Raw genomic sequence first — 56,948 nt, forward strand, 5'->3', positions numbered from 1 at the left:
TCAAACGTCGCCGTTCTCCTGGTCGAGGACCAGGTGCTGATCGCCATGGATGCCGAGATGATGCTGGGCGATGCCGGCCTGTCGAACATTGTCACCGCCAGCTCTAGCACCGACGCCCTCAACCGGCTAAAAACCTTCACGCCCGATGTCGCGATCCTCGATATCAATCTCGGCCAGCATACCTCTGTTCCCGTCGCCGAGGAGCTGAGCCGCCGCAACATCCCCTTCGTCTTCGCGACAGGCTATGATGATCGTCTGGCCGTTCCCGAAGGCTTTGCGAGTGTGCCGGTGGTGCGCAAACCCTATGACAGCGCAGCCCTGGTCAAGGCCCTGTCCGACCGGCTCGGGTAATCGCGCGCGGCCGCCTGACGGACAGCATCACAAACAAAATCGCCGCGTTCGGAAGAACGCGGCGATTTTGTTTGCAGATAGATCTTCCTGCCCGGATCAGGCCAGCCAGCCCTGGACATAGGGCCATACTTCCAGCGCACCATGATAGATCATCGTGACGGTGACATAGACGATAACGCCAAGGCCGACATAAGCGATCCAGCGATGCTTGTGCAGCAGCCGTGCGACGAGATTGGCGGCCAGACCCATTAGCGCGATGGACAGAACCAGACCGATGATCAGGATCGACGTGTGTTCCTTTGCAGCGCCGGCCACAGCCAGAACGTTGTCGAGCGACATGGAAACATCGGCGATGACGATCTGCGTCGCCGCCTGCATGAAAGTCTTCTGCTTGACGTTGAATTCGACGTCATCCGTCTCGCCGGCCCCATGCGGCTCATGCGCGGCCGCGCGCAACTCGCTCCACATCTTCCAGCACACCCATGCCAGCAGGAGGCCGCCCAGCAATTGCAAGCCAACCAGACCGAGCAGATAGGCCGTGATCGTGGCGAAGCCGATACGCAGCACGGTCGCCGCGGCGATGCCGACCAGGATGGCCTTGTTGCGCTGATGCTCCGGCAAGCCGGCCGCGGCCAGACCGATGACGATCGCGTTGTCGCCTGCCAGGACCAGGTCGATCATGATAACCTGCAGGAGCGCAGCAAGGCCGGCGGCCGTAAAAACTTCCATCATGTTTTGGAATCCAATGCATGCGTGAGGCGACGAAGCTATCAACCGCTATAAAAGATAACGCGGCCATGACAAGCCTCCCATTCCCCCGGCTTAACAGTTTTTCGATATCTGCATGCAAACACGCAAGGCGACGTTTTGTTTCCGCGCATTCTCCGGTCGTGGCAGCAGCCATCGATCCACCCTTGCAAATCCCGCCATTCCCGTGAAAATGCCTATTCTGCAATCTCTCCGAAAAAGGCGCTAGAAAATAGGCATGGCAGCCCGCCAACGTATCATTCCGGTCAGGCGCGAATATAACCGCTGGGTGGCCAACCAGACGCTGGAAGACTATGCGCTGCGTTTCACCGCAAAGAGCGCGCGCAAGTTTTCGTCCAGCCGCATTTCCCAGACTGCGATCGGCGCGATCTCCTTCCTGGCGCTGGAGGCGATCGGCGGCACGATCACGCTGTCCTATGGCACGACAAATGCCTTCTTCGCCATCATTGCCGCCTCGATCCTGATGCTGGCGGTCGGCATTCCGATCAGCCGCTATGCCATTCGCCACGGGGTGGATATCGATCTCCTGACCCGCGGCGCCGGCTTCGGCTATATCGGCTCCACGGTGACATCGCTGATCTATGCTAGCTTCACCTTCATGCTGTTTGCCATCGAGGCATCGATCATGACGGGCGCGCTTGAACTGGCCTTCGGCATACCCCTGTGGATCGGCTACATCATCTCCGCCATCGTCGTGGTGCCGCTCGTCACCTATGGCGTGCAGATGATCTCCAAGTTCCAGTTGCTGACGCAGCCCTTCTGGATCGTTCTGAACATCCTGCCCTTTATCTTCATCGCCTATGCCGACTGGGAGAAGTTCGACCTGTGGCGCGCCTTTGCCGGGATCGGCCATTCCAATACCGGCCACGGCACCGCACCCTTCGATCTGCTGGAATTCGGCGCCGCCTCCGCGGTCATCCTGGCCCTGATGCCGCAGATCGGCGAACAGGTGGACTTCTTGCGCTTCCTGCCGCCCGAGGGTGGCAGCCGGCTACGCCATCGCATCGCCGTGTTCCTGGCCGGCGCCGGCTGGGTGGTCGTCGGCGTGCCGAAGCTGCTCGCCGGGTCCTTCCTAGCGGTTTTGGCGCTTTCGTCCGGCATGCCGGCCGGCGACGCGGCCGATCCGGCGCATATGTATCTCACCGCATTCGGCTACATGATCCCCAACGAAATGGCCGCCACCCTGCTGATGGTGGCCTTCGTCGTGGTCTCCCAGCTGAAGATCAACGTCATGAATGCCTATGCCGGGTCGCTGGCCTGGTCGAATTTCTTTTCCCGACTGACCCACAGCCATCCCGGCCGCGTCGTGTGGCTGATCTTCAACGTGGCGATTGCGCTTTTGTTGATGGAACTCGGAATCTACCGGCTGCTGGAAGAGACGCTGGGCATCTTCTCGATCATTGCCATGGCCTGGCTCTGCGCAATCTCCGCCGACCTCTTCATCAACAAGCCGCTGGGCCTGGCCCCGCCCGGCATCGAATTCAAGCGCGCCCATCTCTATGACATCAATCCCGTCGGCTGCGGCACTATGCTGCTCTCGGCCGGCATTGCGCTTGCGGCGCATTTTGGCCTGTTCGGCGCCCTGCTGGCATCGCTGTCGACCTATCTGACCCTGATTGCCTTGCTGATCTCGCCGCTGATCGCCTGGGCCACCAAGGGCAAATATTATCTGGCCCGCAAGCCGCGCGAGGGCTGGAAAAACCAGCTGGGCATCACCTGCTCGATCTGCGAGCATCCGTTCGAGCCCGAGGACATGGCCTGGTGCCCTGCCTATGCCGCGCCGATCTGCTCGCTCTGCTGCTCGCTCGACAGCCGCTGTCACGACATGTGCAAGCCGCACGCCAAGCTCAATGCCCAGGTGGCAAGCGTCGCCCGCAGCCTGCTTCCGACCCCGGTGATCGAGCGCCTATCCACCCGTCTCGGCCGCTACACCGTGACGACGCTGGTCGCCCTTTCCATTATCGGCGCGATCCTCGCCCTGATCGCCCATCAGGTGGGCCGCGCAGCCCCCGATACATCTGAGGTGGTCGATCGCACCGTATTGATCGTCTTCTTCGTGTTTGCCGTCATGGCCGGTGTCGCGAGCTGGTTTTATGTGCTGGCACATGACAGCCGCGTGGTCGCCGAGGAGGAATCCTCACGCCAGAACACCCTGCTTCTCAAGGAAATTGCCGCCCACAAGAAAACCGACGCCGCCCTGCAGACCGCCAAGGAAACGGCGGAGGCCGCCAACCGCGCCAAGAGCCGTTACGTGGTCGGCCTCTCCCATGAATTGCGCACGCCTCTGAACGCCGTGCTGGGCTACGCGCAATTGCTGGAACGGGACGAGACGATCCCGCAGCCGCGCCAATCCGCCATCCGCGTCATCAGGCGCTCGGCCGATCATCTCTCCGGCCTGATCGACGGGTTGCTCGATATATCCAAGATCGAGGCGGGTAAGCTGCAGGTCTATTCCAACGAGTTGCACCTGCCGGACTTTCTCGACCAGATCATCGATATGTTCGCGCCGCAGGCCGAAGCCAAGGGCCTGTCCTTCGTGCATGAGCGACCGCCTGCCCTCCCGCAATATGTCAAGGCGGATGAGAAAAGAGTGAGGCAGATCCTGGTCAACCTCCTGTCCAACGCCATCAAGTTCACCGACCAGGGGCTGGTCCGCTTCACCGTGACCTATCGCAGCCAGGTTGCCACCTTCACGGTGTCGGACACGGGGCGCGGCATTTCGGAGCGGGACCTCAAGCGCATCTACGAACCTTTCCAGCGCGGCGAAGCCGACAATGTGAGGCCCATGCCGGGGCTGGGCTTGGGTCTGACGATCACCCAGCTCCTGACCAATACGCTGGGCGGCGAAATCTCGGTCAGCAGCGAAAAGGACAAGGGCTCGACCTTCCGCGTGCGGTTGATGCTATCGACCGTCGACCGGCCGAACACCGCTCCCGCCGCCGAGCGACGCATCGTCTCCTATACCGGTCCGCGCCGCACCATCGTGGTCGTCGACGACAACGAGGATCATCGCGAACTGATGCGCGAAGTGCTCTCGCCACTGGACTTCGTGGTACTGACGGCCAATTCCGGGCCGGATTGCCTGACCCTGATCGAAGGGGTTCGCGCCGATCTCTTCCTCGTCGACATCTCCATGCCCGGTATGAACGGCTGGCAGCTTGCGGAAAAGTTGCGCGAGGCTGGGCAGGCAGCACCCATCCTGATGCTGTCGGCCAATATCGGCGACGGATCGGTCTCGTCCGGCAGCGACGCCCACAACGACGCCATCCCGAAGCCGGTGGATGTCAAACGGCTACGCGACAAACTGGCCATGCATCTGGGGCTCGACTGGGTCTATGCCGACGATGCAACGCCGGTGAAACCCAAGCTTCCACCCAGGATCGAAAGCCCAGGCCCAGACCATATCGAGGACCTGATCCGCCTGGGGGAAATCGGCTATATCAGGGGAATCGAATCCAAACTGGCGGATCTGGCCAAGCAGGAGTCCAACTTGCCCTTCACCGATGCGCTGCGGCAGCACGTGCAAGCGTTCGACATGGCCGGCTACATGAAGTTCCTCGCCAATTTCGCAACCGAGGAGGTCGACAGCCGTGGCTGAACCGCTGAGACCGCGTGATATCGTGCTCTTGGTCGATGACAGTCCGGAAGCCCTGGGCTTCCTGACGGATGCGCTCGAACAATCGGGATTCTCGGTGCTGATTGCGACCTCAGGCCAGGCAGCACTCGCCATCGTCGAGCGCATCAGCCCCGACCTCATCCTGCTGGATGCCGTCATGCCCGGCATGGACGGTTTCGAGACCTGCATGAAGCTGAAGGCGAGCCCATCGGTCGCCCAGGTTCCTGTGATCTTCATGACCGGCCTCACCGAAACCGAGCATGTCGTGCATGCGCTCGATTCCGGCGGCGTGGACTATCTGACCAAGCCGATCAACATCGATGAACTCCGGGCCCGCATCCGCGTGCATCTGTCGAATGCGCGATCCGCGCAGAGCGCGCGCGTGGCGCTCGATGCCGCCGGCCGGCACTTGCTGGCCGTCAAGGGCAGCGGCGCGGTTCACTGGTCCACGCCCCAGGCGACCCGCCTCGTCAATGCCGCCACCGGGCGCGACGACGGACTGGACATCGTCGCCGCCTCCATCGCCGAATGGATGGCCAACCGGGACAAGCCAGGCTTTGCCCGCGACACATCCTTCTCCTTCGCCCATGACGGAGAAGCCGCCCTGCATCTGGCCTTTCTCGGCGCCATCGGCGCCGACGAATACCTGTTTCGCCTGACGGCGGTGGGCCACAAGGCCGATGACGAGACCCTGCGCCAGGCCTTCGGGCTGACAACGCGCGAATCGGAAGTGCTCTTGTGGATCGCCAAGGGCAAGTCCAACCGCGATATCGGCGATATCCTGGGGCTGTCGGCGCGCACGGTGAACAAGCACCTGGAGCAGATCTACGTGAAGCTCGGCGTCGAAAACCGCGCCTCGGCAGCCGTCATGGCGGCGAATGCGCTGCGGGAGACGTGAACTTTCAATCCTATGGAAGAAGCTTGATCTCCAGGCGACTGCCAGTCGCTTCCGCGTAACGCTGCAACGTCGCCACCGACGGCGAAACGCCGCCGGCTTCCAGACGCGCAATGGCGGACTGCGTGGTGCCTATGCGGCGCGCCAATTCAGCTTGCGATAGCTTCGCCCTGGTACGCGCGAGCACAAGGGCTTCCAGAAGTTGGAACTCGATGTCAGCCTTCGCATATTCCTCACGGAATTCCGGATGCTCAATCAACCTCTGCTTCAGATCGGCAAGCTTGGTCATATCTCGATGTCCTTCATCCGTTTATGCGCGATTTCGAGCGCCATTCTCGGTGTTTTCTGGCTCTTCTTCACAAAAACATGAAGAATAACAATTCTCCGTCCCGTGACGGTAACATAAATGCCGCGAGCGATGCCTTCGCTTGACTTCGCTCTGAGCTCCCACAGTTTTCCTTCGAGATGCTTGACGTGAGGCTCCCTGAATTGCTCGAGCCCCACATTCTCAATGGCCTCCAATAGACGGATCAATCTTGCCTGCAACCCGGGTGGTAACCCCAGGATTTCAGCATCGACCACCGCGCCAAAGGTCTCAACGCTCCATGTCATTGGAGAAATATAGCGAATAAGAGATAATTTTGCAACCGCCTAACCCAATGCCCTCGCCCGCTCCCTAAGTACATATTTCTGGATCTTGCCCGTCGATGTCTTAGGCAACGGTCCGAAGACTACCGTCTTTGGCGCCTTGAAATGCGCCATATTGGCCCGGCAGAAGTCGATCAGTTCCCGCTCCGTCACCTCGGCGCCGGGCTTGAGGCCGATGAAGGCGCAGGGTGTTTCGCCCCATTTCTCATCGGGTCGCGCGACGATCGCCGCTTCCATGACGGCGGGGTGGCGATAGAGCACGCTTTCCACCTCGATGGACGAGATGTTCTCCCCGCCTGAGATGATGATGTCCTTGGAACGATCCTTGATCTCGATATAACCGTCGGGATGGCAAACCGCGAGGTCGCCGGAATGAAACCAGCCGCCGGAAAACGCCTTGGCCGTCGATGGCGGATTCTTCAGATAGCCGCGCATGACATTATTGCCGCGGAAGAAGATCTCGCCCATGGTCTCGCCATCCGCCGGCACCGGCTCCAGCGTCTCGGGGTCGGCGACCATCAAGCCGTCAAGCACGGAGTAGCGGACGCCTTGGCGGGCTTTCAGCCGGGATTTCTCGGTGATCTCCAACTCGTCCCATTCGCCATGCCAGGCGCAGACCACCGCCGGTCCATAGGTCTCGGTCAGGCCGTAGGTATGGGTGATGTCGAAGCCCAGCGCCTCCATGGCTTCGATGACGGCAGCCGGCGGCGCGGCACCGGCGGTCATCACACGCACCTTGTGATCGATGCCGGATTTCAGTTCGTTCGGCGCATGCGCCAGCATGTTGAGCACGATCGGCGCGCCGCAGAAATGGGTGACGCGCTCGCTGCGGATCAGGTCATAGACCGGCTCGACGCGGACAGCCCGCAGGCAGACATTGGTGCCAGCCGCCGCCGCGATGGTCCAGGGAAAGCACCAGCCATTGCAATGAAACATCGGCAGGGTCCAGAGATAGACCGGATGGTGGTTCATGCCCCAGGTCAGTATGTTGCCGATGGCATTCAGATAGGCACCCCTGTGGTGATAGACGACGCCCTTGGGATCGCCCGTCGTGCCTGAGGTATAGTTGAGGCTGATCGCATCCCATTCGTCCGCAGGACGCTCCCACCGGAAATCGGCATAGCCCTCTTGAAGCAAGCCGTCATAGGTCAGTTTTCCGATGCGCTTGCCGCCATGATAGCTGGGATCGAGGATATCGACCACCTCGATGCTGCGCCCAGTGCGCGCCAAGGCCTTTTCCACCACCCCGGAAAACTCGGGATCGACGATCACCATCCGCGCTTCGGCATGGTTGAGAATGAAGGCAATGGCCTCGGCATCCAGCCGCGTGTTGATGGTGTTGAGCACGGCGCCCACCATCGGCACGGCAAAATGCGCCTCAAACATCTCGGGTATATTGGCGGCGACGATGGAGACCGTATCGCCCTTGCCGATACCACGCGCCGCAAGCGCGCTGGCCAGCCGGCGCACCCGGTCATAGGTTTGTGCCCAATTGCGCCTGACGTTCCCGTAGATCACCGCCGGATGGGCAGGATAGACTGAAGCCGTGCGCTCCAGGAAGCTGAGCGGCGTCATCTGTGAAAAATTTGCCTGGCTCTTGTCGAGATCGCGTTCGTAGATGCCACCGGCCACGGCAAGAGGCTCGCCCTGCATCATAATTCCTCCCCTGAAATTCTCCTCGGACGCAGTATTGCGCAATCCGTGGCTTGGGCAACTGCAAAAGAGGTGAGATCGGGAAGAATGGCGTGAATAAGCAGGATGCCGATGCGAAGGCTCGAAACGCAAAGAGCCCGGCGCGATGGCCGGGCTCTCCGTTGTAACTTTGGCGAAAAGGATCAGCCCTGCGGGAAGTAGGAATACTTGCCGTCCGGACCCTTCTTCCATTCGTACATGATGTAGCCGGGGATCTTCGGGTCGCCCTTCGCGTCGAAGGACATCTCGCCGAGAACGGTCGGGAAGGAGCCCTTCTTCATGGCTTCTGCAACGGCTTCCGGCTCGTTCGAACCGGCGGCCTTGGCAGCTGCTGCGATCGTCTGCAGAGCAGCGTAGGAGTAGAGCGTGTAGGCTTCCGGGTTGAAGCCGGCTGCCTTGAACTTCTCGACGAGTTCCTTGTTGGCCGGGTTCAGCGTCGGGTCGGGGCCGAAGGTGTTCAGCGTACCGGCAACGGCGTCGCCAGCGATCGAGGCCAGTTCGTTCGAAACAATACCGTCACCGGAAACGAGCGTTGCCTTCAGGCCCTGGTCGGCAGCCTGGCGGATGATCAGACCGGCTTCGGTGTGAAGACCGCCCCAGTAGATGATCGAGACGCCGGCTTCCTTCATCTTGGCGATAAGCGCCGAGAAGTCCTTGTCGCCGGTGTTGACGCCTTCATACATGACCTCGGTCACGCCGGCTGCGTTCATCGCCTTCTTGGTTTCGTCGGCAAGGCCCTGGCCATAAGGGGTCTTGTCGTGAACGACGGCAATCTTGCCATCCTTGAACTTTTCAGCCAGGTACTTGCCGGCAACGCCACCCTGCTGGTCGTCACGACCGCAGGTGCGGAAGGTGTTCCACAGGCCGCGTTCCGTGAAGGTCGGGTTGGTTGCAGCCGGTGTGATCTGTAGGATGCCGTTTTCGGCATAGACTTCCGAGGCCGGGATGGAAACGCCGGAGTTGAAGTGGCCAACCACGAACTTGACGCCATCAGCAACGAACTTGTTCGCAACCGAGATGCCCTGCTTGGGGTCGGAGACGTCGTCGCCCAGAACGATCTTGATCTGTTCGCCGTTGATGCCACCGGCCGCATTGATGTCGGCTGCAGCCTGCTCAGCACCCTTCTGAAGCTGTGCGCCGAACGCGGCGTTCGGGCCGGTCAGCGGGCCGCCGACGCCGACAAGGATGTCAGCCCAGGCATTGCCGCTGAAGGCAACCATGGCGCTCAGCGCCACGGCTGAAAGAAGCGTCTTCTTCATCTTGATACTCCCAATTTTTGGGCGGGTCTATTGCATGAACCTGCATGATACCCACCATCATCATGCAGGAAAACTGTTCCACTCTGACGGTATTCCAGACGAGAAAAACCCGCCTGTCAATCTCTCTTCTTCCACGAGAAGGCTGAGGTTTTCTCGTATAGCCAATAGTATTTTTCGGTCATCTGCCCCGTGCGATGCATGCGGAACCCGATCGTTGCAAAGACCAGAAGCAGTACCACGTCGATGGCGTAGTAGAACGGGCTGATGAACGGTCCCGCAAACAGCGAGAAGTGCAGGAACCGCATGACGAAGCCCAGAAGCAGCGAATAGATCACCACGACAGGATATTCCTGCCAACTATCCGCCACCGCCTTGCCGGATCGCCAAGCGGTCCAGAAGCCGATGATAAGAACCAGGACGCGCAGCACATACCGCACGCCGCTATCTGTTTCGAAAAAAAGTCCCTGCATTTCAATAGCTCCCGAGGCGGCGCATCAGTGGCGCCCGCCTTCCAGATAGGCTGCGCGCACCTGCGGATCGGCCAGCAGTTCCTTGCCGGAACCGCTCATGGTCACCTTGCCGTTGACCATGACATAGGCCCTGTCGGAGAGCTTCAGCGCTGCGAACGCATTCTGTTCCACGAGGAAGACGGTTAGTCCCTCTTCCTGGTTCAACTTCTTGATCGCCTCGAAGATGCCCTTGACGATCAGTGGTGCGAGGCCGAGCGACGGCTCGTCCAGGAGAAGCAGCTTGGGACGCGCCATCAGCGCACGCCCGATCGACAGCATCTGCTGTTCACCGCCCGAAAGCGTGCCGCCGCGCTGGCTCTGCCGCTCCTTCAGGCGCGGGAACAGCGTGAAGATCTTCTCGACGTCCTCGTTGAAGTATTTGAGGTTGTCGAGCCCGGCCCCCATCTGCAGGTTTTCATAAACCGTCATGCGCGGGAAAATGCGCCGCCCCTCGGGCGACTGGGCGATACGGCGGCGGGCAATAAGATGCGTCGGCTGGCGGGTGATGTCCTCGCCATCGAAGATCACCTTGCCGTTGCGCGCCTGCGGGCTTCCGCAGATCGTCATCATCAGCGTTGACTTGCCGGCGCCGTTGGCCCCGATCAGGCTGACGATCTCACCCCTGTTGACCTCGACATCCACCCCGCCAAGGGCGCGGATATTGCCGTAATAGGTCTCAACGCCCTGGACTTGCAGCAATGCAGTGCCGGTCATCACTTGTCTCCTCCGGCAATCGCTTCCACGTCCGAAATCGCCTCTTCCAGTTCCTCGTCCTCGACACCCAGATAGGCTGCAATCACCTTCGGATCGTTCTTCACATGATCCGGCGTGCCATCCGAGATCTTCTGGCCGTACTCCAGCACCACCACGTGGTCCGAAATCTCCATGACGACGGACATGTCGTGCTCGATCAGCAGGATGGAGGTGCCGGTATCGGAGCGGATGCTCCGCAAGAGCGTATTGAGGGCGGCCGATTCCCGCGGGTTGAGACCGGCGGCCGGTTCATCAAGGCACAGAAGCTCGGGACCCGTGCACATCGCGCGGGCGATTTCCAGTCGCCGCTGGGCACCATAGGGCAGATCACCCGCCGGATCGTCAGCACGGTCGGTGAGGTCGGCCTTGTCGAGCCAATAGGCGGCCAGGTCGATGGAGGCCTTCTCCGCCCGCTTGTAGGCTGGCAGTCCGAGCAGGCCGAGAACGGTGTAGCCCGATGCCAGCATCAGCGCATTGTGCTGCGCCACCAGCAGATTTTCGAGCACCGTCAGGCCGGAAAACAGCCTGATATTCTGGAACGTACGGGCCACCTTGGCCTTCTTGGTAACCTCGAAGTCCTCAAGGCGCTCCAGAAGGAAGCTGTCGCCGCCTTTCTGGTTCAGCGTGATCATACCCATCGTCGGCTTGTAGAAGCCGGTGATGCAGTTGAACACGGTGGTCTTGCCGGCGCCGTTGGGACCGATCAGGGCCGTGATATCGCCACGCTTTGCCTCGAAGGAGAAGTCGTTGATGGCCATAAGGCCGCCGAACCTCATCGAGAGATGTTCGACCTTGAGAATTGTATCCGTCATCACAGTGTTTCCGGAGGTCATCAACCGTGACCCTCCTTGGTGAAGCTACCCGAGACAGCCTTGCGCTCCTTGAGGAAGGCCGTCGGCTCTCTGCTGCCAACAAAACCGCGCGGCTTGAACAGCATCACGATGATCATGGCGAGCCCGAACAGCAGCATTCGGTAGAGCTCGGGGGTAAAGTCCTCGCCAAACACATGCTTGAGGAATTCCATCTCGCGCAGCAGTTCGGTTCCGCCGACCATGACGATGGCTGCAACCGCGATGCCGGTGAGCGAGCCCATGCCGCCGAGAACGACAATGGCGAGAATGACAGCCGATTCGAGGAAGACGAAGCTTTCCGGCGAGACGAAGCCCTGGCGGGCGGCAAAGAACGACCCGGCGAAACCGCCGAACATCGCGCCGATGGCAAAGGCCGTAAGCTTGGTGGTGACCGTGTTGATCCCGAGCGAGCGGCAGGCGATCTCGTCTTCGCGAAGAGCCTCCCAGGCCCGGCCGATCGGCATGCCCCTAAGCTTGATCGTGACATAAGCCGTCAGCATGCAAAGTGCCAGGATCACATAGAACAGGAAGATCTTGTACCAGGCGGACGAGGTTGCAAGGCCCAAAGCCTTGGGAAAATACGTCGGCGACCCGACGTCGAAGCTCCAGATGCCGAACACAGAGGCCTTGGCGATGCCCGAAATGCCGAAGGTACCCTTCGTTACGTCAGTCCAGTTGATCAGCACCAGGCGGATGATCTCACCGAAAGCCAATGTGACAATGGCGAGATAGTCGCCGCGAAGGCGAAGGACCGGGAAACCAAGGATGATACCCCAGAAGGCGGCAAGAATGCCGGCCATCGGCAGCAGCAGCCAGAAGGACAGGCCTAGATAGCTGGAGAGCAAAGCATAGGAATATGCGCCGACAGCATAGAAAGCGACATAGCCGAGGTCGAGCAGGCCCGCGAGCCCGACGACAATATTCAGGCCCCAGGCCAGCATCACATAGATCAGGATCTGGATGCCGAAGTTGTCGACATATTTCAGCGATCCCTGCGGTCCGAACAGCATGACGGATACCGGCGGATAGAGCAGCAGCGCAACCAGGGCAATCTTCAGGAAGTGCTCGCGAAAGAAGCCCTTCTCCGCGGAAACGTCCGGGATGCCGCTCTTGGCCTTGGCCAGCCTGCGCCGGTCAAGATGCGGCCGAACCAGCGCCACCACCAAGAAGCGGCCGACGGCGGCAACGGCGACGAATACCGCCAGAAGACCCCAGCGTGTCCGCCACACCAGCGCGTTGTTGATATCCTGGTAGGTCTCGATACCGACGAACAGGATGAACATACCGAACGCAATCACGCCGGCAAACAAACCTTCCCTCAGGCCCCTGGCGATCGCGTTGGACGATCCGTTGCCCGCTTCATTTACGACTGTAGCCATGGGATCAAACCTTCTCGACTTCGGGGCGTCCGAGGATGCCGGTCGGCTTGAAGATCAGCACGAAGGCAAGCAGGCCGAAAGTGGCGACGTCTTTGTATGCGATCGAGAAGTAGGCCGACCACAAGGACTCGATGAGGCCGATCAGCAACCCGCCCAGCACAGCCCCCGGCAGGGAGCCGATGCCGCCGAGAACGGCTGCCGTGAATGCCTTGACACCCGGAATGAAGCCGTCATTGAACGAGGCCACCCCGTAATACATCAGATACATCGTGCCGGCGACGGCTGCGAGTGCCGCACCCATGATGAAGGTGATGGAAATCGTGCGGTCAACATCAACGCCCAGAAGCGCTGCCATCTTGCGGTCCTGCTCGGTGGCGCGCTGTGCGCGACCAAGCGGCGTCTTGTTGACGATATACCAGAAGATGGTGAGCAGCACGGCCGTGACTGCCACGATCACAAGCTGCTTCAGCGAGATCGTGATTGCACCGAAATGATAGACATCCGTGACCAGCGGCGGGATCGGCTTGTTGCGCGGACCCTGCGTGACCTGGATGAAGTTGGACAGCACGATCGACATGCCGATCGCGGTGATCAGCGGCGCCAGGCGGAACGAACCGCGCAGCGGACGATAGGCGACCCGCTCGATTGTCCAGTTCCAGAGACCGGTCAGCAACATGCCGACCAGCAGCATCACCAACAGCAATATTGCCACCGGGATACCCGCGAAGAAGGATGTCAGGATGAGGAAAACGATAAGGGCAGCGAAGCCGCCAAGCATGAAGATATCGCCATGGGCGAAATTGATCATGCCGATGATGCCGTAGACCATGGTGTAGCCGATTGCGACCAAGCCATAGATGGATCCAAGAGTCAGCCCGTTGATGAGCTGCTGGATGAAATACTCCATGTACTATCCCCTGGACGCGAACTTCGAGGCCGCGTCTCTTGTATGTTTACCCCCGAAGGGCGCCATAAACGCGATTCCATAGCGCTTTCAGTCAAAATGTGAAGCGCAAAAGGCAAGCACAGCGTAATTTTTTACCACTTGATAACAATTTGACGCGAAAGCGGCCTTCATCCCTAAATTTACGGCAGTTTATGCCTATTATTTAGGCAATTAGTACCGTTTCGGCGTGAAGTGTCCACCGCCTGTGTCATTTCAGGCGGTGGATATCACACGCGTCAGGAGCGCATTCGGGAGCCGTTTGCGTCAAACAGGGGTTGTGGTTGCAGGCGGGCGGGCAGCATCTCGCCCAGGAGTTCGATCTGCCAGCCATCGATCACGTCGGCGACCTCCTTGGGGACATAACCGATGGCGACGGACACGCCTGCCGCATGGGCAAAGCCGCCTGACGTCACCCAGCCCTTCACTTCGCCATTGAGGAAGATCGGCTCATCGCCGATAACATCGGCATCGCGCGCCTCCACCACGAATGTCTTCAGCCGCAGGGCCCCGCCGCTGGTCCGTTCGTCGCGCGCTGCCTGCTTGCCGATAAAATCGGCCGGTTTGTCGAGCGACACAAAACGGGAAAGACCGGCTTCGAGCGGTCCATAAAGCGGCCGATACTCGCGCGACCAGCTGCCGAAGCTCTTTTCCAGGCGCAGCGCATTCAGCGCCCTCAGCCCGAACAGCGATATGCCATATTCGGCGCCGGCTTCCATCAGCGCCTCGAACAGATACCGCTGATATTCCGGCCGCACCCAGATTTCATATCCGAGATCGCCGGTATAGCTGGCCCGCCCGACGATGGCGGGCGCCATGTCCAGATCCATCTCGCGGATGTCCATGAAGCGGAAGGCGGCATCCGAGATATCAAGATGCGTAAGCTTGGCGAGAACGTCGCGCGACCGGGGACCGGCGATGGCGAGACCGACCAGCCCGAGATTGAGCGCGTTGACGCTGACCGACCCGTCTTCGGGCAAATGGCTTTCGAACCACCGCATATGGTAGTCCTCGGCGATGCCGGAGCCGATGACCAGAAATTCCTCGTCATCGATATTGGCAACCGTGAAGTCGCCGATGAGCTTGCCGGCCTCGTTCAGCATTGGCGCCAGCACCATGCGGCCGGCGGGCGGAATGCGCGCCGCTAGCATCAGGTCCAGCCAATCCCGTGCGCCCTCCCCGGACACGGAATATTTGGCGAAGCCGGAGGTTTCCATCAGGCCGACGCTTTCGCGCACCGCCTTGGCTTCGCAACCGACAGCCTCGAAATCGGTCGAGCGGCGCCAGGAGAACTTGTCCTCGACACCGGCGGGCGCGAACCACAATGGCGTCTCCAGGCCGTAGGATGCGCCGAACACGGCGCCGGCGGCCTTGAGCTTGTCATAGATCGGCGTGGTGAGCAGAGGACGCGCCGCCGGCAGTTCCTCATTCGGATAGCGGATCGAGAAGCGGCGGGAATAGTTCTCGCGCACCTTGGCATTCGTATAAGCAAGCGTCGCATAGTCGCCATAGCGGCAGACATCCATGGCGAACACATCGAAGCCGGGATCGCCCTCGATGATCCACTGCGCCAGCGCCAGGCCAACGCCGCCGCCTTGGGAGAAGCCGGCCATGACCGCGCAAGCCGACCAGAAATTGGTCATGCCGCGCACCGGCCCGACCAGCGGATTGCCATCGGGCGAGAAGGTGAAGGGGCCGTTGATGATCTTGCGGATACCGGCATTGTTGAAGGCCGGGAAGTGCCGGAAGCCGACTTCCAGCTCCGAGGTGATGCGTTCCAGGTCTTCCGCCAGCAATTCGTGGCCGAAGGTCCAGGGCGTCTCGATCGGCGACCAGGGGCGGCAATCCTTTTCATAGGTGCCCATCAGCATGCCGTTGCGTTCCTGGCGGATATAGATCTCGCCATCGAAGTCGACGCAATGCATCAGCTCCTTGCCCGTGGTCTTGTTGAACTCGATGACCTCGGGCATGTCCTCGGTGATGAGATACATATGCTCCATGGCAAGCACGGGCAATTCCAACCCGACCATGCGGCCGACCTCGCGCGCCCAGAGACCGGCAGCATTGACGACGTGTTCCGCCTTGATCTCCCCCTTGTCGGTGATCACGCGCCAGGTGCCGTCCTCAAGCTGCACGAGGTCCTCGACCTTGGTGTGCAGATAGATTTCCGCCCCGTTCTTCTTGGCCGACTTCGCATACGCATGTGTCGTGCCATAGGGGTCGAGATGGCCTTCATGCGGATCGAAGACCGCACCGACGAACTGCTTGGGATCGAGCAGCGGCATCATCTCATAGGCTTCCCGCGCGGCGATCAGCGTCGCCTCGCCATTGGCATATTTGCCCTTGGCCAGCAGCGACTTCATCCAGTCGAAACGCTCAGGCGTTGCGGCCAGCATCAGGCCAGAGGTCATGTGCAGGCCGATATCCTGGCCAGAATACTCCTCGATCTCCTTGTAGAGTTCGACGGTGTATTTCTGCAGCTTGGCGACATTGGGATCGCCATTGATGGTGTGCATGCCACCGGCGGCATGCCAGGTGGAGCCCGAGGTCAGTTCCGACCGTTCGACCAGCACCACATCGGTCCAGCCGAACTTGGTGAGATGGTACAGCACCGAACACCCGACGACACCGCCGCCGATGACGACGACCCGCGCATGACTTTTCATGAAAACATTCCCCTTGGTGCTAGCGATAGTATTCCGAAGCTAGAGGGGCGCAGGAAAAACGAGAAGCCCATGGCTGCGACGAAGCATGTCGCGAAGGGACAAACAATTGTCCCCCATGCGGCGCAACGCCATGGATATGGGGAGAACTAGCTGAGCACCTTGAGCGCCTGGGCGAGATGCGACGCTTCGAAAGGCTTCTGGACGATCGGCGCGTCGCGGTAAGCGTCGATGAGACCGGCCGCGCCATATCCGCTGGCAAACATGAAGGGTATGCCCTTTGCCTTCAGCCGGTCCGCCACCGGAAACGACTGCTTGCCCGCGAGGTTGATGTCGAGGATCGCAAAATCTACGGACTGGCTATCCACGATATCAAGCGCCGCCTCCAATCGCATAGCAGGCCCCACGACCTGATGACCCAGATCGAGGATAAGATCCTCGATCAGCATGGCGACCAGCATTTCATCTTCAACGATCAGTATCCTGGCCATCTATGCTCCGCCCGCGATGGGCTTGTCGCTGATCGCCTCGACAGTCGTCTGAAGCGCGAAAACCACGCCGGATTGCGCGTAGGAGATATCGGCCACGCCCTTGAGTTCAAGCGGCAGAACCTGAAGGATTAGGCGCGAGCCGAAGCCTCTGCGTTCGGATGGCGCCACGGGAGGTCCATCCTGTTCCACCCACCGGAACGAGAACGAGCCATCAGCTCCGGTCGCCCAACTGACGTCGACCGTGCCGGCAGTATTGGACAAAGCGCCGTATTTGGTGGCGTTGGTGGCGAGTTCATGGATTGCCAAGGCCAGGGACATCGCCGCATGCGGCCCGACGCGCAACTGCGGCCCGCTGATCCGGATCGCTTCGCGGCCTGGGATGTAGAAGGCGTCGAGAGCACTCTCCACCATGCTGCGCAGGTCAGCCCCGTCCCAGTTTTCGCTTGTGAGAACGTTGTGCGCGCGGGAGAGAGCCATGATCCGCGAGGATATAGCCTTTGACGCCTCTTCCTTGGTCTGCGTGCCGCGCAGGGTCAGCGATACGATCGACTGGATCGAGGCCAGCGTGTTCTTGACCCGGTGATTGAGCTCGTTGATCAAAAGCCGCTGGTGGTTTTCCGCCCTCACCCGCTCGGTCACGTCAGAACCCTGGACGAAAATCTGCGTCACGGTGCCACGCTCGTCGCGGATTGGCTGGTAGACGAAATCAAGAAAGCGCTCTTCGAGGGGCGCACCTTCCGTCCGCATCAGCAACACGCGTTCCGATGTCCGCTTCACCGCTTCCCCGCAGCGCAAGACCTGATCCAGGAGTTCAATGAATCCCTGCTCGGCGATTTCCGGCAAGGCTTGTGCAACTGGCAGACCAACGACCTCCCGATTCCCGATCAGCTTGCGATATTCCGGATTAATGAGCTCAAAGCGATGATCCGCACCGCTCGTCATTGCCATGAAGGTCGGCGCCTGGGAAAACAGGTTCTGCAGTCGCTGGAACTCCTCGCGGTTGCGCCGCTCGGCCAGGACCCTTTCGGTCGTCTCCACAACGATCGCAATAACGCCTGCTGGCTTTCCGTTCTCGTCCAGGACCGGTGAGTAGTCCAGGTCCATCCAGACCTGCTCGGGATAGCCCTTGCGATGCAGCGTCAGTTCCTGGTCGCGATAGGCAAGCGTCCTTCCGGCAAGCCCCGTCCGCATGACATTATCGTTGAAATCGGCAACTTCGGCCCAGCCCTCGCGGACATTGGACCCCAATAGGGCAGGATGCCTATGGCCGGCAAACACCGAATAGGCGTCATTATAGATCATCACGCCATCTTCCCCCCACAGCATGACGATGGGGACAGGAGATTGCAGGATAAGGGATGTGGCGGTCCTCAGGCAACCAGACCATTGCTCCACCGGTCCAAGCGGCGTTGTCGACCAGTCGAATGACCGAATCAGTTGCGCGGCTTGCCCGCCATTGCCGAGAAAGCGGAACGGATCTTCGTCTTCAATATCAGTTCTCACCATGGAAATAAGACACGCCCCTAAACGCCCGCCGCACCAAGCCGAAATAGCCCGCTTGGGCAACGCTGCAACGATAGGTTTGTTCCAGACAAATCGCCGCCGAGCAACGAAATAATCCGCCGGCTAGGCTCTCGTCACGCAAAACCTGCCGTAAGGGCGTATTCGCGGCCCATTTCCATCACCTCATCGAACACAAAACCGGCATAGGACCGCATCACGATGATCTCGAAGCGATCATGATCGACACGGGACAGATTGACGGGCACGTGGCAAAACAAGGTGTTGGTGGATGAACCCAAGGCAAAGACATCCGGATGGACATCGACCGCCGTGCATTTTGCAAGGATAGCCCTGACTTTGGGACCGGACAGGCTCATCACGACCCGACCATTGCTCTGCTCGAGGAACGAGGCTCGCCCAGCACCAATCGCGGCGAGATCGCGAACCAGGCTCTCGGGCGCGATGGCCTCGGAGACGAGGAGCCATTCCGCCGGGCCGCACCGGCGAACGGAAACCTCTTCCATCTCGGCCAAAGCGCCCGCGACATGGCTTTCATGGCCGGCATGAGCAAGCACGGAGAAGATGACCGGACGGCGCAGCACGGACAGATGATGCGGATTGGCCGCAACGCCGAAGCCGGCGATATGATCTTCCAGCACATGACGACGGGTGAATGACGTGATCATCGGCCGTTCCTCACAGATACAGACGCTTGTTTTCAGGATCGAGGAAAACCGGGCTCACCACCTCGGCCATGACTTCGGATCCCCGCAAGCCATCCCAGACGACGACATGCTCTCCCATGCGCTCCCGGCCCGATTTCAGGAAGGCGAGCGCGATGGAATGGCCCAGCACAGGCGAATAGCAGGCTGACGATACCCAGCCCTGGTCATTGGCCATCGAGGGTTTGGCACCCTCCTTCAACAGATGAGCGCCCGCCTTGATCTCCTTGTCCTTCTCGATTGGCCGCAACCCGACCAGTTGTGGCCGGTCGGCGGCGGTCAGCCCGAACCGGCTGGACAGATGCTTGCCAATAAAATCGGGCTTCTGGCTGGAGAACATCTTGCCGAGCCCGAGATCGTCAGGCGTCGTGCGGCCGTCGATCTCGTTATGGGTGATGAAGCCCTTCTCGATGCGCAGCACGTTCAGCGCCTCGACACCATAGGCGCAAATGCCATGCGGCCGCCCGGCCTCCATCAGCGCGTCCGCCACCGCCTCGCCGTAACCTGCGGGAACCGCCAGTTCGAACGCCAGTTCGCCGGAGAAGGAGATGCGGAACACACGCGCCTTCAATCCGCCCTTCAACGTGACCTCGGCCACGCCGAGATAGGGAAGCGCGGCATCGGACAGGTCATCTTCAACGAGTTCCTGCAGAATCAGGCGGGCTTTCGGCCCGGCCAGCGACATCTGCGCCCACTCGTCGGACGAGGAGACGAACCGCACGTCGAGATTGGGCCACAGGGCCTGGGATGCGAATTCCAGATGCGTCATCACCTCGGCGGCGTAGGCCGTCGTTGTCGTGACGAAGAAATGGTTATCGGAGAGCCGGCTGGTGGTGCCGTCGTCATAGACGATGCCATCCTCGCGCAGCATCAGGCCATAGCGAGCCTTGCCGACCGGCAGCTTCAGGAAACCATTGGAATAGATGCGGTTGAGGAACTCCGCCGCATCAGGCCCGAACACCTCGATCTTGCCGAGGGTGGAGACATCGCAGAGGCCGGCATTTTCCCTGATGTTCAAGACCTCCCGGTCAACGCTGTCGCGCCAGGACTTCTCACCCTCGCGCGGGAACCAAGAGGAGCGATACCACAGGCCTGATTCGACGAAGACGGCACCGTTCCTCTTGGCCCAGCCATGAAGCGGCGATTGGCGAACAGGCCGCGAATGCTCGGCCCGGCTTGTGCCGGCCATGGCTCCGAAGGAGACAGGCGTATAGAAAGGCCGGAAGGTTGTGGTGCCGACCTCTGCGGGCGACACGCCGCGCATGCCGGCGATGATGCCGGCCATGTTGACATTGCCGAGCTTGCCCTGGTCGGTCGCCATGCCGCCGGTGGTATAGCGCTTGGCATGCTCGATGAAGCCGAAACCTTCCCGTTGCGCGAGCCCCAGATCCTTTACATGCACGTCGTTCTGGAAATCGACGAAGGCCTTGTCCTTGGCGCCTGCCACATACCAGAGCGGCGTAAAATCGGCGGCATAATCCCCCTCGACCTCAGGCAGGTCCATGTCTCCGACGAGCCGGCCCAGGCGATCGATGGCCGCATGGGCTTTCGCCGCACCGTCCCGCAGGCAATCCGCCAGGCTGGAAACACCCGCGGCGGAACCCGCCATTGCCAGACCCGGTCCGACATCCGGCGCCAGGAAGGCCTGCTTCTCATCGGACCATACAGGTTTGCCACCACGCTGGCAGGCGAGATGGATGACCGGGCTGAACCCGCCCGACATCACCAGGGCGTCGCAATCAAGCACCTCTTCATATCCGGAGCGCTCGACGATCAGACCGCTGATCCGCTGGCGCCCCCTGGTCTTCGTCACCGCGCCACCGCGGATCATGCGCACGCCGGAGGGTCCGACGTCTGTAGCACTCGCCCTGGTATCGATGACGGCGGCGATCTCCACGCCCGATGCGGCCAGATCCTGCGCCGTGCGATAGCCCGACCCGCCATTGGTAAAGACCGCCACCTTTTCGCCGACCGCCACGCCGTAGCGGTTGAGGTAGCTGCGCGCCGCCCCCGCCATCATGACGCCCGGCTTGTCATTGCCGCCGAAGACCAGCGGCCGCTCTTCCGAGCCGGTTGCCAAAATCGCCTGGCGGGCGACGATGCGCCAAAGCCGCTCGACCGGCAGGTCGCCGGAGGGCTGCGCCACATGCTTCTGCACCTTCTCGACAGCGCCGAAGACATTGTCGTCATACCAGCCGAACACAGTTGTGCGCGGCATGAGCGTGACATTATCGAAGCTCTTCAGCTCCTCGACAACAGACTGCGCAAACTCCGCCGCCGGCACGCCGCCAACGACAGTGCTTTCCGACAGCAAGGATCCGCCCAGGCGGAAACCCTCATCGGCGAGGATGACGCGCAATCCGGCCCGCGCGCCTGCCCTGGCGGCCATCAGCCCCGACGGTCCCGCACCGACAACCAGCAGGTCGCAATGCGCCCAGGCCTTCTCATAGCGATCCGGATCAGCCTCCATCACGGCACGGCCGAGGCCCGCCGCCTTGCGGATAAATGGCTCGTAAAGCTTCTCCCAGAACAGCGCCGGCCACATGAAGGTCTTGTAGTAGAAGCCCGCACCCAGGAAGGGCGACAGCAGGCTGTTGATCGACCCGATATCGAAGCTAAGCGAAGGCCAGCGATTTTGGCTGACGGCGGAAAGGCCGTTATACAGTTCAGCGACGGTCGCCCGCGTGTTCGGCTCGGTGCGTCCGCCCGTGCCGATCGTCACCAGGGCATTGGGCTCCGAGGCCCCTGCCGTCACGATGCCGCGCGGTCGGTGATACTTGAAGCTGCGACCGACCAGCATCCGGTCATTGGCCAGCAGCGCCGAGGCAAGGGTATCCCCTTCGAAGCCCTTGAAGTCCTGACCATCGAAGGTGAAATTCAGCGGACGGCCGCGATTAACGAGCCCGCCTTTGGCAAGACGAGACGCGGTCATGGGGCAACCTCCCGCGCATGGTCGGCTGCATCCACCACCCGGTAGACCTCATGGCTCGCGGCATTGTCGCGCTCCACGACAAGCCACCGCCGGCAGCCGGCGGAATGGTGCCAGTGTTCGATGACACGTCCCCTGGGATTGTCGCGCACATAGACATAATTGTACCAGGCATCGTCTCCCGCCGATGGCGCGGGTCGGATCGGGCTGGCATCACCGCGGATGGAGAATTCTTCCTTGGGACGGACCCCGCAATGGGGGCATGGGATGAGGCTGGCCATGGTCTGCTCTCAATGCAAATTCGGTTGCGGGCCCTTGCCGCCTTCGTCGATGGCAAAGCCACGGCGGAAGCGATCGAGCCTCAGGAAGCGTGCGACGTGATGCGGCTCGTTCTTGGCAATCAGATGGGCGAAACAGAAGCCGGAGGCCGGCGTCGCCTTGAAGCCGCCGTAACACCATCCGCAATTCAGGTAGAGATTGTCGATCGGCGTTCGGTCGATGATCGGCGATCCGTCCATCGACATGTCCATCACCCCGCCCCAGCTGCGCAATACGCGGACTCGAGACAGGCCGGGGATGAGCGACACCCCCTCCTCGATCGTATGCTCGACGGTCGCCAGATTGCCGCGCTGGGCATAGGAGGAATAATAGTCGATATCCGCGCCGAACACCAAGCCGCCCTTGTCGGACTGGGATATATAGAAGTGTCCGGCACCATAGGTGATAACATTGTCGATCACCGGCTTCAGCCCTTCGGAAACAAAGGCCTGCAACACATGGGTCTCGATCGGCAGTTCGAGGCCCGCCATCCGGCCGACCGTCGTGGTATTGCCGGCGGCCGCTAGCGCCAGCTTGTTGCAGCCGATGAACCCCCTCGTCGTCTCCACGCCGGTCACGCGGCCGCCTTCCTGGCGAATGCCGATCACCTCGCAATGCTGGATAAGGTCAACCCCACGGCTATCCGCCGCCCGGCCATAGCCCCAGGCAACCGCATCATGGCGCGCCGTTCCCGCCCGCTTCTGGTACAAGCCACCCATGATCGGAAAGCGGGCGTGATCGAAGTTGAGATACGGCATCATGCGCCGAACCTGCTCGCGGTCGAGCAATTGCGCATCGACACCATGCATCTTCATGGCATTGCCGCGACGCGCATAGGCATCGCGCTGGCCATCCGAATGGAATAGGTTGACGATGCCGCGCTGGCTGACCATGGCGTTGTAGTTCAGGTCCTTTTCCAGCCCTTCCCACAATTGCATGGACAGTTCATAGAACGGCTCATTGCCTTCCAGCAGATAATTGGAGCGGATGATCGTGGTGTTGCGCCCGACATTTCCGGAGCCGAGATAGCCTTTTTCCAGCACCGCGACATTGGTGATGCCGTGCTCCTTGGCCAGGTAATGGGCCGTGGCCAGGCCATGCCCGCCGCCGCCAACGATGATCACGTCATAATGTGGCTTCGGCTGCGGCTCCCGCCAAGCCGGCTTCCAGTTCCGGTTGCCGGCAAGTGCTTCCCTGAAAATCGAAAAAGCGGAATAGCGCATCGGGTCTTCCTGTTCGTGAAGAGGTCGCACATTCGCACATGCGGGATAAAGAGCAACTGCGAAAGAGACAAAAAATGAAACGTTGAAGACAACAATTTGCAGGCCAATTAGCATCAGTCGCGTGGCGAATCTGCCTCAGTTTCGCTGAGAATCCGGAGCAGAGTATGACGGCTCGCCCGCGGCTCTTTACATCAGGGATCAGAAAGGCGAGAGCAGAAAACGGTCGGCACCGGACGCCGAGATGCACATGGCACAGATGGAACAGATTCTCGCAATCTTCGAGGCCGCCGCATTGCAGGCAGGCAAGGCAATCATGGAGGTGCTGGCCGCCGGCGCCCATGTGCAGGAAAAACCTGATCTATCCCCCGTCACCGAGGCGGATACGCGGGCGGAACGCATCATTCTGGACAAGTTCGCCGCATCGCTGCCCGGCATTCCCGTCATAGCAGAGGAATCGGTGGCCGCCGGCCGGGTTCCCGATATTGCCGCAGGCACCTTCATTCTGGTCGATCCCCTTGATGGCACCCGCGAATTCGTGAGCGGCAACAGCGACTTCACCGTGAACATCGCACTGATCGAACAGGGAAGGCCCGTTGCCGGCGTGGTCTACGCACCGGCGCTCGGCATTGCCTATCTCGGCGCCTCCGGAAAGGCGGAAAAGCTGACTGTTGACCCCGATTTCACCGTGATCCATCGCCAGCCGATCACCACCCGCCTCTGTCCGATCAATCCCGTCGCGGTATCGAGCCGTTCGCACGGAACGCCGGAGACCAGCGCCTTTCTGGCCCAGCACGGCCTAGCGGATTGCGCCAGCGTCGGTTCGTCCCTGAAATTCGGATTGGTGGCCGAAGGCCGAGCCGATATCTACCCGCGCATGGGGCGCACCATGCAATGGGATACGGCTGCGGGTGATGCGGTGCTGCGCGCCGCGGGCGGCATGACCTTTGGGCCCGACGGGGAGCCACTGGTTTATGGCTTCAACGCCACTTTCAAGCACGACCCCTTCGCCAATCCGAACTTCATCGCCTGCGGCCGGCCCGATGAACACGAGGCCGCGCGAAGCTGTGCCAGTTTCCGGCGCTGAAGCCTGAGCGGGGAAGCGTAGCGGTAAACCTTAAGAGAAAACAAGTGGCGGCATCGCTCGCGATCCACGGCGACGCGATGTCACGGAAAATATCGGCGAGAAGAACGTGCTGCCCCGGCGCGTTCGCAGCAGGAGTTCCGCCGACATGTCCGACCTCACACCCAACCTTGCCCTGCCCTTCTTGCTTCCCGCCCAGGCACAAAAGCATGTGACCCATAACGAAGCCCTGCTCGGGCTCGATGCCGTCGTGCAACTGGTTCTGGCTGGCCAGGCATCCGCACCCCCAGCCGCCCCGCAGGAAGGTGATCGTTATTTTATTCTTGCGGGCGCATCCGGCGCATGGACGGGGAAGTCCGGAAAGATCGCCGCATGGTATTACGGCGCGTGGCAGTTCGTGACACCGCAAGCCGGCTGGCAGGCATTTGACCGCTCCAATTCATGCCTCAGCGTTTTCGATGGCACCGCCTGGATCCCGCACTGGCTGCCGCTGGACGGCGGACCGGCGTCGCTAGGGATCAACACCACATCCGACACCATCAACCGGCTGGCTGTCGCGGCACCTGCCACGCTGCTGACCCACGAAGGCCAGGGGCATCAACTCAAGATCAACAAGGCCAATGCTTTGGAGACAGCATCCCTGATGTTCCAGACCAACTGGCAGGGGCGCGCAGAAATGGGGCTCGCGGGTTCGGACGATTTCGCCATCAAGGTCAGCAGTGACGGCGATACCTGGACAACGGCTCTCTCGATCGGACCAGACGGGATCGCCCGCATGGAAAACCGGCCGGCGGTACGCGCTGCCCGCGCGACCGTCGATCATGCGCCGGCTTCCGGCACCTTGACCGGCTTCGACAGCCTCTTTGACATCAGGGGCGGCTTTGTGCTCGGAACCGCCCTTTCCTCGGGCCTTGGCCATCGGCTCGTCATTCCCGCGGATGGCACCTATCTCCTGTCCCTCAACCTCTGCGTCCTCACGTCGACGGGGCACACCGCGCGGCTGATCAGGAATGGTACGACGACGCTCGCGGCGATCGAGGGAATAGCAGGCTCGGGCCCGCTGACACAGCACGTCATGACGTCAGCCACACTGTCCGCCGGTGACTGGCTCGCCATAGGTCACGAGGGTACGGCCACTTTGCGCTTCGGACCTTTATGCACGGAGATTGTCGCGGCCATGATTTGACCCAGAAATGGTTTATAGATCGCCGCTGACATTGAATTCGGCAATTGTTAACTATGGATAGACACTCAGACTCATCGATGATCTATGCATCCACCGCAATGCAGCATCCCGCAACGCACATACCGCAGCGCAACTAAGCAATTTATTCATTGTTTCTTTGCATATCGGTGCTTTGATGGGTTAACCAAACGTTAAAAAGATTAATGACTTTCGGTGAGTCTTGTTCTAACTGTTAGCGAACAGAGTGAAGCAACAACTAACACATTCGAATGGATTGATATTTTGAGTATCCCCCAGATCCAAAATGATGCTGCTTCAGGCCCGTTCGAGTTGCGGCGGAAGCCGTCTTTTATTGATAGTTACGGCGCTGACAACGCAGTTACGACTGACAATCGCAGCCGGCGCGCCCATCTGGCCGCCAAGCGCGCGCTCGACATTATCGGCGCCGGTACCGCCTTGCTGGTGCTTCTGCCTCTTTTCTTGGCAGTCGCGCTGCTGATCCGGCTCGATAGCCCAGGTCCCATTCTGTTCACGCAGGTTCGTTGGGGCAAGGACTGCAAGAAGATCAAGGTGTTCAAGTTTCGCTCGATGCGTGCCGATCTCTGCGACGTGACGGGCGTGAAGCAGACGGTGAAGGGCGATCCGCGCATCACGCGGGTTGGCGCCGTATTGCGCCGCACCAATATCGACGAACTGCCGCAGTTGCTCAATGTACTGTTCGGCGACATGTCGCTGGTTGGTCCGCGTTGCCACGCTGTAGGCATGCAGGCGGCAGGCATGCTCTATGAAGATCTGGTGCCTGAATATCACCGCCGCCATCAGATGCGGCCTGGCATGACCGGCCTCGCTCAGGTGCGCGGCCTGCGTGGCCCGACGGATCGTCCGGGCAAGTCCCGGGCCCGCATTGCCTGCGATCTGCACTATGTCGAGAACTTCTCGTTCTGGCTGGATCTGCGGATCATCTTCGGCACCATCATCACCGAGCTGCGCAGCGGCAAGGGCTTCTGATAAAGTACGCTCGCGGGACGAACGGCGACAGCCTACGTACCGCATATTGCCTTACCGGCAAGCGTGGATTGCCTAGAGGCGTCCGATGGTCGGCAATTGCCTAGATCACAGCAGCCGGAAGCGACAGGCCCGTGCGATAGCCTGCATTCGATTGACGGAATCGAGCTTCCGCATCGCACTTTTCAAATAACTCACGACCGTATGGCTTGAGATGCTGAGGATGATCGCGATCTCCTCGCTGCTCTTGCCCGCAGCCGTCCAGCGCAGGCATTCCAGCTCGCGTGCCGACAGCCGTTCTTTCGGCCCCGCATGGTGACGCGTGCGGCGCGACTGAATATCCAGAAGCTCCAGGCTTCCCAGATACATCGACGCGATGCTTTCCCGCGACAGACCTTCGGCCTGTCCGGAGAAAACCACGACATATTGCCGGTGGTCGGCGTCATGCAGCGAAAATGCCAGATGGGAGAACAGACCGTAGCGATTGAAAGCCAAGGCCTGTTCGCGCTCATCGCGTCCGCCGCTCTCGCTCAGAAAGATCGGCGCGGCGGAAAAAGTGGGAACGATGCTTTCCTTGAGCCTTGAGATCAGCTTGCTGAACCCATAGGAATCGCTGGCAGAATAGATCGCCTGCAGGTCTGCGGGCCAATTGCCCATCACATAGTTTGCGGCAAATTCCGGCTGGTCGCCATGGGGAAAGCGCGTCAGCACGAAATGGCTCATGCCATTCTGCTCCGCCAGCGTCACGAACTGCCTTCCCAGCGCATTCAAGCCCTCGGATCGCGCGTCCGCGGAAGCAAAACGTCCGCTGTCTTCAGCCGCCCTCAGGCTCGCTGATCCACTGCTCCTGTACATCTGCATTCCTTTGTTCACGACACGATGGCGGCGTAATAGCCGATTGCGTTCTATCTTAAATGCAACAATAGCTGCATTCCGGGGAGCCGGCTTTGATCTTCGTCAAATTCTGGATGGATCGGCCTGTGCAATGAAATGCACAAGATCTCGCTATATGCTGCCGCGCAGTTACAGGAAAATTTAAACTAAAAATATGTCAGATTTTACATAACACCCATGCGCTGGGCGCAATCTATGCGGCAGTGGCCCGACGGCTGGCGTCAACCGGTGGCAAGCCGCTCAAATGATTAGAAAATTGTTACAACGCGCTTAGGCAAATCTTAAAGGTGGCCCGCTAGGATGCCTGCCTGTGGTCTTGAGTTTGTATAGAGAGTCCAATGACCGAACTGATACGTCCCCGAGTGAAATATGTCATCGGCCCCGATGGCAGCCCGCTGACGATTGCCGACCTGCCGCCTGCCAATACCCGTCGCTGGGTGATCAGAAGAAAGGCCGAAGTCGTTGCAGCGGTGCGTGGCGGGCTCTTGAGCCTGGAAGAGGCCTGCGAGCGCTACACGCTCACCGTCGAGGAGTTCCTGTCCTGGCAGGCCTCAATCAACGACCATGGCCTGCCCGGACTTCGCACGACGCGAATCCAGCAATACCGACATTAAGACATTAATTTTTTCTTATTTGAGCCACAGGCGATGTGCCGCACCGGGACAAGCTCCCCGTGCGGCATTCGTCGTTATGACCGCCTGGACTTCAGTGCGAGTATCGTTTCGTGGCAAGGCCGTGCAATACGCCTGCAATGACGGATGAAGCGGCGTAAAACCATAGACCGGGCTGCGTGAAGGCGGCTGCCAATCCGCTTGTCTTGGCCGCGAAGATCACCACCGCAACCAGCAGCACGTCCATCATCGACCAGCGCGAGAGATGTGGCAGCAACCGGCGTAGCAGTCCCTCCCCTTCCCCCCGGCGGCATCATCATCTCCGCCGCAATCCCGACGAGCTTGAAGATCGGAAAGACGATCGACAGCGAGGCGACAAGCACCGACAAAAGCGCGTTTCCACCCTGCCAGAGCGACAGGACGATATCGGTCAGCGCCGGCGTTTCACTGAAGAAATACAGTTTTTCGAACCGTACCAGCGGCATGGTGAGCCCCAGGGCGAGGAAGAACGGCGCCAGCATAAGCAGGCAGGCATGAAACCAGATCACTCTAAACTCCGGATTGTCGAACGGACCGTATACGCAAGGATGCTTGCTCCCCGCGGTCAGCACGCTACATCTGAACCAGGCAAATGAAATCAGAAAATTGACTGGAGGCATCCATGACCATCAAGCTCGAAGAAGGTGCATCGGGTGGACGTTACGTTCTTTCCGAAAACGGTGCGGAGGCGGTGATGACCTATTCCCGCGCCTCGGCCCAACTGATCATCGTGGATCACACTGAGGTGCCGGATGCGATGCGCGGAACCGGTGCCGGTTCGCGGCTGGCGGCGCATGCCATCAACGAAGCCCGCAATGGCGGCTGGAAGATCATACCGCTTTGCCCCTTCATGAAAAGCCAGGTCGACCGCCATCCGGAATGGCGCGACGTGGTGAAGTAGTCCACGTCAAGCAACGAAAAGACCGCGCTCCCTTGGGGAGCACGGTCTGGACTTGATATAACGCAGATTGGCCATCGCCCCTTGGGGTGACAGCGCATGACCAGTGGCAATCGCCAAAGCCTGGTTAACGGCAGCGATCAGGTTGGCACAGTTTAAGCGCCGTCTGGTTCAGGCTCTTGCCCGGACCTGGCCGTCACGCTCCTCCAAGGCTGCCGCCTTGGCGAACTCCGCCTCCACTTCCTCGAGCGACAACTCGGCCGCCTCCTGCTGAACCCTCAGTTCCCGAATGGAGACCTGGAGGTTGTCGGCACGCTGGCGCGCAGCCTTGGCGAAAGTCGGATAGGCAAAGTGGCTGGGGTCGGAGATACCGGACTTCTTCTCCTCGATGGCGATCTGGTTTTCGAGTTCCTTCGCCATCCTTTCGAATTCTGACATCATCAGTTGCAGCTGCTGCAACTGCCGACGCTTTTCAGTGACCTGAAACTCTTTCAGGCGCACTAGGCTCTCACGCGACTTCATACGCAATACTCCCGTGATGCGAGACAACCCGCCCATTCACATTTTCGGCTGCCCGCACGGCCGAAAAACGATTCGGCACGAAAAAAATCCGTCGGTGTTAACAAAAAGCTACACTTGGTAACCTTTCATTTACGGGCATCGTTAATGATAAGGACGATCGTTTAAGGGTCAGTAAATGCCATGACCGATTTGTCGGTCCGCCAAAATGAATGAGTCATATGAATCGCTTAGGGGTCTTTGTTGCCACTTTGATTCAGCTTTGGCGAATGCTGATAAAGATGAAAATTCAGGGGACTGGTGCCTTTGTTTAATAAATTCGATACACCTTGCCAGGGGCGATTAGAATTTGTTAACCATTTGGTGGCAGCCTTCAAATCAGGCAACGACTGGATCCGTATCGCGTAGGGGACCATCTCGACCTTTTGGCGGCGGTAAAGGGGAAAATTAATGCGGGTTCTACTCATCGAAGACGACAGCGCGACAGCGCAGAGCATTGAATTGATGCTCAAGTCCGAAAGTTTCAATGTATACACAACCGACCTGGGCGAAGAGGGCGTCGACCTGGGCAAGTTGTATGACTACGACATCATCCTTCTCGACTTGAACCTGCCGGACATGTCCGGTTACGAAGTGCTGCGCACCCTGCGCCTCTCCAAGGTCAAGACTCCGATCCTCATTCTCTCGGGCATGGCTGGCATCGAAGACAAGGTACGCGGCCTTGGTTTCGGCGCCGACGACTACATGACCAAGCCGTTCCACAAGGACGAACTGGTTGCCCGCATCCATGCCATCGTGCGTCGTTCGAAGGGCCATGCCCAGTCGATCATCGTCACGGGCGAACTGGTCGTGAACCTCGATGCCAAGACTGTCGAAGTCGGCGGCCAGCGCGTTCACCTGACCGGCAAGGAATACCAGATGCTCGAGCTTCTGTCGCTCCGCAAGGGCACGACGCTCACCAAGGAAATGTTCCTGAACCACCTCTATGGCGGCATGGACGAACCTGAACTGAAGATTATCGACGTCTTCATCTGCAAGCTGCGCAAGAAGCTCGCAAATGCCGCCGGCGGTGCGAACTATATCGAAACCGTGTGGGGCCGCGGCTATGTTCTTCGCGAGCCAGACGGCAGCGAGATGATGGAAACCGCCTGACACCAAGGCGTTTTACGTTCTATTTCCCCGATGCCACGCTTCGAGGCCTGCCCTACCAAGGGCAGGCTTTTTTGTTGTCCAGACCACCTGGACCAGCGCATGCAACCCTGTCGGTACGAACGGAAAGGCCGGCATCGTTTTCACGCGGCCGGCCGTGCAAGCAAAGAAGTGGTAGGGTTATCCGCCCTCAGGCGGCAATGGCCTTGTCGGCAAAGATCGTCGTCAGGATCTTGCGATCGAAGGGCTTCAGCAGAAAGTCGTTGGCACCGGCCCGCTTGCCGAGCATCATCACCTTGAGATCCGCCTCGATGACGCAGTAATAGATGCGCACGCTCTTGCCTTCTGGCAGAGCCCGGACATTGGCAATCAGGTCGAGCGCGCCATCCAGGCCCGCATCGACGATCATGATGTTCGGGAGTTCGTTCTGGCAGCGCTGCAGCGCCTCACGCGCCGTGCCTGCCTCCAGCACGAGAAAGCCGATTTCGGAGAGGATCTTCTTGCCGACCTTACGGACAATGTCTGAACCATCCGCAATCATCAAACGCTGCATGGCGAACTCCCTCACAATCGGCCGCGTGTCTATGGGCCTTTGGCAAAAGCTAAGCTCATTCACCTAAGGAATTATTACCAAAGCGCGGAGAAGTTCTTCTATCCGAGGACATCAGGAACCTTCCGCACCAGGCATCATCACTTCCAGGTAATCAGTCCCTTGGCGATTTTGGCGGTGAACACCGTTTCGGTTTCGTTGGTGTGATAGGCCAGTTCCATGCCGCATTCATCGGCCAGCAGCACCGTGTAGTAAGGCTGGATCGAATGCGCATCGACGGCTTCTTCCAGCTTGCCTTCGCAGATCTCGGCAAACTTCGCGGGAATGCGCATCATCTTGCCTTTGGCAACGATGGTGAAGCTCGCATCGGTCTCGGGATTCTCGAGCGTGACCTCGATCACGCCGCCGCGCGGAATGGCGCTGTAGGCAACCAGAAACAGGTTGAGCAGCAGCTTGACCCGGTTCTTGCCGATGATGGCCCGGGGGCCGTTCCAGATCACCTCAGTCTTCTTCTCCGCCTGGGCGAAGTCTTTGGCAGCCTTCTCGGCCTCGCCCGTATCGATGGAGGCGCCGACCGAGCCGGATGCGCCAAAGGCCAGGCGGGCGAATTTCAGCCGGACGGAGGCGTTCAGCGCGCTGGTGCGGATGAGCTCCATGGCATCGGCATCGGTGCCGCCCTCATCCAGCAGTTCCAGACCGTTGTTGATGGCGCCAACGGGCGAAATGACATCGTGGCAGACGCGGCTGCACAAGAGCGCTGCCAGATCGGGCCCGGCGAGAGTCAAGTTGGGATTCCTCGGCATCGTGTTCTCCTGAGCGTGATCGCGCGATCAGCAAAACGCGGCCGGCACCCTGCCCGGCCGAAGCTGATTCCTGCCAGTCATAATGACACCACATTTGGTAAACCGATTATTAATATCGGCAAGGCAATCTGGCCGAAGAGGTCTCCGGACCTGATTCCACGATTCACGACGGAGGAGCCCATGCGACCAGTCGGACAGAATATGACACTGCATCGCCGCCAGTTGGTTGGCATGATGACCCTGGGTCTTGTCCTCGCAGCCCTGCCAGCCAGGGCCGACAGCTCTCAATACAACTTCCAGGAAATTATCGACGCCGGGCATGGCTTTTTCGGTGAGACCTCTGGCGGGCTCGCGAAGGTGATGGAAAAGGCGTTCCAGAACTACGGCCTGCCCAATGGCTACATTCTCGGCCAGGAGGGCTCCGGCGCCTTTATCGCCGGCCTCACTTATGGCGAGGGCCAGCTCTACACCAAGAATGCCGGGCAGCACGATGTCTTCTGGCAAGGGCCCTCGCTCGGCATCGACTATGGCGGCAACGGCACGCGCGCGATGATGCTGGTCTACGATCTGCCGGACGTCGACAGCCTCTTTGCCCGCTTCGGCGGCGTCAGCGGCTCCGCCTATGTCGTGGCAGGCGTCGGCATGACCGTGTTGAAAAGCCGCAACGTCTTGCTGGTCCCGATACGCACAGGTCTCGGCGCCCGCCTGGGTGTCAATGTCGGCTACTTGAAGCTTACCCGTACCCCCACCTGGAACCCGTTTTGACGCTTGAGCACGGGAAGCAAGGCGCCCGACGGTGCCTTGCTTCGCTCCAAGCACCGCGCGGATCTTGACTTTCCTTCCATCGTTCTCATTTGCACTAGACCGAGTGAAATACCGGCTGGGACATGGCGACCACGAATTATTTCTGACAGGTGACGCGGGTCGCTTGTCCTTCGTAAATGGCCATGGTCTAACACCGAAAATTCGCTCCTCCTAAACTTCGGGAAATGGCGTCACCGTGATCGAATATGCCCTGCTATACGGACTGGGTTTCCTGTCTTCGGCCATGCTGGCTATGCTGGTGGCTCCGGCGATCCATAGTCGCATCGTCCGCTTCACCGAGAACCGCCTGAAGGCGACCATGCCGCTCAGCCCGCAGGAAATCCGGGCACAGCGGGACATGGCCCGCGCCTCCTATGCCGCGGAAAACGCCAAGACCGTGCAGGCCTTGGAAAAGGAGCGCCAGAAGACGACGGACCTGCAGCTGAAGCAGGAAGCCCTGGCCAAGGAGGCCAGCCGCCTTCTCGCCGAGAACCAGGATTACAACGTCCAGATCGAGGCGATGAATGTGGAAGCGGCCGACATGCGCTCGGAGCTTCGCCGTGCCGACCTGCATATCACCCAGCTCAAGGAAACCCTGCAGCGCGCCGAGGAAATCGCCGCGACCAAGGATGTCGAGCTGGAGCGGCTGTTGAAGCGGCTCGACAAGGTTGGCCTGGAGGTCGACAACCTGAAGATCGAAAGCTCGCGTCGCGAGACCGAGATCGAGAACCTGAAGATGCGCGTGCAGACGCTTCGTGACGAACGCGAAGACCTGCGCCGAGAGCAGGCCGCAGCGCTGAAGCGCGCGAAGGAAGCCGAGCAGCGCCTCACCCTTGAGGAACACCAGAAGCTGCGGCTTGATGACAAGCTGATGCGCGAAATGGCGGGCAAGGCCGACAAGGACGCGATCATCGATCGCCGGACGGCAGAAATCGCGCGACTGAAGGAACAGCTTAAAAACGCCAATGCCCAGTTGCGCCGCAAGGGTGGAGCCGTCAAGCGCGCCGGCAATGATGATCTCCATGACGATGATTTCGGCCGGTTAGAACCGCCTGAGGTTTCGACAGAGGAACTGGCCGATGAAATCCGGCATCAATATACGGCTCTGACCGAGCGATTGAACCGGGCCAAGTCTGCCGCCAATGACGATGCCCTGCGGGAGGAAATGTCGGAAATCGCAGCCAAGATGATCCTGCTCACCGCCCGTGAGGAGGGTCCGGGCTCTCCGATCCCCAAATTGCTGGCGAGCGCCGTGCCGAAGGCAAAGGGCGCAAAGCCGTCACTCGCCGACAGGGTCGCAGAAAAAAGCGCCGCCTTGGGCGACCGTCGCGGCTGACGCGCCAAGCCTATCCGATGCGGCCCTGCGCCAGGGCCGCGCCATAAAGCGCGATACCGGCTGCCGTTCCGACATTGAGGCTGTCCAGGCCCCGAGATTGGGCGATCCGCACCGACTTGTAGGCGCGCAGCACCTCGGCCGGCAGCCCCTCCCCTTCCGTGCCCATCACCAGCGCCATACGGTCGCTTCGCGGCAGGTCGCGCAACTCCGTGTCACCTGCCGGCGAAAGCGCCCAGATGGCGAAGCCTGCCTCGGCCAGTTGCGACAACAGCACCTGTGTCGAGCCACCGCGATGATAAGGCACGCTCAGGACGGAACCGACGGACACCCGGATGGCCTTGCGATAGAGCGGATCGCAGCAGGTCTCGTCCAGCAGCACCGCATCGACGGAAAACGCAGCGGCGTTGCGGAACATGGACCCGATATTGTCGTGGTTGGAAATGCCGCAGCCGACCAGCACCAGCGTCGGCGACCCAAGACCTGTCAGCAGATCGCCAAGGGCCGGTTGAGGTGCCCGGCGCCCCAGCGCCAGCACGCCGCGATGCAGGTGAAACCCAGCAATCTGGTCGATCACCTCGGCTTCGGCGACGTAAACCGGGACCTCGGCCGGAAACCGGTCCAGAATGTCAGACACGCCCTGAACCCGGTTCTTCAGCACGAGGATCTTTTCAGCCCGGGCGCTGCCTGCCGCATGGGCCGCAGCCAGCATACGCAGGACAACGGTCCCTTCGGCGACGAACCGCTCCTGCCGAAGCACAAGATCCCGCTCCCGAACGCCACGGAATTCCGCAATGCGCGGATCCTCGGCATCTTCGATGAGGACGAGTGACCGATCCGGCATGATCACTTAGACCTCAGTCACCGGCGACAGTAATGTCCGCGACGATGCGGCCCACAGTGAGATCGAACACCAGCGCCTTGCGCGCACCGTCAACGGTCGTGCCGTAGAACAGGATCTGGTTGCCGGAAAGATCGGTCGAGACGACGGTGAACCCTTTGGGCAACAGCGCCGCAGCCACGATCGGCTGATCGGCCGGTACTGCAAGACCCGGCGACGCCTCCTGGCGCACGGTTCCGCTCGGCTGCGTCACCTTGTAGACGATCGCCGCCAGCACAGCCATGAACATCACCAGCATGATACCGCCGGAGACAAGCTGCAGTTTCACCATCTTGCGGCGAACATTTTCCATGGCAGGATCAAGCGGCTTGTCTTCCTGGTCGTCTGGTTCAACATTGGACATGGGCAGTATTGGCTCCTGAAGTCCGCGTGATCAGATAATTTTCCCTGCCGCGAACCTATGTTCAGGGAAAACGGCCTGTTTGACCAAGCCTTCGATTGTGGAAGGCGCCAGTCTGTGCCAAGTGGCACCAAAGCCATAATGCCGCAACGCCGCCGACTATTTCGCGGGATGACAGAATGAACGACCCCTTTAAACAAGCCGACGCCCTAAGAAAAGCCCTCGTTGCCGATGATGATGCCGAAGGGCGCATGGATGCCTGGCTGACTGCCATGCTGGGCACGGATCTTTCCCGCAACCGGGTAAAGGCCTTGATCGAGCAGGGCGCCGTATCGGTGAACGGGATCGCCGTCACGGAACCCAAGCGCAAGATCCGCCCGGGCGACCAGGTGGAAATCGTGATGCCGGAGCCGGAAGATCCCGAACCCCAGGGCGAGGACATTCCGCTTGACGTGATCTACGAAGACAAGGATCTGATCGTCATCGCCAAGCCGCCGGGTCTCGTGGTGCATCCAGGCGCCGGCAACTGGACCGGCACGCTGGTCAATGCCCTGATCCATCATTGCGGCGACAGCCTCTCAGGCATTGGTGGCGTCAAGCGGCCAGGCATCGTCCACCGCCTGGACAAGGACACATCGGGCGTCATGGTCGTCGCCAAGAACGATATCGCCCACCGTCACCTCGCCGATCAGTTCGCCGACCACGGCCGCACCGGCCCGCTGGAGCGCGCCTACCAGGCCGTCGTCTGGGGCCGTCCGCGCACGCTGACAGGCACCATCGATGCCCCGCTAGGCCGTGCGGGCGACCGCACCAAGCGAACGGTGAAGCGCGAGGATACCGACGATGCCCGCGAGGCGATAACCCATTACGAGGTGTTGGAGCGCTTTGGCGAGCGGCCCGATGCAACGGCCCTGGCGGCGCTGGTGGAATGCCGGCTGGAGACGGGCCGCACCCATCAGATCCGCGTGCACATGGCCCATATCGGCCATCCGCTGATCGGCGACCAGGACTATGGCGCGGCCTTCAAGACCAAGGCCAATCTGCTGGCCGAACCAGCCAAGTCCATCGTCAACGGTTTTCATCGCCAGGCGCTGCATGCCTTCCTGCTGCAGTTCGAACACCCCACCACGGGCGAGACCATGCATTTCGAAGCGCCGATGCCGGACGACATGGCCGCGATTGTCGAAGCCTTGCGCGAAATGCCGGCACCGGAGGATCGGCGCAGCTAGCTTCCGGCAACGCCAATGCAACAAAAGCCGCGCGCCGGCGTTTATGGCGGCGGCGCAGGTGGGATCAACCATCCGCCGGGACAAGGAGCCCGCTGCGATGAGCGATCGAACCGGACTGTTGAACAAGAAGCGCCAGTTGCGCACCGACCGCCCTCTCTGGGCTGCCTCGCCGCACATATCGGTGGAGGCTTCTGCGACACCGGCGCACCGCGACTATGACGTGATCATTATCGGCAGCGGGATCAGCGGCGCCCTCATGGCGCAGGCCCTGGCCGATGGAAAACGACGCATCCTGGTGGTAGACCGGCGCGAGCCCGTGCGTGGCAGCACCATGGCGAGCACCGCCATGATCCAGCACGAAATCGACGTGCCGCTTCACCAACTCGGCAAGATGATCGGCGAGAAAAATGCAGCCGCCGTGTGGCGGCGATCCGCCCGCTCGGTCCGCGACCTTGGGCGGCTGGTGGAAGACCTCGGCATCGACTGCATGTTCGAGAAGCGCAACACGCTGCTCTTGGCAGGAGACGAATATGGCGCGCGCGCCTTGGCGGAGGAAGCGGACACGCGCAAGGCCGCCGGCCTTGAAGTGGACTATCTGAAGCCCGCCGAACTGCGCCAGCGCTTCGAACTCGATCGCACCGCGGCTCTCCTGTCGGACTGTTCGGCCTCGGCCAATCCCGCGCAACTGACGGCGGGCCTCCTCATCGCCGCGCGCACGCGGGGTGTCGAGATCGTGTCCGGTGTGACCATCACCGACTACCGGGAAACGCGCGACGGCGTGGTCCTCGCGACATCCGACGGCAGACTGTTGAGCGCCGGCGACGTCATCGCCTGCACCGGCTACGAATTCCTCACGGAAATGCAGCACCCGTCACACCAGATCGTCTCGACCTGGGCAATCGCCACCAAACCCAATGCTCCCCGCCCCGCATGGCTGAAGGATTTCCTCGTCTGGGAAGCGTCGGATCCCTATCTCTATTTCCGCTCCACCCCCGATGGCCGCATCATTGCCGGGGGTGAGGATGAGGCCGATCCCAAGGCGCATCTGGATAAAGACAAGGCCAAGCTGAAGTTCGAGCGCATCATCAAGAAGCTGGAGGTTTTGCTGGGTGTGGAGATCGGCAAGCCGGCCTATGGCTGGGCAGCGCCCTTCGGCACCACGGCCACGGGATTGCCGATCATCGACAAGGTGCCGGGATGCGATCATGTCCATTGCGTCATGGGCTTTGGCGGCAACGGGATCACGTTCTCCAAGATCGCCGCTGAACTGCTGGCGGCACGCCTGGCCGGAAAGTCCGATCCCGACGCAAATAGGTTCCTCTATCCCGCCTGATCACGCATCCGTCACCGCAATGTGTGATGCCAGTGATGAACCGTCGGGACTATAGACACGTTAAACAGTGAACACAGCGGACACCCGACACCGCTGCGGATCGGTCGTTTCCAACCTTGAAACGCTTTTCCGCCATACTTATCTGTCACATGGCTCCGTGTGGGATCTCGGGATCCATACGGATCAGGCTTGCCCATTCTGTCTCTCTGGGGAGCCGGTTTAGAGAAAGGGGTGCTTTATGGCCCGTAATTATTTGCCTACCATTGCCGGCGGAGAGGCCGGTCTCAATCGCTATCTCGATGAAATCCGCAAGTTTCCGATGCTGGAGCCGCAGGAAGAGTACATGCTAGCCAAGCGCTACGCCGAGCATGCGGATCGCGATGCCGCACACCGCCTCGTGACCAGCCACCTGCGCCTGGTCGCCAAGATCGCCATGGGCTATCGCGGCTATGGCCTGCCGATCGGCGAAGTCGTGTCGGAAGGCAATGTCGGCCTGATGCAGGCCGTCAAGAAGTTCGATCCGGAACGCGGCTTCCGTCTGGCCACCTATGCCATGTGGTGGATCAAGGCGTCGATTCAAGAGTATATCCTCCGCTCGTGGTCGCTCGTGAAGATGGGCACGACCGCCAACCAGAAGCGGCTGTTCTTCAACCTGCGCCGGCTGAAAGGCCGCATCCAGGCCATCGACGAAGGCGATCTGAAGCCGGAACAGGTGGCTGAGATCGCCACGAAGCTTAACGTGTCCGAGGAGGAGGTCATCTCGATGAACCGCCGCCTCACCGGCGACGCCTCGCTGAACGCACCCATTCGCGCGACGGAAGGCGAGTCGGGCCAGTGGCAGGATTGGCTCGTGGATGATCACGACAGCCAGGAAGACGTGCTGATCGAGCAAGACGAGTTGGAAACCCGCCGCCGCATGCTGTCGCGCGCGATGTCCGTGCTGAACGAACGCGAGAAGCGCATCTTTGAAGCCCGTCGTCTCGCAGACGAGCCGGTCACGCTGGAGGATCTCTCGGCCGAGTTCGACATCAGCCGCGAACGCGTGCGCCAAATCGAGGTTCGTGCCTTTGAAAAGGTTCAGGAAGCTGTGAAGAAGGACGCTCTGGAACGCGCCAAGGCCCTTCGCGTGGTCGAAGCCTGATCAAGACTGCTGCGGCAGAAACCAACCTCAACAAATGAAAAAGGCTCGCGAACCACCGGTTCGCGAGCCTTTTTTGTTTGAAGACTTGCTCAGTTCGCCGGAGCGGCTGGCGTCAGCGCCGACCATTCGCGAACCACCTGCTGGAACAGCGCGGTTCCATTGGAACCCTTGTCGAGCGTCAACAGGGCGCGGCGGCCATTGCGGTAGGTGATCGGAATATCGATCCAGCTGCGGTTGCTGATGAGATCCATGTTACGAGCGACCACATCCTGGAAATCATTGAGAGCAATCAGGAACGTATCGTCTGTGACCTTTGCGGCAACGCCGACCAGCGGATCGCCACGGTCCTGCTCGGTCCGCTTAAGCGACACGCGCTGCACCGCATCGATGGCGCCGCCCTCGAAATCGGCAGGCATGGAGAAGACGATCTCCACGAGATGGCTGGCCGGCAGCGAGCTGTCATTGTTGCGGCGGAAGGTGATGAGCGCGTTGAGCCCGCGTTCCGGGATCGACAGCTTGCCCTGGATTGCCGGATCAGGACGGCCATCCGCACCGCTTTCCCGCATGGCGGTCCATTCGATGCCACCTACGATCGCCGTTGGCGACACCTGGCCGAGCCGTTCCTCATAGAGGAATGCCTTCTCCTGCGATCCCACGGTCAAGGGCGCATTGGCGCCAGCCGGCGGTGCGGTATCAGTTGCAGCCGGCGGGGTTGTTGCCGACGGAGACGGCGTCGCGGCCGGATCACCACTCGATGCCACGGTCTGCTGTGCCACCGAACGGCCCTCGCCCGTGGCACCGTTTGCACCGGCGGCACCTTCGTCAATCTCGGTCCCGTCGGCCCTCAGCCTTTGGGTAAACTTCTGGACGGTTGCTACCCCCTCCTCCGGTGCACCGGTCACCGGCGCTGCAGCGGTGTCCGTCGCAGGCGTCGTCGGTTCAGACGAAGCAGGTGTGCTCTGCGGGGTCTCCGCAGCATTGTCGGTAGTCGCCGCATCCGGAGAGGACTGGGTCAGGCTGGCGAAGAAATCGTTGATCTCAGCCCGGTTCGCCCAGACGGCATAGCCGCCGCCGCCGAGCAGAATGACCACGGCCAAACCGAGGATCAGCGGAACGAAATTGCGGCGTGGCTTCGATTCCTTCCGGTACGCGGTCTGTGGGGCCGACGCCAGGAAATCGTCAATGTCCGCACCGTCGCCCTTTGCGCCAGCCGCAGGCATGGCTACCGGCGCAGCTGGTCCGCTGAGACTGCTGTCGAGCAGGTCATCAAAGCTTTCGTTTTTCGGCACGACGATTGGTGCCGGAGCCTGTTTCACCGCTGGCTTGGCAGCAGGCTGGGCCGCCGCCGCCGGTGCGGTCGCGCTCAGCGATGGCAGGCTTGCGAGTTCGTCATGCCAGTCCAACAGATCGATACCCGCCGCCGGCATGGCCGGAGGGGGAGTGGTCGTCTTTGCCGTATCGATCGACTTGACGGAATTCAGGAAGGCATCGAAATCGCTTTCCACCGAGGACGTTTCGCGCGGTGGAACGGCCGCGGGCGGCTCAGCCGGCCAGTCAAGCTCGGTGCCGAGATCGTGAGAGCCCTGAGCAGGTGTTCCCGAGGCCGGAAAGCTGGCCCAGGCATCGTAAGCAACTTCGGTTTCCGTTCGGCTCGGTTCGCGAGTCTCGATAGCAGGCGGTTCGTCCGGGAAAAGCGGCATCACGCGCGCTTCAGCGACAGGCGCGGGCACAGGCGCCGGCTCGTCAAAGAACGACACGGGCGCCGGCTTTTCCTCAACGGGCGCTACGACGGGTTCCTCGTAACGAAGGTCCGGCGCAGGAGCCGGGGCTACAACGGGCTCGACCGGTGCAGCCGCTGCGGGCGTAACTGCAACCGGCTCGTCCTTGCGCACGCCATAGGGCTCGGACATCCAGTCGTCAGCTGTGGCGAAGGCAGGCGATGGTCGCTCTGCCGGCGCTGGGAAATTCCGGTCGGCATAGGCCGGCTGTGGATCGATATCGGCCGACGGAAGGTTCTCCACCGGCGCGCTATAGTCGTCGGGAGCCGGCTCGTGGCGTCCATAATCGTAATCAGACGCGGCCGGTTCCGGTTCCGGCTCCTGATATGCAGGCTCCGACGCGGCGGCAACGGGCTCAGGCTCTTGGTGAACAGGTTCCGGCTCATAGGCGACCGGCTCTGCGACCTCGGGCAAGGCGACGGCATGCTCTGCTTCCACCTCGGTGATGGCAGCGGTGAGCTTGTCCATCTGACGGCGAATCATGTCCTCCGGGGGCCTCGGGGACATGTTCTCCAACTGCCGCAAGACTGCGCCCCGGGCCTTTTCATAGACCTTCGCGCGCATCTCGGGTGTATTGTTCGACAAGCCGTCGACGGCCCGCCGAATAACCGCAACAAAGTCAGCCATCAGTACTTTCTCTAGGTCGCCGGCCTCCCGCCGACTGACAAAACGTTAACAAATTCCAACTTTAGTCTTCAAACGGGTCAGTCACAAGTATGGTATCGTCGCGTTCGGGACTTGTGGACAGCAGCGCCACCGGCGCGCCGATCAGTTCTTCGACCTGACGGACATATTTGATCGCCTGCGCCGGCAAGTCAGCCCATTTGCGCGCACCGACGGTCGATTCCTTCCAGCCTTCAAGCGTGATGTAGATCGGCTCCACCCGTGCCTGCGCCGCCTGCGATGCCGGCAGATGCTCGATTTCCTTGCCGTCAAGCATGTAACCGACGCAAATCTTCAACTCGTCAAGGCCATCCAGGACATCGAGTTTCGTCAGCGCAATGCCGGTGATGCCGTTCGTGGCGACGGACTGGCGCACGAGTGCGGCATCAAACCAGCCGCAGCGGCGCTTACGGCCGGTTACCGTGCCGAATTCATGGCCGCGTTCGCCTAGGAACTGGCCGATTTCGTCCTTCAGCTCCGTCGGGAACGGTCCCTCACCGACGCGGGTGGTGTAGGCCTTGGTGATTCCAAGGATATAGCCGAGCGAACCGGGGCCCATGCCGGAGCCCGCAGACGCCTGGCCAGCGACCGTGTTGGACGAGGTCACGAAGGGATAGGTGCCGTGATCGATATCGAGCAGCGAGCCCTGCGCCCCTTCGAACAGGATGCGCGAGCCCTTGCGGCGCTCCTTGTCCAGCAGCTCCCACACGGTTTCGCGGAACGGCAACACCTTGTCGGCGACCGATGTCAACTCGTCCATGATCGTCTTGTGCTCGACTTCGGGAGCGCCAAATCCGCGACGAAGGGCGTTGTGATGGGTCAGGATGCGCTCGACCTTACCTTCCAGCGCTTCGAGATCGGCCAGATCCATGAAGCGAATCGCGCGCCGGCCGACCTTGTCCTCATAGGCCGGACCGATGCCGCGGCGGGTGGTGCCGATCTTGGTGCCACTGTTGGAGGCGGCATCTTCGCGCATTCCGTCCAGTTCGCGATGCAGGGAGAGAATCAGGGTCGCGTTGTCGGCGATGCGGAGGTTTTCCGGCGTGACCGTCACGCCCTGCGCCTTCAGCCGTTCGATTTCCGCCAGCAGCGCATGCGGGTCGACCACGACGCCATTACCGATGACCGCCATCTTGCCCGGACGCACGACGCCGGAGGGCAAAAGCGACAGTTTGTAGGAGATTCCGTCGATAACGAGGGTATGGCCGGCATTGTGGCCGCCCTGGTAGCGCACGACGATATCGGCCCTCTCGGACAGCCAGTCGACGATCTTGCCTTTGCCCTCGTCACCCCACTGGGAACCCACCACCACCACGTTGGTCATTTCAAAATCCTGTCTAACGCGCGTACCCGCGACCCATGCAAACCCGCGCATCTATACTGTTTTGTTTTGCGGAAAGCGACTCGTTAAGTCCGGTGACCCGGCTTTTTGCGTGACAAACGCAAAGGCCCGGCCTATCTCCTGCTACCTCCCTGCCAAATAGAGGCATTGGACCGCTTGCAGACTGGGTGAACGTCGTTGCCTGTAAAAGCCTATTCCTATCTTGTCATCACCACCTTGCTGTGGGGCGGAAACGCCGTCGTGGGCAAGATGGCGGTCGGTCATATCAGCCCGCTGACGCTTAACTTCGCCCGTTGGTTTGTCGCTGTCATCGTCATAACCGCCATTTCCGTACCGCAGATCCGCAAGGATTGGCCGGCCCTGAAACGCAGCTGGCCGCTACTCCTGGCGCTGGGCGCAATCGGCTATACTGGCTTCAACGCCTTTCTCTATTCGGCCCTCCAATACACCAGCGCGGTCAATGGCGCGATCGAGCAGGGCGGCATTCCCGTTCTGATTTTCATCATCAATTTCGTCTTTTTCCGGATCAAGGTGACGCCGGTTCAGATTGCCGGCTTCATGATCAGCTTTCTCGGCGTGGCGCTCACGGCATCCCATGGCGATCTTGCATCGCTGCTCACGCTGACGTTGAACTATGGCGACGCGCTGATGATGCTCGCCGTGCTCGCCTATTCCATCTATACCGTCGGGCTGCGCTGGCGGCCGCAGATCCACTGGAAAAGCATGATGGCCGCCTCGGCGCTCGGTGGTGCGATCGCCGGACTGCCGATGGTGTTCTGGGAGATATCGACCAGCAGCTTCATATTCCCTGACAATGTTGGCTGGGCCGCCATTGCCTTTACCGGACTGCTGCCGTCCCTCGTCTCGCAGATCCTGTATATCAAGGGCGTCGAGACGATCGGTGCAAATCGCGCCGGTCTGTTCGTCAACCTCGTACCGGTCTTCGGCACCCTGCTTTCGCTGTTGGTGCTACGCGAAAGCCTGCAGATGTTCCACGTCATCGCGCTGGTGCTGGTGCTCGGCGGGATCGCCATCGCCGAGCGCGGAAAGCCGCAAACCGCCTAAGCAAACGAAGAAACGGGCGCGATGCCGTGCCCGTTTCGTCGCCAGTTACATCGCATACCATGCCCGGGCACGATCGCCCTTCTGCGCTTCCAGCAAGTGCAGGTTGGAAGCCTTCCACGCCCGGATAGAGCCGGTGCGGCTGTCGAGCATCAGGTCGCCCTTGCTGGTCTTGACCACCAGCACGGCCCGGCCTTCACCAAAGCGGGTGCGAACAACGGCCACCTGCAGAGCACGCGGCGACCAGCCCATGGAGATCAGCTTTTCCCGCTTGGCAAGCGCGACATCCTCGCCATCACGCATCGTAACGCCGACCTTCCACACATCACCTGCGGCGGCCATGGTGCCTGCCGCCTCGTTGACCGAGCGGTTGACGCGGTTCAACTGGCTTTCGCGGTGCGAGGTCAGCACGACGGCGCGCGCGTCTTCGCGGCCATTGCAGAAAGAAGGCTTGCCGGCGCAGAAGCCGACATCGGCCGAAGGACCGGCAAACGGCTTCTTGGCGACGATATAGCTGACGGTCGGATTGCTGACCAGGTTGCGGGCCAGTCCGCCCGGACCTGCGGCAGCCGCAGGCGTAACCCATACAAGTACAGTGGCTGCAAAGACGGCAGCCGTCATGACGTTCTTCAACATGTCCTAGTCCCCGTTCTACGGCGGTGCGCATGCTGTTTTTTCTTGTGCATGCCAGCCGGTTCTCGCGGACGTCATTCCGCTACAGGGCTTCTTCATGACCGATCGCCATCAGCGCTCTGGTTGCCCTTGAAGGCGAAATTACACGGGAGTGTTTTCGAGCCGCTTAAGTCGATAGCGACAATTTTATCGAAACGCTCTTTTCTGGAACAGCGGGAGAAATCCTTGCCCCAGACTGGAACAGGCTGGCCTGGGCGAGATCCTCGCATCGCCCCCTAAAAGGCAGCATGCCGCACGCAAATTGATGCTTTTCCAAGACCGGATAATTTCCTAATCCCTGATGGACAACGAGGGAACAGGTATGGGCAAGCCGTTTTATTGGAACGAACTCAACGCGTCTGATTTTGCCGGCCTTGACCCGGAACGCGTGATTGCGATCCTGCCAATCGCCTCCACCGAGCAGCACGGCCCGCACCTTCCGATCGCCACCGACGTGGCCATCGCCAACGGCATGCTGGCGGAATTGCGGCTGCAGCGGCCCGACGATCTCGATTTCCTGGTGCTGCCAACCCAGGAAATCGGTAAGGCAAACGAGCATATCTACGGGCCCGGAACCCTCTCCTTCGGACCCGAGATCCTGATCCCCGCCTGGACCGCGATCGGCAGCAAGGTGGCCGAGGCCGGCATCCGCAAGATGGTCATCGTCAACTCCCACGGCGGCAACGTTGACATCATGAGCATCGTCGCCCGCGAATTGCGGGTGCGCCATGCCATGGCCGTGGTGTCCACGCAGTGGGGACGGTTCGGCCATCCCGAGGGCATGATTTCAGACCACGAAATGAAGTTCGGCATTCATGGCGGCGATGTCGAAACCTCGCTGATGCTGTACTTCCGGCCCGACCTCGTGCGGATGGACAAGGCGCAGAATTTCGTGTCGAAGGCCGAGGAGATGAAGGCGAATTCCCGCTTCCTCCAGCCACTCCCTCCTCATTCGCTGGCCTGGATTGCCCACGATCTCAACCCGGCAGGCGTGGTCGGCGATGCCTCGAACGGCACCGCGGAAAAAGGTGCGGCCATCTGCCGTCACCAGGTTGCCGGCTTCATCGAGATGCTGCGCGATCTCGTCGCCTATCCCCTCTCCAACCTCTACAAGCCCTGATCAGCAAGGTCCTGGGCGTCGGCCGGCGCATTCATGGGCAGGGCGGAGGCCGGCAGGTGACCCTTGGCCTGAAGCTCGTGGACCAGCGTCACCAGCTCCTGCATCAGGTATTCCGCAAACAGGCTGGTTGCGGCATCCAGCGTGGCGCGCGCCCGGGCAAAGAGCTTCATCGGCTGATGGCGCATATGGCCGTCGGCGATCGGCCGGAACACCAGTTCGCCGGCGCGGCATTCGGCACTGACGTCGAGCGGATTGAGCAGGCTGAGACCGATGCCGCGCTTCACCAACTGCTTGAGCATCAGTGAGGAATTGGTCTCCAGCACCGGTTCCACCGGGATCGGCAGGGGCGCGAGTGCCAGATTGATGACATTGCGCAGGCTGGTTCCCGGCTGTGCCAGAACAAGCGGCTCCTGGACCACACTCACCAGATCGATCGGTCCGCTCTCCTGCGCCAGGGCGTGCCAGGGTGGCAGGACGACGCCGATCGGAATGTCGAAATTCGCAAGCGTCCGAATGCCCGGCGTAGCGGGAATGTTGAAGCCAAGGCCGAGATCGACCTCCCCGGTCAGCACCGGATTGATCGTGGACGTATTGCCATCGTCGCGAAGCAGAATGCGCACTCGCGGATTTTTGGAGATGAACCCGGCCATTATGGCCGGCAGCGGCCCGGCGGCCAGGCCCGTGGTGGCGACGATCGAGACCTTGCCCGCCTGCGGCATCTTCAGGCCCCGGATCCGCGATTCCAGCCGCCCGTAATTCTTCAGCACCTCGCGGATATGCTCGACGCATAATTCGCCCGCAGCCGTCAGCCTGAGGCCGCGCGGCAAGCGCTCAAAGATCGGCGCCCCGAACTCCTCCTCAAGCGCGAGGATCTGGCGATTGACGGCCGACGAAGCGACGTTGAGGCGTGCAGCCGCCTTGCGGATCGAGCCGCAGCGGGCAATCTCGTCGATGTATTGCAGCTTTCTGGAGTGAAGCATCGAAATACTGTTGCCTATTATTTGCGCAATGCGCACAATGCACACACATTCTCATGACCGATGCCAAGAAGGCATCAATGCGCACGAATTTTGATGCTTTTCAAGACGCATGGCAACCGCTCAAATGCGATCAGACAAGAATGGCTCTCACGATGCCGACAGGTTTAACAGGGGAACAGACAAGCCATGCAAGACGCTTTCACGATCCGCTCCATGATCGCCGCTCTCGGCATCACTGCCGCCTTTTCCGCAACGCCTGCCCTCGCACTCGATGAAGTCAGCTACGGCACCAACTGGCTGGCCCAGGCGGAGCATGGCGGTTTCTACCAGGCCGTGGCCGATGGCACCTATGAGAAGTATGGCCTGAAGGTCACCATCATCCAGGGTGGCCCGCAAGCTGCAAACCGCGCCCTGTTGATCGCCGGCAAGGTCGACTTCTACATGGGTGGTCCGCTCGGTGAAATGGATGCCGTCAAGCAGGGCATCCCGCTGATCGACGTCGCCTCGATGTTCCAGAAGGATCCGCAGGTGATCCTGGCCCATCCCGGCCAGGGCATCGAGACCTTTGCCGATCTCGCCAAGCTCGAGTCGATCTATATGAGCAAGGACGGCTACGTCACCTATTTCGAGTGGATGAAGAAGAACTTCCCGGGCTTCACCGACGCGCAGTACAAGCCCTACACCTTCAACCCCGCCCCCTTCATTGCCGATCCGAAGTCCGCCCAGCAGGGCTACCTGACCTCGGAGCCGTACGAGATCAAGAAGCAGGCCGGCTTTGAGCCCAAGGTCTTCCTGCTGGCCGACAACGGCTACCAGCCCTATTCCACGATGATCACTACGACCACCACCATGGTGGAAAGCAAACCTGACCTGGTGCAGCGCTTCGTCGATGCCTCGATCGAAGGCTGGTACAACTATCTATACGGCGACAACAAGGCGGCCAACGACCTCATCAAGAAGGACAATCCGGAGATGACCGATGGCCAGATCGAATATTCGATCGCTAAGATGAAGGAATACGGGATCGTCGTTTCGGGCGATGCCGAAACCAAGGGCATCGGCTGCATCACCGACGAACGCTACAAGGAATTCCGCGATTCCATGGTTCAGATTGGCGTGGTCGAAGAAAGCCTCGACTACAAGAAGGCCTACACTACGCAGTTCGTCTGCAAGGGCGTCGGCATGGCGCTGAAGAAGTAAACGGCGAGTATTGAATACCCCCCTCTGCCCTGCCGGGCATCTCCCCCTCAAGGGGGGAGATTCAATCGTGGCCACCTCCAGCCCTTCAGCAGCGTGACACTGCTTGACCCTGGATTGCAGACGCCGGTTGTTTTATCCGATCTCCCCCTTGAGGGGGAGATGTCCGGCAGGACAGAGGGGGGTGAACCGCCAAGCGCTTAGCCAAGTGGGTGAGCGAAAAATACAGACACCTCGTCCCGAGTAGAGAATGACAAGTCCCGCATCCCCATTGCAGACCGCGCCAAACGACTTTCACAAGCGACCGCTCGTGGTGATGCAGTCGGTGTCGAAGATGTTTTCCAGCGGCACGGTCGCGCTGTCGGATATGTCGCTGACGGTGAACTCAGGCGAATTCGTCAGCCTGCTCGGCCCTTCAGGTTGCGGCAAATCCACGGCGCTGCGCATTATCGCCGGCTTGGGTGACGTCTCGGCCGGCTCCATCGACTGGCCAAGTTCGCGCATCAATTCCCGCGGCCTTCCCGAAGGCGACATCTCCTTCGTCTTCCAGGAGCCGACGCTGATGCCGTGGCAAACGGTGTTCGGCAATGTGCACCTGCCGCTGAAGCTGCGCGGCATTTCCAAATCCGCTGCCCGCGCCGAGATCATGGCGACACTTGCGACAGTTGGGCTTGCCGATTTTGCCGAGGCCTATCCGCGCGAACTTTCAGGCGGCATGAAGATGCGCGTCTCGATCGCCCGCGCGCTGGTGACAAAGCCCAAGCTGCTGCTGATGGACGAGCCCTTCGCCGCCCTTGACGAGATCACCCGACAGAAGCTCAATGACGATGTGCTGAGGCTTTGGAAGGAGACCGGCATCACCGTGATCTTCGTGACCCACTCGGTATTCGAGTCCGCCTATCTGTCCAACCGGATCGTCGTGATGAAGGCGCGGCCAGGCCGCGTGCATGCCGACTTCCCGCTGCACACCAGCCTCAGCCGCGATGCCCGCTACCGCACATCGGAGGAGTATCGTCAGGCCTGCGAAACCGTGTCGACCATGCTCTTGGAAGCGATGGGTGGGGAGGAGGAACACTGATGGCCGAGACCAAGCCTCCCATGCCCTTCGTGCCGGTGCCGCAAACCTTCCTGAGCCGTTACGGCGAAACCCTGCTGCGAATTTTCATTCCGATCGGCGTGGTGATCTGCCTGATCCTGTTCTGGCATCTTGGCGTTGTCCTGTCAGGCGTGCCGCAATACATCCTGCCCGGCCCGATCGCCGTGGCTACCTCCCTCTGGAACGATTGGGGCACGCTGTCGCCGGCCCTCGGGGTCACGACCCAGATCACCATGGCCGCGCTGGCGTTGGCGCTGATCGGCGGTGTCGGCATTGCCGTCATCCTGGTGCAATCGCGCTGGATCGAAACGGCCTTCTATCCGATCACCGTCATCCTGCAGGTCACGCCAATCGTCGCCATTGCGCCGCTGATCCTGATCTATGCCCCGACGACCCAGGTGGCGCTGCTGATCTGCGCGTTCCTCGTCGCCTTCTTCCCGATCCTGTCCAACATGGTACAGGGCCTGAAGAGCGTCGACCACAATCTGCTAAACCTGTTCGACCTCTACGGCGCCTCCCGCTGGCAGACGCTGCTCTATCTGAAGCTGCCGGCCTCCCTGCCCTATTTCATGACCGGGCTGAAGATCGGTGGCGGCCTGGCACTGATCGCAGCCGTGGTGGCGGAATTCTCGGCAGGCTCAGCCGGCCAGGGCTCCGGCCTCGCATTCCGCCTCCTGGAGGCGCAGTATCGCCTGAACATTCCCCGCCTGTTTGCCGCCCTGTTCCTGCTGGCCTGCCTCGGCGTGCTGATCTTCGCCATCACCTCGTTCATTGCCTGGCTGGCGCTGCATCGCTGGCACGAAAGCAGCCTCAAGAGAGAGAATTGATGTCCTTTTTGTCCCTTCCCCAAGACGACAGGTTTGTGCTGCGCGCTGCGACGCTGCCGGCGGTCGCTATCGTCGGCTTCGACGCTCCGGCCACGGAAGGTCTCGTCAAGGCTGACCTGGTGATTTCAGGCGGAAAGATCGAGGCGATCTTGCCAGCGGGACAGGCTGAAGCATCATTGCCGGGCGTCGATGTCAGAGACAGCATGGTCTGGCCGACCTTCGCCGACATGCACACCCATATCGACAAGGGGCACATCTGGGATCGCAGGCCGAATGTGTCGGGCGATTTCGAAGGCGCGCTCAACGCCGTCCGCACAGACCGCGAAGCGAAGTGGAGCGCGGCGGATGTGCGCGCCCGCATGGATTTCTCGCTCCGCTGTGCCTATGCTCATGGCACCAGCCTGTTGCGCACCCATCTCGACAGCCTCGCTCCGCAGCACCGGATCTCGTTCGAGGTGTTCTCCGAGATGCGCGACGCCTGGAAGGGCAAGGTTGAGATCCAGGCCGCCGCCCTCTTCCCGCTCGATGCCATTACCGACGAGGCCTATTTCAGCGATCTCGTCTCGGTGATCGTCGAGCACAAGGGCCTGCTTGGCGGCCTCACCCAGATGTGGCCCGATCTCGATGCCCGCCTCGATATCCTGTTCCGCACGGCCGCTGAAAACGGCCTCGACATCGATCTGCATGTGGACGAGACCCAGGCCCGCGAGGTGCTAACACTCAGGGCCATCGCGGAGGCAAAGATCCGCAACCGCTTCGATGGCGGCGTAACGGTGGGGCATTGCTGCTCGCTCGCCCGCCAGGAAGACGATGTGGCCAAGGCGACCATCGACGTGGTGGCGAAAGCCGGCCTGTCGGTCGTCTCGCTGCCCATGTGCAACATGTATCTGCAGGATCGGGTAGCCGGCCGCACCCCGCGCTATCGCGGCGTCACCCTGTTCAAGGAACTGGCGGCAGCGGGCGTCGCAACCGCCGTCTCCTCGGACAATACCCGCGACCCCTTCTATGCCTATGGCGACCTCGATCCGGTCGAGGTGTTGCGCGAGGCGGTTCGCATCATCCATCTCGACCACCCGCTGGATGAGGCCCCCTGCTTCGTCACGTCAACGCCGGCCGACATCCTTGGCCGGCCCGATCTGTGCCGCATCGCCGCTGGCGGCAGCGCCGATCTGGTGATCTTCAACGCCCGTCGCTGGAGCGAATTCCTGTCCCGTCCGCAGGCTGACCGCATTGTGATGCGGAATGGCAAGGGCATCGACCGCAGTCTGCCGGACTATCGTGAACTTGACCCGCTTTACGCCTGATGACGCGGGCAAAGACCCGAAGCATCGCGCGGTATGAAAGGAACTGACATGGCCGATTACGCCCTGATCAAGCAGGAACTCGAAGGCATCGCGGTCGAGGACAATCCGGCGTTGGTGCGCCAGAAGAGCCGGGATTTCTACTGGTATTCGCCTGTCCTCAAGGCCCAACTCGACCATGTCACCGCTGACCTAGTGGCAAGCCCGAAGTCCGAGGAAGAGGTCATCCGCATCCTCAAGGTGGCCTATGCCCATGGCGTGCCCGTCACCCCGCGCGGAGCCGGCACCGGAAACTACGGCCAGGCCATGCCGCTGTCAGGCGGCATCGTGCTGAACATGGCGCTGATGAATGCGGTGAAGGAGATCAAGCCGGGCCGCGTCGTCTGCGAACCCGGCATCATCATGGCGGAACTCGACCGGCAGACCCGGGCGCATTCCGGCCAGGAACTGCGCTTCCACCCCTCCACCGCCCAGACGGCAACCATCGGCGGCTTCATCGCCGGTGGTTCCGGCGGCGTCGGCTCCATCACCTGGGGCGGCTTGCGCGATCTTGGCAATATCCTGCGTCTGCGGGTCGTGACCATGGAGGCCGAGCCGCGCGTACTGGAGCTTTCCGCCTGGGACCTGCAGAAGGTTAGCCATGCCTATGGCACCAATGGTATCATCACCGAAGTCGAGATGCCGCTGGCTCCCGCCTATGACTGGATCGACGTCATCGTCGGCTATGACAGCTTCATGGAGGCCGTGAAATTTGCCGATGGACTGACCCATCGCAACGGCATCCTGCTGAAGGAGGTTGCACCGATCGCAGCACCCATCCCCTTCGACTATTTCACCCGCCACAAGCCGTGGCTGAAGCAGGGCCAGTCGGTCGTGGTGCTGATGGTCGCGCCGCACTCCCTGGAGCCTTTCCTTGCCTATGCGCAGATGATGAAGGGCGACATCCGGTTCCGGTCGGATACAGTGGAGAGCATGAAGGGCATTCCGCATGCCTATGAGCTTGCCTGGAACCACACGACGCTTCGCGCGCTGAAGCTCGACACGGGCTTCACCTATCTGCAGGTGCAGTATCCGGGGCCGGACCATGTGGAAAAGGTCCGCCAGATGGACGAGATGTTCCCCGGCGAGGTTTTCGGCCATCTGGAATTTATCAAGTTCAACGGCCAGATCCAGTGTGCCGGCCTGCCGCTGGTGCGCTACACGTCAGAGGAGCGGCTGAACGAGATCATCCGCCTGCACGAGGAAAACGGCTGCCCGATCTTCAATCCGCATCGCTACACCCTGGAGGAAGGCGGCATGAAGCAGACGGACATGGTGCAGTTAGACTTCAAGAAAGAGACAGATCCGAAGGGGCTGCTCAATCCCGGCAAGATGATTGCCTGGGAAAATCCCGATTTCGACTTCGCGTCGGGCAAGAACTACCTCTTCCCCGGCCTTCAATCCATGAGTGAAGCGTAAGGAAGAACCGCCAGAACAATAACACTATTCCGAAGGTACTCCCGATCCCGGCAATGCCGGGATCCATGGTCGGACAGAGCAAAACCGATCATGGCTGAACCTGGATCCGGCTGAGGCGGCGGACAAGGGTCAAGCTGGGACAAACGGCGCGGAAGGTCTCAAGCCTTGGACCGCCCGGCATGGTGCCGGCGGCAGATGATTTGGAGCTTTTCATGCGCGTGCTTGTGCTGCACTCCCATCCCCTCGACGAAAGCTATGGCCGGGCGCTCTATCGCCAGACCTGCGAGAGCCTGAAGGCCGCCGGCCATGAGGTGGATGGCTGCAATCTCTATGAAGAGGGGTTCAACCCCGTGCTGACGGCCCATGACCGGGCGATCTACCACACCTATCCCGACAATACCGAACTGGTGAAACCCTATGTCGACCGCCTCTTGGCGGCCGAGGGGCTGGTCATCGTCACGCCGGTGTGGAATTTCGGCTTTCCGGCCATGCTCAAGGGGTATTTCGACCGCGTCTGGCTTCCGGGTGTGTCATTCGCGCTGGAGGATGGCAAGCTGACGCCAACACTGCGCCATATCCGCAAGCTTGCTGCGGTCATGACCTATGGCGCGACCCCGATGCGCGCCTTCCTTGCCGGCAACCCGCCGAAGAAGATTGTCACGCGCGTTCTCCGCGCGCAGATCAAGATCGGCGCACCGGTGAAGTATCTCGCGCATTACGACATGAACAACTGCACGCCGGAAACGCGCGCCGCATTTCTGGCAAAGGTCAAATCCGAAATGGAGCGTTTTTGAGCGACGCGCGGATCACTCCGCCGGTGTCACGGGATGCTCTTCAACGGGCATCTCGCCGTTTTCCGGGATCGCCTTGACGCCGAAGATCGGCATATTGCCCAGCAGATGCACGGCGCCGAGCGCGACGAACACGGCAATAATCGCAGCCGCGACCCACATGACCCGCGAGCTTCGTTTGAGGGGAGAGTTGGCAGAGTCCTGTATAGCCATGTGCTGATCCTCCGTTGACGCTAAACAGATCGGGCGGCGTTAACCGTTGACCGCATCGGAAGTGCTGATTGCCCGGTCCTGACGGGCAGAGTCGGACGACATCAGGTCATCCAGGACACGTCGGTTCACCATGCTGGCGAGCGGCTCGCTTGACACCTTAGCTGAAGCAAACGCGTCAGACTGTGATTGCGCCAAGAGCGGCGCGGCATAGGAAGAACCTGTCACGATGACCGCACCGATCAGCGTTGCTCCCACGATGTCCCACAAGGTTTTCATCTCTGCACCCGTCGCCAACTGTTTCAGGTTCGGTCGATAAAGTCCTGAGCGATAAGAGTTTAGAGCCTTTCAGGGTCAACTAGAAGCGTTCTGCTGGCTCAAACGGAGTCGGATGGTCGACCGACCGGCGCGCGTCGTAGCCAGGCTCTACGGCCAAGCCGGTCGGTCGACCAGGCGGCCCGTTTCAGCCAGCCCGAAGGGCCGGGCATCTTTCCGCCAGGATCAGAGGCGATCGGCTCGGACGTACCCTGGGTATGCCCGTCGCCAATCGCCTCTGCCCTGACGAAAACCTGCTCCGGCAGAACGCTTCTAGTTAACCCTGAAAGGCTCTAGAGGCCCGGGTAAGGCGATCGCCTTCCCGGGCCTAAAGTTCACTTAGCGGACGACGCCGACCACGACATGGGTCTGGGGATCGACGATCACGCGCTGCTGGTTGACGATGGCATAGGCATAGGCGGGGTTTTCCGGCACCGGCGTCAGAACAACGGTGCGCGGCAGCGGGCGGCCAACAGCAACGGGCTCTTCGATGACGACGACATCGGCGGGAACCGGCTGCTTTTCCACATAGGTGACGACAGGGGCCGGCGGCGGATCAATCGCCGTGCCAGCAATTGCACCGACGGCACCCCCAACAACGGCACCGACAGGGCCGCCGACGATTGCGCCGGTCACGGCGCCACCGGCGGCACCGGTCACTGCACTATCCTGCGCCACGGCTGCAGTGGCCAGCGAGCCCATCAGGGCGGCGGAAATGATGATAAGGGTCTTCTTCATGATCTGTCCTTTCTCACTGCAATTTCAGTGGGACAGGAACTTGCGAAAGCGCCCTTTGTTCCGCGCCGACATTTCGGCGCGCATTTCAGATCACGGCAGCTTGGCCGCAGTCACTTCGACTTCAACGAGGAATTCCGGGCGGGTAAAGCCACCGACGATGATCAGCGTCGAGACGGGCTTAGGCTCAAGCGTATATCGGTCGCGCACCGCCATGTAGGGCGCGAAGTCCTCCCGCTTTGTTACGAAACCGGAAATGCGGATGACATCGGCAAAGGTCATTCCCGCCTCATCGAGGATCGCCCTGATGGCCTCGAAGCACAGTTCCGCCTGGGCGGTGACATCGGCTGGAATGCTGTCGTCAGGCGCGATGCCGAGTTGCCCCGAGGTCACCAGGAGACTGGCTCCGGGCGGGACCAGTAGGCCGTGATTATAGTGGCCGAATGGGCGCCGGACGCTCGTGGGATTGAAGACCTGTTTCACCGAATGCGCTCCCGTTCAGTCGCCTTGCCTGACCTTAGGCTTCATTCGCAAGCGACTATCGTGCAAACAAAAGGCCTTGCCGCTGCCACTATCGGACAGCGCCAAGGCCTCATGCAAGCGCGTTTAGCGGATTTCCCAAGCCGAGACCTAGAGATAGGCCCCAGCCATGGCGCGGATCGCCGCCACTTCCGTGTCCCGCAACTCGTGACCGCCAGGATGCCACGCCATCGTCAGATCGACCTTCTGCCGGATGAAATAGTCTTCAAGCCGCCGCGTCAACGGCGCCGGGCAGATCGGATCGCGCTCACCGGCGGTAATCAGCACCTTGCGACCGGCGAGATCGGCATTGTCCCTGGGCTCGAACGGGATCAGCGGATGCAGCAACATGGCGGCATCGAACAGCCCGTGCTCGAACATCACATTGGCAAGGATGTTCGCGCCATTGGAATAGCCGAAGCCGATGACGGTTGCGGCAGAAGCTTCCTCCGCCATCTGCCGGACAAAGACGGCCATCTTGTCGGTCGCCCGCGCAAGATCGGCCATGTCATAGACGCCTTCGCCGGTGCGCCGGAAATAGCGGGCCGCGCCGTGTTCGGAGACATCGCCACGCGGGGCAACAACCGTTGCCTCGGGCAGCAGCTTCGATGCGAAATCGAAGAACTGGTTCTCGTCGCCACCCGTGCCATGGAAAGCGAAGAGGATGGGCTTGCCCGGCGCACCCGGCCGGACAAGCTTGATGTAACCGTTGTCGCTCATCGCGTGACCTCGCTTAGGCAGCTTCGGTTTCGGCGTCGAGCGGCTGCAGGTGCTGTTCCAGGGCAGCCCTGAGATGAGCATGCTGGGTCGGCAGCTTCAGCGCTTCACCGAGATGAGCCGTATCCTCGTCACGGTCGAAACCGGGTTCGTTCGTGGCGATTTCGAACAGCACGCCGCCCGGCGTGCGGAAATAGATCGCCCAGAAGTAGTCGCGGTCGATGACCGGCGTGACGTGATAGCCGGTGTCCATCAGCGCCTTGCGCACTTCAAGCTGCTTTTCACGGTTTTCGACCGCAAAGGCCACGTGATGCACCGAGCCGGCGCCGGGACGAGCACGCGCGATATTCGGCATGATCTCCAGTTCGATCACATCAGCACCATTGCCGCCGGGAACGGCGAAACGCTTGACGCCATCGGCCTGGTCCACCTGCTCATAGCCCATGTACTTCAGGAGTTCGCTGGTCGCGCCGTCATCGTTCAGCCGCATGGCGACCGAATGGAAGCCGCGAATGGCGTGATCCTGGTCGATGCCGGCATGAAGCCAGGGAGTGCGCGGGTCGTTGGCAGCCTCGACAAGGGCGAAGCCGTCGCCATTCGGGCCAGCGAAATGCAGGCGCTTCTCACCAAACAGCTCTTCATCCTTCAGGCCCTGCACGCCCAGCTTGGCAAAACGATCCTGCCAGAAGCCGAGAGCGCCCTTCGGCACGGAGAACAAGGTGGTGCCGACTTCGCCGGTACCGGCGCGACCGCCGGCCATCTGCGGGAACGGGAAGTAGGTCATGACCGAACCGGGCGTGCCGACTTCGTCGCCATAGTAGAGGTGGTAGACGTCG

Annotated in this window: 55 protein-coding genes and 1 pseudogene (2 of these 56 cut by a window edge); 22 read left to right on the plus strand and 34 right to left on the minus strand. The window is 60.9% G+C overall.

Annotated elements, in window-relative coordinates:
• On the plus strand, positions 1-351 hold the final stretch of the coding sequence (locus tag B9A97_RS00305; RefSeq protein ID WP_084362993.1) for an HWE histidine kinase domain-containing protein. 2,181 nt of this gene lie to the left of the window's left edge; 351 of the gene's 2,532 nt are visible here — the last part of the coding sequence; its start codon lies off the left edge, out of view; its stop codon occupies positions 349-351.
• A 96-nt stretch (positions 352-447) separates the two neighbouring features.
• Here the strand turns inward: B9A97_RS00305 and B9A97_RS00310 are convergent, their stop codons facing one another.
• The gene (locus B9A97_RS00310; RefSeq protein WP_084363455.1) at positions 448-1,080 is read right to left on the minus strand and encodes a TerC family protein; all 633 of its coding nucleotides are present in this window, start codon (positions 1,078-1,080) and stop codon (positions 448-450) included.
• 256 nt (positions 1,081-1,336) lie between these two features.
• Between B9A97_RS00310 and B9A97_RS00315 the strand changes: the two genes are divergently transcribed.
• Together B9A97_RS00315 and B9A97_RS00320 are read left to right on the plus strand one after the other, a co-directional pair.
• On the plus strand, positions 1,337-4,717 hold the full coding sequence (locus tag B9A97_RS00315; protein WP_084362994.1) for a hybrid sensor histidine kinase/response regulator: 3,381 nt from the start codon (positions 1,337-1,339) through the stop codon (positions 4,715-4,717).
• The gene (locus tag B9A97_RS00320; protein WP_084362995.1) at positions 4,710-5,633 is read left to right on the plus strand and encodes a response regulator transcription factor; all 924 of its coding nucleotides are present in this window, start codon (positions 4,710-4,712) and stop codon (positions 5,631-5,633) included. The genes B9A97_RS00315 and B9A97_RS00320 overlap by 8 nt, the downstream gene beginning before the upstream one ends.
• A gap of 10 nt (positions 5,634-5,643) precedes the next feature.
• Here B9A97_RS00320 and B9A97_RS00325 read toward each other — a convergent pair whose 3' ends face one another.
• The 16 genes from B9A97_RS00325 to B9A97_RS00400 form a co-directional block, all read right to left on the minus strand.
• Positions 5,644-5,919: a helix-turn-helix domain-containing protein gene (locus tag B9A97_RS00325; protein ID WP_084362996.1), complete on the minus strand. Its 276-nt coding sequence runs from the start codon at positions 5,917-5,919 to the stop codon at positions 5,644-5,646.
• On the minus strand, positions 5,916-6,242 hold the full coding sequence (locus tag B9A97_RS00330) for a type II toxin-antitoxin system RelE/ParE family toxin (protein ID WP_084362997.1): 327 nt from the start codon (positions 6,240-6,242) through the stop codon (positions 5,916-5,918). Before B9A97_RS00330 ends, B9A97_RS00325 begins: the two co-directional genes overlap by 4 nt.
• Before the next feature lie 39 nt (positions 6,243-6,281).
• Positions 6,282-7,934: an acyl-CoA synthetase gene (locus B9A97_RS00335; protein ID WP_244564070.1), complete on the minus strand. Its 1,653-nt coding sequence runs from the start codon at positions 7,932-7,934 to the stop codon at positions 6,282-6,284.
• Between the two features lie 179 nt (positions 7,935-8,113).
• Positions 8,114-9,229, minus strand: coding sequence for a branched-chain amino acid ABC transporter substrate-binding protein (locus B9A97_RS00340; RefSeq protein WP_084362998.1), 1,116 nt, complete (start codon positions 9,227-9,229; stop codon positions 8,114-8,116).
• A gap of 116 nt (positions 9,230-9,345) precedes the next feature.
• On the minus strand, positions 9,346-9,699 hold the full coding sequence (locus tag B9A97_RS00345) for a DUF6867 family protein (protein ID WP_084362999.1): 354 nt from the start codon (positions 9,697-9,699) through the stop codon (positions 9,346-9,348).
• 24 nt (positions 9,700-9,723) lie between these two features.
• Positions 9,724-10,452 carry an ABC transporter ATP-binding protein gene (locus B9A97_RS00350; RefSeq protein ID WP_084363000.1) on the minus strand — a complete coding sequence of 243 codons (729 nt, stop codon included), beginning with the start codon at positions 10,450-10,452 and terminating at the stop codon, positions 9,724-9,726.
• Positions 10,452-11,324: an ABC transporter ATP-binding protein gene (locus B9A97_RS00355; protein ID WP_084363001.1), complete on the minus strand. Its 873-nt coding sequence runs from the start codon at positions 11,322-11,324 to the stop codon at positions 10,452-10,454. The genes B9A97_RS00350 and B9A97_RS00355 overlap by 1 nt, the downstream gene beginning before the upstream one ends.
• Entirely contained in the window at positions 11,324-12,721 is a 1,398-nt protein-coding gene (gene livM / locus B9A97_RS00360) for a high-affinity branched-chain amino acid ABC transporter permease LivM (RefSeq protein WP_084363002.1), read from the minus strand. The genes B9A97_RS00355 and livM overlap by 1 nt, the downstream gene beginning before the upstream one ends.
• A 4-nt stretch (positions 12,722-12,725) precedes the next feature.
• Entirely contained in the window at positions 12,726-13,628 is a 903-nt protein-coding gene (locus B9A97_RS00365; protein ID WP_084363003.1) for a branched-chain amino acid ABC transporter permease, read from the minus strand.
• A gap of 275 nt (positions 13,629-13,903) precedes the next feature.
• Positions 13,904-16,330 carry a GcvT family protein gene (locus B9A97_RS00370; protein ID WP_084363004.1) on the minus strand — a complete coding sequence of 809 codons (2,427 nt, stop codon included), beginning with the start codon at positions 16,328-16,330 and terminating at the stop codon, positions 13,904-13,906.
• 146 nt (positions 16,331-16,476) lie between these two features.
• The gene (locus tag B9A97_RS00375; protein ID WP_084363005.1) at positions 16,477-16,818 is read right to left on the minus strand and encodes a response regulator; all 342 of its coding nucleotides are present in this window, start codon (positions 16,816-16,818) and stop codon (positions 16,477-16,479) included.
• The gene (locus B9A97_RS00380) at positions 16,819-18,324 is read right to left on the minus strand and encodes a sensor histidine kinase (RefSeq protein ID WP_084363006.1); all 1,506 of its coding nucleotides are present in this window, start codon (positions 18,322-18,324) and stop codon (positions 16,819-16,821) included.
• A 131-nt stretch (positions 18,325-18,455) separates the two neighbouring features.
• Complete coding sequence (locus B9A97_RS00385) at positions 18,456-19,007, minus strand: sarcosine oxidase subunit gamma (RefSeq protein WP_084363007.1); 552 nt, start codon at positions 19,005-19,007, stop codon at positions 18,456-18,458.
• Positions 19,008-19,017: 10 nt separating this feature from the next.
• Positions 19,018-21,975, minus strand: a complete 2,958-nt coding sequence (locus B9A97_RS00390) for a sarcosine oxidase subunit alpha family protein (RefSeq protein WP_084363008.1) — start codon at positions 21,973-21,975, stop codon at positions 19,018-19,020.
• Positions 21,972-22,253: a sarcosine oxidase subunit delta gene (locus B9A97_RS00395; RefSeq protein WP_084363009.1), complete on the minus strand. Its 282-nt coding sequence runs from the start codon at positions 22,251-22,253 to the stop codon at positions 21,972-21,974. The genes B9A97_RS00390 and B9A97_RS00395 overlap by 4 nt, the downstream gene beginning before the upstream one ends.
• Before the next feature lie 9 nt (positions 22,254-22,262).
• Positions 22,263-23,513, minus strand: coding sequence for a sarcosine oxidase subunit beta family protein (locus B9A97_RS00400; protein WP_084363010.1), 1,251 nt, complete (start codon positions 23,511-23,513; stop codon positions 22,263-22,265).
• A gap of 265 nt (positions 23,514-23,778) precedes the next feature.
• Between B9A97_RS00400 and cysQ the strand changes: the two genes are divergently transcribed.
• The 3 genes from cysQ to B9A97_RS00415 all read left to right on the plus strand — a co-directional run bounded on the left by cysQ (position 23,779) and on the right by B9A97_RS00415 (position 26,788).
• Positions 23,779-24,597, plus strand: coding sequence for a 3'(2'),5'-bisphosphate nucleotidase CysQ (cysQ, locus tag B9A97_RS00405; RefSeq protein ID WP_084363457.1), 819 nt, complete (start codon positions 23,779-23,781; stop codon positions 24,595-24,597).
• Positions 24,598-24,742: 145 nt separating this feature from the next.
• The gene (locus tag B9A97_RS00410) at positions 24,743-25,780 is read left to right on the plus strand and encodes a DUF2793 domain-containing protein (protein ID WP_084363011.1); all 1,038 of its coding nucleotides are present in this window, start codon (positions 24,743-24,745) and stop codon (positions 25,778-25,780) included.
• A gap of 411 nt (positions 25,781-26,191) precedes the next feature.
• The gene (locus tag B9A97_RS00415) at positions 26,192-26,788 is read left to right on the plus strand and encodes a sugar transferase (protein ID WP_244564097.1); all 597 of its coding nucleotides are present in this window, start codon (positions 26,192-26,194) and stop codon (positions 26,786-26,788) included.
• 105 nt (positions 26,789-26,893) lie between these two features.
• On the opposite strand, the gene B9A97_RS00420 is transcribed toward B9A97_RS00415, so the two are convergent.
• The gene (locus B9A97_RS00420) at positions 26,894-27,640 is read right to left on the minus strand and encodes a helix-turn-helix transcriptional regulator (protein ID WP_179145183.1); all 747 of its coding nucleotides are present in this window, start codon (positions 27,638-27,640) and stop codon (positions 26,894-26,896) included.
• A gap of 377 nt (positions 27,641-28,017) precedes the next feature.
• Here B9A97_RS00420 and B9A97_RS00425 point away from each other — a divergent pair, with 377 nt between their 5' ends.
• Positions 28,018-28,293, plus strand: coding sequence for a CtrA inhibitor SciP (locus B9A97_RS00425; RefSeq protein WP_084363013.1), 276 nt, complete (start codon positions 28,018-28,020; stop codon positions 28,291-28,293).
• Positions 28,294-28,384: 91 nt separating this feature from the next.
• Here B9A97_RS00425 and B9A97_RS00430 read toward each other — a convergent pair.
• Positions 28,385-28,811: pseudogene (locus tag B9A97_RS00430) on the minus strand (paraquat-inducible protein A).
• Between the two features lie 140 nt (positions 28,812-28,951).
• Here B9A97_RS00430 and B9A97_RS00435 point away from each other — a divergent pair.
• Positions 28,952-29,230, plus strand: coding sequence for a GNAT family N-acetyltransferase (locus B9A97_RS00435; RefSeq protein WP_084363014.1), 279 nt, complete (start codon positions 28,952-28,954; stop codon positions 29,228-29,230).
• 168 nt (positions 29,231-29,398) lie between these two features.
• Here B9A97_RS00435 and B9A97_RS00440 read toward each other — a convergent pair whose 3' ends face one another.
• A complete protein-coding gene (locus tag B9A97_RS00440) occupies positions 29,399-29,749 on the minus strand; it encodes a flagellar export protein FliJ (protein ID WP_084363459.1) in 351 nt (116 codons plus the stop codon).
• 447 nt (positions 29,750-30,196) lie between these two features.
• Here B9A97_RS00440 and ctrA point away from each other — a divergent pair, with 447 nt between their 5' ends.
• Positions 30,197-30,898, plus strand: coding sequence for a response regulator transcription factor CtrA (gene ctrA, locus B9A97_RS00445; RefSeq protein ID WP_084363015.1), 702 nt, complete (start codon positions 30,197-30,199; stop codon positions 30,896-30,898).
• 187 nt (positions 30,899-31,085) lie between these two features.
• Here the strand turns inward: ctrA and B9A97_RS00450 are convergent, their stop codons facing one another.
• On the minus strand, positions 31,086-31,448 hold the full coding sequence (locus tag B9A97_RS00450; RefSeq protein ID WP_084363016.1) for a response regulator: 363 nt from the start codon (positions 31,446-31,448) through the stop codon (positions 31,086-31,088).
• Positions 31,449-31,585: 137 nt separating this feature from the next.
• Positions 31,586-32,248: a histidine phosphotransferase ChpT gene (locus B9A97_RS00455; RefSeq protein WP_084363017.1), complete on the minus strand. Its 663-nt coding sequence runs from the start codon at positions 32,246-32,248 to the stop codon at positions 31,586-31,588.
• A gap of 231 nt (positions 32,249-32,479) precedes the next feature.
• Here B9A97_RS00455 and B9A97_RS00460 point away from each other — a divergent pair, with 231 nt between their 5' ends.
• Complete coding sequence (locus B9A97_RS00460; protein ID WP_244564098.1) at positions 32,480-33,013, plus strand: DUF1134 domain-containing protein; 534 nt, start codon at positions 32,480-32,482, stop codon at positions 33,011-33,013.
• 235 nt (positions 33,014-33,248) lie between these two features.
• Entirely contained in the window at positions 33,249-34,388 is a 1,140-nt protein-coding gene (locus B9A97_RS00465; RefSeq protein WP_084363019.1) for a coiled-coil domain-containing protein, read from the plus strand.
• 10 nt (positions 34,389-34,398) lie between these two features.
• Here B9A97_RS00465 and B9A97_RS00470 read toward each other — a convergent pair whose 3' ends face one another.
• Both B9A97_RS00470 and B9A97_RS00475 read right to left on the minus strand, forming a co-directional pair.
• Positions 34,399-35,229, minus strand: coding sequence for a TrmH family RNA methyltransferase (locus B9A97_RS00470; protein WP_084363460.1), 831 nt, complete (start codon positions 35,227-35,229; stop codon positions 34,399-34,401).
• Positions 35,230-35,242: 13 nt separating this feature from the next.
• Positions 35,243-35,629: a hypothetical protein gene (locus tag B9A97_RS00475; RefSeq protein WP_084363020.1), complete on the minus strand. Its 387-nt coding sequence runs from the start codon at positions 35,627-35,629 to the stop codon at positions 35,243-35,245.
• Positions 35,630-35,805: 176 nt separating this feature from the next.
• On the opposite strand from B9A97_RS00475, the gene B9A97_RS00480 reads away from it, so the two are divergent.
• From B9A97_RS00480 to rpoH, 3 genes are all read left to right on the plus strand, one after another.
• Positions 35,806-36,855 carry an RluA family pseudouridine synthase gene (locus tag B9A97_RS00480; RefSeq protein ID WP_084363021.1) on the plus strand — a complete coding sequence of 350 codons (1,050 nt, stop codon included), beginning with the start codon at positions 35,806-35,808 and terminating at the stop codon, positions 36,853-36,855.
• 97 nt (positions 36,856-36,952) lie between these two features.
• Positions 36,953-38,188, plus strand: a complete 1,236-nt coding sequence (locus B9A97_RS00485; RefSeq protein WP_084363461.1) for an NAD(P)/FAD-dependent oxidoreductase — start codon at positions 36,953-36,955, stop codon at positions 38,186-38,188.
• 238 nt (positions 38,189-38,426) lie between these two features.
• Positions 38,427-39,329, plus strand: coding sequence for an RNA polymerase sigma factor RpoH (rpoH, locus tag B9A97_RS00490; protein WP_084363022.1), 903 nt, complete (start codon positions 38,427-38,429; stop codon positions 39,327-39,329).
• A gap of 89 nt (positions 39,330-39,418) precedes the next feature.
• Here rpoH and B9A97_RS00495 read toward each other — a convergent pair whose 3' ends face one another.
• Complete coding sequence (locus tag B9A97_RS00495) at positions 39,419-41,734, minus strand: hypothetical protein (RefSeq protein ID WP_084363023.1); 2,316 nt, start codon at positions 41,732-41,734, stop codon at positions 39,419-39,421.
• A 61-nt stretch (positions 41,735-41,795) separates the two neighbouring features.
• Complete coding sequence (locus tag B9A97_RS00500) at positions 41,796-43,094, minus strand: adenylosuccinate synthase (protein ID WP_084363024.1); 1,299 nt, start codon at positions 43,092-43,094, stop codon at positions 41,796-41,798.
• A gap of 195 nt (positions 43,095-43,289) precedes the next feature.
• Here B9A97_RS00500 and B9A97_RS00505 point away from each other — a divergent pair, with 195 nt between their 5' ends.
• Positions 43,290-44,177: a DMT family transporter gene (locus B9A97_RS00505; protein ID WP_084363025.1), complete on the plus strand. Its 888-nt coding sequence runs from the start codon at positions 43,290-43,292 to the stop codon at positions 44,175-44,177.
• Between the two features lie 45 nt (positions 44,178-44,222).
• Here B9A97_RS00505 and B9A97_RS00510 read toward each other — a convergent pair whose 3' ends face one another.
• Entirely contained in the window at positions 44,223-44,810 is a 588-nt protein-coding gene (locus B9A97_RS00510; protein ID WP_084363026.1) for a transglutaminase-like cysteine peptidase, read from the minus strand.
• A 358-nt stretch (positions 44,811-45,168) separates the two neighbouring features.
• Here B9A97_RS00510 and B9A97_RS00515 point away from each other — a divergent pair, with 358 nt between their 5' ends.
• Positions 45,169-45,966: a creatininase family protein gene (locus tag B9A97_RS00515; RefSeq protein WP_084363027.1), complete on the plus strand. Its 798-nt coding sequence runs from the start codon at positions 45,169-45,171 to the stop codon at positions 45,964-45,966.
• On the opposite strand, the gene B9A97_RS00520 is transcribed toward B9A97_RS00515, so the two are convergent.
• Complete coding sequence (locus B9A97_RS00520) at positions 45,954-46,946, minus strand: LysR family transcriptional regulator (protein WP_084363028.1); 993 nt, start codon at positions 46,944-46,946, stop codon at positions 45,954-45,956. The two genes, B9A97_RS00515 and B9A97_RS00520, sit on opposite strands and share 13 nt — an antisense overlap.
• A gap of 186 nt (positions 46,947-47,132) precedes the next feature.
• Between B9A97_RS00520 and B9A97_RS00525 the strand changes: the two genes are divergently transcribed.
• The 6 genes from B9A97_RS00525 to B9A97_RS00550 all read left to right on the plus strand — a co-directional run bounded on the left by B9A97_RS00525 (position 47,133) and on the right by B9A97_RS00550 (position 53,619).
• On the plus strand, positions 47,133-48,146 hold the full coding sequence (locus B9A97_RS00525; protein WP_084363029.1) for an ABC transporter substrate-binding protein: 1,014 nt from the start codon (positions 47,133-47,135) through the stop codon (positions 48,144-48,146).
• Between the two features lie 247 nt (positions 48,147-48,393).
• The gene (locus B9A97_RS00530) at positions 48,394-49,221 is read left to right on the plus strand and encodes an ABC transporter ATP-binding protein (RefSeq protein ID WP_084363030.1); all 828 of its coding nucleotides are present in this window, start codon (positions 48,394-48,396) and stop codon (positions 49,219-49,221) included.
• A gap of 20 nt (positions 49,222-49,241) precedes the next feature.
• The gene (locus B9A97_RS00535) at positions 49,242-50,066 is read left to right on the plus strand and encodes an ABC transporter permease (RefSeq protein WP_084363462.1); all 825 of its coding nucleotides are present in this window, start codon (positions 49,242-49,244) and stop codon (positions 50,064-50,066) included.
• Positions 50,066-51,370, plus strand: coding sequence for a cytosine deaminase (locus B9A97_RS00540; protein ID WP_084363031.1), 1,305 nt, complete (start codon positions 50,066-50,068; stop codon positions 51,368-51,370). The genes B9A97_RS00535 and B9A97_RS00540 overlap by 1 nt, the downstream gene beginning before the upstream one ends.
• 48 nt (positions 51,371-51,418) lie before the next feature.
• A complete protein-coding gene (locus B9A97_RS00545; RefSeq protein WP_084363032.1) occupies positions 51,419-52,825 on the plus strand; it encodes an FAD-binding oxidoreductase in 1,407 nt (468 codons plus the stop codon).
• 212 nt (positions 52,826-53,037) lie between these two features.
• Complete coding sequence (locus tag B9A97_RS00550) at positions 53,038-53,619, plus strand: NAD(P)H-dependent oxidoreductase (RefSeq protein WP_084363463.1); 582 nt, start codon at positions 53,038-53,040, stop codon at positions 53,617-53,619.
• A 12-nt stretch (positions 53,620-53,631) separates the two neighbouring features.
• Here B9A97_RS00550 and B9A97_RS29240 read toward each other — a convergent pair whose 3' ends face one another.
• The 6 genes from B9A97_RS29240 to B9A97_RS00580 all read right to left on the minus strand — a co-directional run.
• Entirely contained in the window at positions 53,632-53,829 is a 198-nt protein-coding gene (locus B9A97_RS29240; protein ID WP_143530280.1) for a hypothetical protein, read from the minus strand.
• Positions 53,830-53,868: 39 nt separating this feature from the next.
• Positions 53,869-54,105, minus strand: coding sequence for a hypothetical protein (locus tag B9A97_RS00555; protein ID WP_084363033.1), 237 nt, complete (start codon positions 54,103-54,105; stop codon positions 53,869-53,871).
• Between the two features lie 375 nt (positions 54,106-54,480).
• On the minus strand, positions 54,481-54,879 hold the full coding sequence (locus B9A97_RS00565) for a DUF1236 domain-containing protein (RefSeq protein ID WP_084363034.1): 399 nt from the start codon (positions 54,877-54,879) through the stop codon (positions 54,481-54,483).
• A 90-nt stretch (positions 54,880-54,969) separates the two neighbouring features.
• Entirely contained in the window at positions 54,970-55,359 is a 390-nt protein-coding gene (locus B9A97_RS00570) for a RidA family protein (protein WP_084363035.1), read from the minus strand.
• Positions 55,360-55,506: 147 nt separating this feature from the next.
• Positions 55,507-56,115, minus strand: a complete 609-nt coding sequence (locus B9A97_RS00575; protein WP_084363036.1) for an alpha/beta hydrolase — start codon at positions 56,113-56,115, stop codon at positions 55,507-55,509.
• 13 nt (positions 56,116-56,128) lie between these two features.
• Positions 56,129-56,948: the 3' portion of a ring-cleaving dioxygenase gene (locus B9A97_RS00580; protein WP_084363037.1), read on the minus strand. Its footprint extends 128 nt past the window's final position; only the last 820 of its 948 coding nucleotides appear in the window; the start codon falls outside the window, past its right edge; its stop codon occupies positions 56,129-56,131.

It is taken from the genome of Rhizobium sp. RU36D (assembly GCF_900176345.1).
In the GTDB taxonomy this organism is placed as follows: Bacteria; Pseudomonadota; Alphaproteobacteria; order Rhizobiales; family Rhizobiaceae; genus Allorhizobium.

Coding starts and splice junctions, on each gene's coding strand:
- B9A97_RS00310 (WP_084363455.1), bottom strand. CDS start 1,080: ATGGAAGTTTTTACGGCCGCCGGCCTTGCTGCGCTCCTGCAGGTTATC.
- B9A97_RS00315 (WP_084362994.1), top strand. CDS start 1,337: ATGGCAGCCCGCCAACGTATCATTCCGGTCAGGCGCGAATATAACCGC.
- B9A97_RS00325 (WP_084362996.1), bottom strand. CDS start 5,919: ATGACCAAGCTTGCCGATCTGAAGCAGAGGTTGATTGAGCATCCGGAA.
- B9A97_RS00330 (WP_084362997.1), bottom strand. CDS start 6,242: ATGACATGGAGCGTTGAGACCTTTGGCGCGGTGGTCGATGCTGAAATC.
- B9A97_RS00335 (WP_244564070.1), bottom strand. CDS start 7,934: ATGATGCAGGGCGAGCCTCTTGCCGTGGCCGGTGGCATCTACGAACGC.
- B9A97_RS00340 (WP_084362998.1), bottom strand. CDS start 9,229: ATGAAGAAGACGCTTCTTTCAGCCGTGGCGCTGAGCGCCATGGTTGCC.
- B9A97_RS00345 (WP_084362999.1), bottom strand. CDS start 9,699: ATGCAGGGACTTTTTTTCGAAACAGATAGCGGCGTGCGGTATGTGCTG.
- B9A97_RS00350 (WP_084363000.1), bottom strand. CDS start 10,452: ATGACCGGCACTGCATTGCTGCAAGTCCAGGGCGTTGAGACCTATTAC.
- B9A97_RS00355 (WP_084363001.1), bottom strand. CDS start 11,324: ATGACCTCCGGAAACACTGTGATGACGGATACAATTCTCAAGGTCGAA.
- livM (WP_084363002.1), bottom strand. CDS start 12,721: ATGGCTACAGTCGTAAATGAAGCGGGCAACGGATCGTCCAACGCGATC.
- B9A97_RS00365 (WP_084363003.1), bottom strand. CDS start 13,628: ATGGAGTATTTCATCCAGCAGCTCATCAACGGGCTGACTCTTGGATCC.
- B9A97_RS00370 (WP_084363004.1), bottom strand. CDS start 16,330: ATGAAAAGTCATGCGCGGGTCGTCGTCATCGGCGGCGGTGTCGTCGGG.
- B9A97_RS00375 (WP_084363005.1), bottom strand. CDS start 16,818: ATGGCCAGGATACTGATCGTTGAAGATGAAATGCTGGTCGCCATGCTG.
- B9A97_RS00380 (WP_084363006.1), bottom strand. CDS start 18,324: ATGGTGAGAACTGATATTGAAGACGAAGATCCGTTCCGCTTTCTCGGC.
- B9A97_RS00385 (WP_084363007.1), bottom strand. CDS start 19,007: ATGATCACGTCATTCACCCGTCGTCATGTGCTGGAAGATCATATCGCC.
- B9A97_RS00390 (WP_084363008.1), bottom strand. CDS start 21,975: ATGACCGCGTCTCGTCTTGCCAAAGGCGGGCTCGTTAATCGCGGCCGT.
- B9A97_RS00395 (WP_084363009.1), bottom strand. CDS start 22,253: ATGGCCAGCCTCATCCCATGCCCCCATTGCGGGGTCCGTCCCAAGGAA.
- B9A97_RS00400 (WP_084363010.1), bottom strand. CDS start 23,513: ATGCGCTATTCCGCTTTTTCGATTTTCAGGGAAGCACTTGCCGGCAAC.
- B9A97_RS00410 (WP_084363011.1), top strand. CDS start 24,743: ATGTCCGACCTCACACCCAACCTTGCCCTGCCCTTCTTGCTTCCCGCC.
- B9A97_RS00420 (WP_179145183.1), bottom strand. CDS start 27,640: ATGTACAGGAGCAGTGGATCAGCGAGCCTGAGGGCGGCTGAAGACAGC.
- B9A97_RS00425 (WP_084363013.1), top strand. CDS start 28,018: ATGACCGAACTGATACGTCCCCGAGTGAAATATGTCATCGGCCCCGAT.
- B9A97_RS00435 (WP_084363014.1), top strand. CDS start 28,952: ATGACCATCAAGCTCGAAGAAGGTGCATCGGGTGGACGTTACGTTCTT.
- B9A97_RS00440 (WP_084363459.1), bottom strand. CDS start 29,749: ATGAAGTCGCGTGAGAGCCTAGTGCGCCTGAAAGAGTTTCAGGTCACT.
- ctrA (WP_084363015.1), top strand. CDS start 30,197: ATGCGGGTTCTACTCATCGAAGACGACAGCGCGACAGCGCAGAGCATT.
- B9A97_RS00450 (WP_084363016.1), bottom strand. CDS start 31,448: ATGCAGCGTTTGATGATTGCGGATGGTTCAGACATTGTCCGTAAGGTC.
- B9A97_RS00455 (WP_084363017.1), bottom strand. CDS start 32,248: ATGCCGAGGAATCCCAACTTGACTCTCGCCGGGCCCGATCTGGCAGCG.
- B9A97_RS00460 (WP_244564098.1), top strand. CDS start 32,480: ATGATGACCCTGGGTCTTGTCCTCGCAGCCCTGCCAGCCAGGGCCGAC.
- B9A97_RS00470 (WP_084363460.1), bottom strand. CDS start 35,229: ATGCCGGATCGGTCACTCGTCCTCATCGAAGATGCCGAGGATCCGCGC.
- B9A97_RS00475 (WP_084363020.1), bottom strand. CDS start 35,629: ATGTCCAATGTTGAACCAGACGACCAGGAAGACAAGCCGCTTGATCCT.
- B9A97_RS00480 (WP_084363021.1), top strand. CDS start 35,806: ATGAACGACCCCTTTAAACAAGCCGACGCCCTAAGAAAAGCCCTCGTT.
- B9A97_RS00485 (WP_084363461.1), top strand. CDS start 36,953: ATGAGCGATCGAACCGGACTGTTGAACAAGAAGCGCCAGTTGCGCACC.
- rpoH (WP_084363022.1), top strand. CDS start 38,427: ATGGCCCGTAATTATTTGCCTACCATTGCCGGCGGAGAGGCCGGTCTC.
- B9A97_RS00495 (WP_084363023.1), bottom strand. CDS start 41,734: ATGGCTGACTTTGTTGCGGTTATTCGGCGGGCCGTCGACGGCTTGTCG.
- B9A97_RS00500 (WP_084363024.1), bottom strand. CDS start 43,094: ATGACCAACGTGGTGGTGGTGGGTTCCCAGTGGGGTGACGAGGGCAAA.
- B9A97_RS00510 (WP_084363026.1), bottom strand. CDS start 44,810: ATGTTGAAGAACGTCATGACGGCTGCCGTCTTTGCAGCCACTGTACTT.
- B9A97_RS00515 (WP_084363027.1), top strand. CDS start 45,169: ATGGGCAAGCCGTTTTATTGGAACGAACTCAACGCGTCTGATTTTGCC.
- B9A97_RS00520 (WP_084363028.1), bottom strand. CDS start 46,946: ATGCTTCACTCCAGAAAGCTGCAATACATCGACGAGATTGCCCGCTGC.
- B9A97_RS00525 (WP_084363029.1), top strand. CDS start 47,133: ATGCAAGACGCTTTCACGATCCGCTCCATGATCGCCGCTCTCGGCATC.
- B9A97_RS00530 (WP_084363030.1), top strand. CDS start 48,394: ATGACAAGTCCCGCATCCCCATTGCAGACCGCGCCAAACGACTTTCAC.
- B9A97_RS00535 (WP_084363462.1), top strand. CDS start 49,242: ATGCCCTTCGTGCCGGTGCCGCAAACCTTCCTGAGCCGTTACGGCGAA.
- B9A97_RS00540 (WP_084363031.1), top strand. CDS start 50,066: ATGTCCTTTTTGTCCCTTCCCCAAGACGACAGGTTTGTGCTGCGCGCT.
- B9A97_RS00545 (WP_084363032.1), top strand. CDS start 51,419: ATGGCCGATTACGCCCTGATCAAGCAGGAACTCGAAGGCATCGCGGTC.
- B9A97_RS00550 (WP_084363463.1), top strand. CDS start 53,038: ATGCGCGTGCTTGTGCTGCACTCCCATCCCCTCGACGAAAGCTATGGC.
- B9A97_RS29240 (WP_143530280.1), bottom strand. CDS start 53,829: ATGGCTATACAGGACTCTGCCAACTCTCCCCTCAAACGAAGCTCGCGG.
- B9A97_RS00555 (WP_084363033.1), bottom strand. CDS start 54,105: ATGAAAACCTTGTGGGACATCGTGGGAGCAACGCTGATCGGTGCGGTC.
- B9A97_RS00565 (WP_084363034.1), bottom strand. CDS start 54,879: ATGAAGAAGACCCTTATCATCATTTCCGCCGCCCTGATGGGCTCGCTG.
- B9A97_RS00575 (WP_084363036.1), bottom strand. CDS start 56,115: ATGAGCGACAACGGTTACATCAAGCTTGTCCGGCCGGGTGCGCCGGGC.